This window comes from Mycobacteriales bacterium, from assembly GCA_030697205.1.
Classification (GTDB): domain Bacteria; phylum Actinomycetota; class Actinomycetes; order Mycobacteriales; family SCTD01; genus JAUYQP01.
The window spans coordinates 1-57671 of sequence record JAUYQP010000028.1 but is presented as its reverse complement, the minus strand read 5'-3'; the positions used below and the strand labels follow the sequence as shown (position 1 = coordinate 57671).

The 57671-nt window shown below is 73.0% G+C and carries 53 protein-coding genes, 1 tRNA gene and 1 other RNA gene (1 of these 55 running past the window's edge); 35 read left to right on the top strand and 20 right to left on the bottom strand.

All coding sequences use genetic code 11. The features are described from left to right. The 6 genes from Q8R60_08815 to Q8R60_08790 all read left to right on the top strand — a co-directional run. Positions 1-964, top strand: partial view of an ArsR family transcriptional regulator gene (locus Q8R60_08815; GenBank protein ID MDP3712571.1) — the 3' portion only. Its footprint begins 341 nt before the window's first position; the window shows 964 of its 1305 coding nt (coding positions 342-1305); the start codon falls outside the window, past its left edge; its stop codon occupies positions 962-964. Continuing rightward, positions 958-1221: a hypothetical protein gene (locus Q8R60_08810; GenBank protein ID MDP3712570.1), complete on the top strand. Its 264-nt coding sequence runs from the start codon at positions 958-960 to the stop codon at positions 1219-1221. Before Q8R60_08815 ends, Q8R60_08810 begins: the two co-directional genes overlap by 7 nt. Further along, positions 1218-1985, top strand: coding sequence for a hypothetical protein (locus Q8R60_08805; GenBank protein MDP3712569.1), 768 nt, complete (start codon positions 1218-1220; stop codon positions 1983-1985). The genes Q8R60_08810 and Q8R60_08805 overlap by 4 nt, the downstream gene beginning before the upstream one ends. A 951-nt stretch (positions 1986-2936) precedes the next feature. After that, positions 2937-4457 (top strand): hypothetical protein, encoded by a 1521-nt coding sequence (locus Q8R60_08800; protein MDP3712568.1) that lies wholly within the window; start codon positions 2937-2939, stop codon positions 4455-4457. Beyond that, positions 4450-4755, top strand: coding sequence for a hypothetical protein (locus tag Q8R60_08795; GenBank protein ID MDP3712567.1), 306 nt, complete (start codon positions 4450-4452; stop codon positions 4753-4755). Before Q8R60_08800 ends, Q8R60_08795 begins: the two co-directional genes overlap by 8 nt. Positions 4756-4793: 38 nt before the next feature. Beyond that, entirely contained in the window at positions 4794-5126 is a 333-nt protein-coding gene (locus Q8R60_08790) for a hypothetical protein (protein MDP3712566.1), read from the top strand. A 29-nt stretch (positions 5127-5155) separates the two neighbouring features. Here the strand turns inward: Q8R60_08790 and Q8R60_08785 are convergent, their stop codons facing one another. The 5 genes from Q8R60_08785 to Q8R60_08765 form a co-directional block, all read right to left on the bottom strand. Next, a complete protein-coding gene (locus tag Q8R60_08785) occupies positions 5156-5416 on the bottom strand; it encodes a hypothetical protein (protein ID MDP3712565.1) in 261 nt (86 codons plus the stop codon). A gap of 247 nt (positions 5417-5663) precedes the next feature. Further along, complete coding sequence (locus Q8R60_08780; GenBank protein MDP3712564.1) at positions 5664-7877, bottom strand: ATP-binding protein; 2214 nt, start codon at positions 7875-7877, stop codon at positions 5664-5666. Beyond that, on the bottom strand, positions 7874-9865 hold the full coding sequence (locus tag Q8R60_08775) for an EAL domain-containing protein (protein MDP3712563.1): 1992 nt from the start codon (positions 9863-9865) through the stop codon (positions 7874-7876). The genes Q8R60_08780 and Q8R60_08775 overlap by 4 nt, the downstream gene beginning before the upstream one ends. A 142-nt stretch (positions 9866-10007) precedes the next feature. Then, positions 10008-10226: a hypothetical protein gene (locus Q8R60_08770; GenBank protein ID MDP3712562.1), complete on the bottom strand. Its 219-nt coding sequence runs from the start codon at positions 10224-10226 to the stop codon at positions 10008-10010. A gap of 11 nt (positions 10227-10237) precedes the next feature. Further along, positions 10238-10738 (bottom strand): hypothetical protein, encoded by a 501-nt coding sequence (locus Q8R60_08765; GenBank protein MDP3712561.1) that lies wholly within the window; start codon positions 10736-10738, stop codon positions 10238-10240. 91 nt (positions 10739-10829) lie between these two features. Here Q8R60_08765 and Q8R60_08760 point away from each other — a divergent pair, with 91 nt between their 5' ends. Then, positions 10830-11429, top strand: a complete 600-nt coding sequence (locus Q8R60_08760) for a nucleoside/nucleotide kinase family protein (protein ID MDP3712560.1) — start codon at positions 10830-10832, stop codon at positions 11427-11429. Here the strand turns inward: Q8R60_08760 and Q8R60_08755 are convergent. Continuing rightward, positions 11426-11644, bottom strand: coding sequence for an RNA-binding S4 domain-containing protein (locus tag Q8R60_08755; protein ID MDP3712559.1), 219 nt, complete (start codon positions 11642-11644; stop codon positions 11426-11428). The two genes, Q8R60_08760 and Q8R60_08755, sit on opposite strands and share 4 nt — an antisense overlap. Continuing rightward, positions 11641-12150: a hypothetical protein gene (locus Q8R60_08750; protein MDP3712558.1), complete on the bottom strand. Its 510-nt coding sequence runs from the start codon at positions 12148-12150 to the stop codon at positions 11641-11643. Before Q8R60_08750 ends, Q8R60_08755 begins: the two co-directional genes overlap by 4 nt. A gap of 133 nt (positions 12151-12283) precedes the next feature. Here Q8R60_08750 and Q8R60_08745 point away from each other — a divergent pair, with 133 nt between their 5' ends. The 5 genes from Q8R60_08745 (at position 12284) to Q8R60_08725 (ending at position 18627) form a co-directional block, all read left to right on the top strand. Then, complete coding sequence (locus tag Q8R60_08745) at positions 12284-13441, top strand: exonuclease SbcCD subunit D C-terminal domain-containing protein (protein MDP3712557.1); 1158 nt, start codon at positions 12284-12286, stop codon at positions 13439-13441. After that, entirely contained in the window at positions 13438-16353 is a 2916-nt protein-coding gene (locus Q8R60_08740; protein ID MDP3712556.1) for an SMC family ATPase, read from the top strand. The genes Q8R60_08745 and Q8R60_08740 overlap by 4 nt, the downstream gene beginning before the upstream one ends. A 17-nt stretch (positions 16354-16370) precedes the next feature. Then, positions 16371-17480 carry an adenylate cyclase regulatory domain-containing protein gene (locus Q8R60_08735; GenBank protein ID MDP3712555.1) on the top strand — a complete coding sequence of 370 codons (1110 nt, stop codon included), beginning with the start codon at positions 16371-16373 and terminating at the stop codon, positions 17478-17480. Positions 17481-17561: 81 nt separating this feature from the next. After that, positions 17562-18035 (top strand): hypothetical protein, encoded by a 474-nt coding sequence (locus Q8R60_08730; GenBank protein ID MDP3712554.1) that lies wholly within the window; start codon positions 17562-17564, stop codon positions 18033-18035. A gap of 109 nt (positions 18036-18144) precedes the next feature. Further along, on the top strand, positions 18145-18627 hold the full coding sequence (locus Q8R60_08725) for a hypothetical protein (GenBank protein MDP3712553.1): 483 nt from the start codon (positions 18145-18147) through the stop codon (positions 18625-18627). 65 nt (positions 18628-18692) lie between these two features. On the opposite strand, the gene Q8R60_08720 is transcribed toward Q8R60_08725, so the two are convergent. From Q8R60_08720 to Q8R60_08710, 3 genes are read right to left on the bottom strand one after another with little or no spacing between them, the layout of a single operon-like run. Then, positions 18693-18824 (bottom strand): hypothetical protein, encoded by a 132-nt coding sequence (locus tag Q8R60_08720; protein ID MDP3712552.1) that lies wholly within the window; start codon positions 18822-18824, stop codon positions 18693-18695. Between the two features lie 3 nt (positions 18825-18827). Then, a complete protein-coding gene (locus Q8R60_08715; GenBank protein MDP3712551.1) occupies positions 18828-21326 on the bottom strand; it encodes a DNA topoisomerase IV subunit A in 2499 nt (832 codons plus the stop codon). Beyond that, complete coding sequence (locus Q8R60_08710) at positions 21326-23398, bottom strand: DNA topoisomerase IV subunit B (GenBank protein MDP3712550.1); 2073 nt, start codon at positions 23396-23398, stop codon at positions 21326-21328. Before Q8R60_08710 ends, Q8R60_08715 begins: the two co-directional genes overlap by 1 nt. 85 nt (positions 23399-23483) lie before the next feature. Between Q8R60_08710 and add the strand changes: the two genes are divergently transcribed. The 4 genes from add to Q8R60_08690 all read left to right on the top strand — a co-directional run bounded on the left by add (position 23484) and on the right by Q8R60_08690 (position 27574). Beyond that, complete coding sequence (add, locus tag Q8R60_08705) at positions 23484-24512, top strand: adenosine deaminase (GenBank protein ID MDP3712549.1); 1029 nt, start codon at positions 23484-23486, stop codon at positions 24510-24512. Between the two features lie 291 nt (positions 24513-24803). Beyond that, complete coding sequence (locus tag Q8R60_08700; protein ID MDP3712548.1) at positions 24804-25301, top strand: DUF3145 domain-containing protein; 498 nt, start codon at positions 24804-24806, stop codon at positions 25299-25301. An 88-nt stretch (positions 25302-25389) separates the two neighbouring features. Then, positions 25390-26847: a phosphatase PAP2 family protein gene (locus tag Q8R60_08695; GenBank protein ID MDP3712547.1), complete on the top strand. Its 1458-nt coding sequence runs from the start codon at positions 25390-25392 to the stop codon at positions 26845-26847. Then, a complete protein-coding gene (locus tag Q8R60_08690; protein MDP3712546.1) occupies positions 26837-27574 on the top strand; it encodes a phosphatase PAP2 family protein in 738 nt (245 codons plus the stop codon). Before Q8R60_08695 ends, Q8R60_08690 begins: the two co-directional genes overlap by 11 nt. Here the strand turns inward: Q8R60_08690 and Q8R60_08685 are convergent. Then, positions 27489-27941 (bottom strand): SRPBCC domain-containing protein, encoded by a 453-nt coding sequence (locus tag Q8R60_08685; GenBank protein ID MDP3712545.1) that lies wholly within the window; start codon positions 27939-27941, stop codon positions 27489-27491. The two genes, Q8R60_08690 and Q8R60_08685, sit on opposite strands and share 86 nt — an antisense overlap. Before the next feature lie 18 nt (positions 27942-27959). Here Q8R60_08685 and Q8R60_08680 point away from each other — a divergent pair, with 18 nt between their 5' ends. Next, positions 27960-28991 carry a PHP domain-containing protein gene (locus Q8R60_08680; protein ID MDP3712544.1) on the top strand — a complete coding sequence of 344 codons (1032 nt, stop codon included), beginning with the start codon at positions 27960-27962 and terminating at the stop codon, positions 28989-28991. On the opposite strand, the gene Q8R60_08675 is transcribed toward Q8R60_08680, so the two are convergent. Next, positions 28983-29813, bottom strand: a complete 831-nt coding sequence (locus Q8R60_08675; GenBank protein ID MDP3712543.1) for a hypothetical protein — start codon at positions 29811-29813, stop codon at positions 28983-28985. The two genes, Q8R60_08680 and Q8R60_08675, sit on opposite strands and share 9 nt — an antisense overlap. 147 nt (positions 29814-29960) lie before the next feature. Between Q8R60_08675 and Q8R60_08670 the strand changes: the two genes are divergently transcribed. Then, positions 29961-30131, top strand: a complete 171-nt coding sequence (locus Q8R60_08670; protein ID MDP3712542.1) for a hypothetical protein — start codon at positions 29961-29963, stop codon at positions 30129-30131. On the opposite strand, the gene aceE is transcribed toward Q8R60_08670, so the two are convergent. Further along, positions 30128-32890, bottom strand: coding sequence for a pyruvate dehydrogenase (acetyl-transferring), homodimeric type (aceE, locus tag Q8R60_08665; protein ID MDP3712541.1), 2763 nt, complete (start codon positions 32888-32890; stop codon positions 30128-30130). The two genes, Q8R60_08670 and aceE, sit on opposite strands and share 4 nt — an antisense overlap. A 36-nt stretch (positions 32891-32926) precedes the next feature. On the opposite strand from aceE, the gene Q8R60_08660 reads away from it, so the two are divergent. Continuing rightward, on the top strand, positions 32927-33352 hold the full coding sequence (locus Q8R60_08660) for a YjbQ family protein (GenBank protein MDP3712540.1): 426 nt from the start codon (positions 32927-32929) through the stop codon (positions 33350-33352). Between the two features lie 4 nt (positions 33353-33356). Here the strand turns inward: Q8R60_08660 and Q8R60_08655 are convergent, their stop codons facing one another. The 4 genes from Q8R60_08655 to Q8R60_08640 form a co-directional block, all read right to left on the bottom strand. Next, on the bottom strand, positions 33357-33776 hold the full coding sequence (locus tag Q8R60_08655; protein MDP3712539.1) for a cyclic nucleotide-binding domain-containing protein: 420 nt from the start codon (positions 33774-33776) through the stop codon (positions 33357-33359). A gap of 81 nt (positions 33777-33857) precedes the next feature. Then, positions 33858-36179: an EAL domain-containing protein gene (locus tag Q8R60_08650; protein MDP3712538.1), complete on the bottom strand. Its 2322-nt coding sequence runs from the start codon at positions 36177-36179 to the stop codon at positions 33858-33860. A 6-nt stretch (positions 36180-36185) separates the two neighbouring features. Further along, positions 36186-37343, bottom strand: coding sequence for an FIST N-terminal domain-containing protein (locus Q8R60_08645; protein MDP3712537.1), 1158 nt, complete (start codon positions 37341-37343; stop codon positions 36186-36188). Positions 37344-37448: 105 nt separating this feature from the next. Beyond that, positions 37449-38555 carry a cation diffusion facilitator family transporter gene (locus Q8R60_08640; protein MDP3712536.1) on the bottom strand — a complete coding sequence of 369 codons (1107 nt, stop codon included), beginning with the start codon at positions 38553-38555 and terminating at the stop codon, positions 37449-37451. Between the two features lie 216 nt (positions 38556-38771). On the opposite strand from Q8R60_08640, the gene Q8R60_08635 reads away from it, so the two are divergent. Further along, on the top strand, positions 38772-39161 hold the full coding sequence (locus Q8R60_08635; GenBank protein ID MDP3712535.1) for a DUF3052 domain-containing protein: 390 nt from the start codon (positions 38772-38774) through the stop codon (positions 39159-39161). Continuing rightward, on the top strand, positions 39104-40306 hold the full coding sequence (locus Q8R60_08630; GenBank protein MDP3712534.1) for a class I SAM-dependent methyltransferase: 1203 nt from the start codon (positions 39104-39106) through the stop codon (positions 40304-40306). Before Q8R60_08635 ends, Q8R60_08630 begins: the two co-directional genes overlap by 58 nt. Here the strand turns inward: Q8R60_08630 and Q8R60_08625 are convergent. Continuing rightward, positions 40303-41187, bottom strand: coding sequence for a maleylpyruvate isomerase N-terminal domain-containing protein (locus Q8R60_08625; protein MDP3712533.1), 885 nt, complete (start codon positions 41185-41187; stop codon positions 40303-40305). The two genes, Q8R60_08630 and Q8R60_08625, sit on opposite strands and share 4 nt — an antisense overlap. Positions 41188-41225: 38 nt before the next feature. Between Q8R60_08625 and Q8R60_08620 the strand changes: the two genes are divergently transcribed. Continuing rightward, a tRNA-Val gene (locus tag Q8R60_08620) sits at positions 41226-41299 on the top strand. A gap of 60 nt (positions 41300-41359) precedes the next feature. Beyond that, complete coding sequence (locus tag Q8R60_08615; GenBank protein MDP3712532.1) at positions 41360-43330, top strand: beta-propeller domain-containing protein; 1971 nt, start codon at positions 41360-41362, stop codon at positions 43328-43330. Here the strand turns inward: Q8R60_08615 and Q8R60_08610 are convergent. Then, positions 43314-44015, bottom strand: coding sequence for an SGNH/GDSL hydrolase family protein (locus Q8R60_08610; protein ID MDP3712531.1), 702 nt, complete (start codon positions 44013-44015; stop codon positions 43314-43316). The two genes, Q8R60_08615 and Q8R60_08610, sit on opposite strands and share 17 nt — an antisense overlap. Before the next feature lie 166 nt (positions 44016-44181). Between Q8R60_08610 and Q8R60_08605 the strand changes: the two genes are divergently transcribed. The 9 genes from Q8R60_08605 (at position 44182) to Q8R60_08565 (ending at position 53168) form a co-directional block, all read left to right on the top strand. Further along, positions 44182-44583, top strand: a complete 402-nt coding sequence (locus Q8R60_08605) for an arginase family protein (protein MDP3712530.1) — start codon at positions 44182-44184, stop codon at positions 44581-44583. A gap of 26 nt (positions 44584-44609) precedes the next feature. Beyond that, on the top strand, positions 44610-46802 hold the full coding sequence (locus tag Q8R60_08600) for an EAL domain-containing protein (GenBank protein ID MDP3712529.1): 2193 nt from the start codon (positions 44610-44612) through the stop codon (positions 46800-46802). Next, positions 46802-48664, top strand: coding sequence for a HAMP domain-containing sensor histidine kinase (locus Q8R60_08595; GenBank protein ID MDP3712528.1), 1863 nt, complete (start codon positions 46802-46804; stop codon positions 48662-48664). The genes Q8R60_08600 and Q8R60_08595 overlap by 1 nt, the downstream gene beginning before the upstream one ends. Continuing rightward, complete coding sequence (locus tag Q8R60_08590) at positions 48661-49110, top strand: response regulator (GenBank protein ID MDP3712527.1); 450 nt, start codon at positions 48661-48663, stop codon at positions 49108-49110. The genes Q8R60_08595 and Q8R60_08590 overlap by 4 nt, the downstream gene beginning before the upstream one ends. Positions 49111-49283: 173 nt before the next feature. Further along, complete coding sequence (locus Q8R60_08585; GenBank protein ID MDP3712526.1) at positions 49284-49562, top strand: hypothetical protein; 279 nt, start codon at positions 49284-49286, stop codon at positions 49560-49562. 19 nt (positions 49563-49581) lie between these two features. Further along, positions 49582-50133: a hypothetical protein gene (locus Q8R60_08580; protein MDP3712525.1), complete on the top strand. Its 552-nt coding sequence runs from the start codon at positions 49582-49584 to the stop codon at positions 50131-50133. A gap of 10 nt (positions 50134-50143) precedes the next feature. Then, positions 50144-51259, top strand: coding sequence for a Nif3-like dinuclear metal center hexameric protein (locus tag Q8R60_08575; GenBank protein MDP3712524.1), 1116 nt, complete (start codon positions 50144-50146; stop codon positions 51257-51259). Next, complete coding sequence (locus Q8R60_08570; GenBank protein MDP3712523.1) at positions 51256-51999, top strand: C4-type zinc ribbon domain-containing protein; 744 nt, start codon at positions 51256-51258, stop codon at positions 51997-51999. The genes Q8R60_08575 and Q8R60_08570 overlap by 4 nt, the downstream gene beginning before the upstream one ends. After that, positions 51999-53168, top strand: coding sequence for a bifunctional RNase H/acid phosphatase (locus Q8R60_08565; protein ID MDP3712522.1), 1170 nt, complete (start codon positions 51999-52001; stop codon positions 53166-53168). The genes Q8R60_08570 and Q8R60_08565 overlap by 1 nt, the downstream gene beginning before the upstream one ends. 246 nt (positions 53169-53414) lie before the next feature. Here the strand turns inward: Q8R60_08565 and Q8R60_08560 are convergent, their stop codons facing one another. After that, complete coding sequence (locus Q8R60_08560; GenBank protein ID MDP3712521.1) at positions 53415-55097, bottom strand: response regulator; 1683 nt, start codon at positions 55095-55097, stop codon at positions 53415-53417. Between Q8R60_08560 and Q8R60_08555 the strand changes: the two genes are divergently transcribed. The 3 genes from Q8R60_08555 (at position 55063) to rnpB (ending at position 57294) form a co-directional block, all read left to right on the top strand. Next, entirely contained in the window at positions 55063-55719 is a 657-nt protein-coding gene (locus tag Q8R60_08555) for a hypothetical protein (GenBank protein ID MDP3712520.1), read from the top strand. The two genes, Q8R60_08560 and Q8R60_08555, sit on opposite strands and share 35 nt — an antisense overlap. 371 nt (positions 55720-56090) lie before the next feature. Next, complete coding sequence (locus Q8R60_08550) at positions 56091-56762, top strand: hypothetical protein (protein MDP3712519.1); 672 nt, start codon at positions 56091-56093, stop codon at positions 56760-56762. A 146-nt stretch (positions 56763-56908) separates the two neighbouring features. Beyond that, positions 56909-57294: RNase P RNA component class A (gene rnpB, locus Q8R60_08545), an RNA gene on the top strand. Positions 57295-57671: the final 377 nt, after the last annotated feature.

Sequence of the window (57671 nt, the reverse complement as noted above, 5' to 3'; positions counted from 1 at the left end):
GAAGGACGCAACCGGCGGGCTCCTTCGCAAGATCGGGGCGAGCGGCGTCCTCGTGGTCAAGGACGTGACGTCGATCCTGTCGATGAACCGGGACAGCCGCGCCGCAGTTCTCGCGGCGCTGCGCGAGGTGTACGACGGGCGGTGGGAGCGCAACGTCGGCACGGACGGCGGCAAGACCCTGACGTGGACCGGCAGGATCGTGCTCGTCGGGGCGGTCACGACGGCCTACGACGCGGCGCACGCCGTCATCGCGGCGATGGGCGACCGCTTCGCGTTGGTCCGGGTCGACAGCAACCTCGGCAGGCTGGAGGCGGGCAGGCAGGCCCTGCTCAACGTCGGCCACGAGGACGAGATGCGCCGGGACCTGTCCGACGCCGCTGCCGCCTGCCTCGCGCACGTCGACCCCCAACGGGCCGAGCTGACCGACGAGGTCATGGGCGTTCTGCTCACCGCGGCCAACGTCGTCACGCTGGCCCGTACCGCGGTCGAGCGGGACCACCGTGGCGAGGTCGTCGAGGCGCACGCGCCCGAAGCGCCCACGCGCTTCGCCAAGATGCTCGGGCAGCTCGTCCGAGGATCGCTCGCCCTCGGCTCCACCAAGGTGGAGGCCCTGGCCGTCGCGCTGCGCGTTGCGGGCGACTCGGTGCCGCCGATGCGGCTGCTTGTCCTCGCTGACGTCCTCGACAACAGCTACGCGCGCACCTCGGAGGTCACCAAGCGCGTACAGCGCCCCCGTAGCACCGTCGACCGCACGTTGCAGGAGCTGCACCTGCTCGGGCTCGTCGAGGTCGACGAGGTCGGCGACGGGCTCGGCTGGCGCTACCGCGTCGCGCCCAGCGTCGACCAGCAAGCCCTCAGGGTCCTCGTCACCAGAAATGTCACTACACCGGGTGTTCGGGTAAAAGAGGTGCCCCTAGCTACTGACATTCCTGGTGACGGTCCGGCGCAGGAGTCGGCGTGGTGACCGCCGGCATTGCAGTGGTCCGTCGTGGCGGCGCGCAGCTCGCGGTGATGGCACCGAAGTCGGCTAATCCGGTGCTCCGAGCGCTCGGTGGCCGCTACGACCGTCGCGCGCGCTGCTGGCGAGTACCCGCATCGCCGTTCGTCCTCGTCGCAGCCCTGGAGGGCCTCGGGCTCGACGTCGTCGACTTCACCTCGGAAGCCGCCCTTGAGCGGACCCCACCCGACCTCACAACCCCAACCGAGAGGAACCACCCATGAGCATCGACGTCACCGCGATCATGGATCGCGTCACCAGCCGCGCCTACGCCTGGAGCACACCGACCGGCGCACCAGCGCCCGTCAGGGAGGCCGCTGCGGCCTACCAGCGGTCCGTGACGGCCCTCGACGACAGCCTCGTCGAGTACCAGATCGAGGTGTCCGAGCGCCGCGCCCTGCTCCGCCAGCACAACGAGGCCGTCGCGGCTGCCCTGAGGGAGGGAAAGCTGCCCCCCAAGGCCAAGGTCCCGAGCCTCGAGGAGATCGAGGTCCGGCACGGCGCGATCATCGCGGCCCGCGAGGGCTTCGTACAGGAGGCCGCCCTCACTGCCGAGCGGGTCGCCCTCGAGCACTACCCGCAGTGGAGGGCCGAGGTCGTGCAGCAGCTCCAGGGCGCTGCTGCCGCCGTCCTCCAGAGCGCCATCGCCGCCGCCGAAGCGGCGGATGACTGGGGCAACACCGCGCAGCTGCTAGCGCGACTAGACCGAAGCTGGGCACCGCGCACCGCGCAGCTCGACGACACCAGCTTCCAGCGACTCCTCGACACGTGGGCGCAGCACTCCAGCGTCGAGGCGACCCAGCTTCGCCAGAACATGGCCCAGCACACCGACAGGCTGCGGCAGTTGGCCGAGGACCCGGTCGTGAGTGAGTACGACCCGAGCCGCGGTGGGCACCAGTACACGACTGGCTTCCTCGCCCAGCAGTCTCCGGGTGTGCGCGAGGAGATGCTCCGCCAGGCCGTCGAGTCCATCCCGACCAGCGGCTAACCCCATGAACCGGGCGTCAACGCCGCCAGCCCTCGGAAGCCATGGCCGAGGTGACTGGACCGAAGGCGGGGAGCGCGCCACTTTCCCGCGCCGTGATCCAGCCTGCGCCCGCGGTGCCAGCCCCGACCGTGGACTCCACGGTCGGGGCTGGCCCACTACCCACCCACCACACCGAGAGGCACCAGCGATGACCGAGCCCGACAGCACCGAGCAGGACCAGCCCGAGGACGACCTCGACGAGCTCGACCCCGCGGCCCTCGCCGCCGCAGTGGTGGCCCGCCGTGGCTACTGATCACCGTGGGGCCAGCACGCGGGGGGATATCTGGGGCGATGGCGCGGTGGACCGTGCAAGTCCCGTCGCCCACACCCCCCTATCCGACTGGGGTGCGCGGTGACGGCCAAGTCCCACGGACGCTCAGGCAGGCCGTGGCGGGAGCTGCGGGCACGGGTGCTGCGGGAGGAACCGGACTGCCAGATCCGTGGCCCACGATGCCGTGGCGTAGCGACCACGGTGGACCACCGGGTGCCGCTGTCTGTGGCCCCGCACCTCGCTCACGAGCGGTCGAACCTGAGGGCTGCATGCGGCCCCTGCAACTACGCAGGCGGGGCACGGATCACCAACGCTCGGCGCAGCGGTCACGCCCCGTCAGTAGTTGCGGACGTGGAGGCGTCGTGTCCGTGCCGGGTCTACTGCGCGGCTCAGGAGGCGGGGCAGCGACCGCCCGTGGACTGCTCCGGCATCACGGCCCGGCGGATGTGAGCGGTGACGACCCGGGGGGTGTCCCTCATGCCCACCCTCGGTCCACCGCGCCCTGTCCCTGCTCGCGGTTCAAGCACCTGAGTAGCCCCCGTGCGCGTGCGCGGGTCCAACGCTCCACCTAACCGAGAGGCACACCAGTGAAGATCACCCTCGAGTACGACCCCAGCGCTCAGCGGAAGGTGGTGTGAGCCGTGGCCGCTCTGAGTCTCGCGTTTGAAGTGCTCGCAAAAGACAGGGCGTCGAAGGAGCTCGACAACGTCGGTGACGCCCTTGACCGGACCGGCAAGAAGGGCGAGAAGTTCGGGAAGGCCGTCGGCGCTGGGATGGCGATCGCCGCCGCCGCAGTGGGCAAGTTCGGGTTCGACGCGGTCAAGCAGGCATCGGCTTCCGAGCAGGCGATGGGCGGTGTCCAGTCCGTCTTCGGAGACGCCGCGGAGAAGGTCGAGAAGTTCGCCAAGCGATCAGGTAAGAGCCTCGGTCTCGCGGAAAGCGACTACGCATCTCTCGCTGCTGTCGTCGGGTCGCAACTCCAGCGGTTCGGGCAGTCGCAGGACGAGGCCGCGGAGAGCACCGACAAGCTCGTGACGCTCGGTGCTGACCTCGCCGCGACCTACGGCGGGAGCGTCGCGGACGCGGTGTCGGCGGTGTCGTCGCTGCTGAAGGGTGAGCGGGACCCGATCGAGAAGTACGCCGTCGGGATCAACGACGCCGCGATCATGGCCGAACTCGCGTCGAAGGGCCTCGGCAAGCTCAAGGGCGCGGCGCTCGACCAGGCGAAGGCACAAGCCACCCTGACCCTGCTGATGCAGCAGACGACCGCGGCACAGGGCGCAGCGGCCAGGGAGTCCGGGACCCTCGAGGGCCAGACGATCCGGGTGGCGGCGCAGTACAAGAACCTCAGCGCCGACCTCGGGGCGAGGCTGCTCCCGATCGTGTCCGACGCGATCACGAAGTTCACGTCGATGGCCGAGTTCATCGGGCGCAACAGCGACGTGATCGTGCCGCTCGTCACCGCGGTCGGGACCTTTGCCACGGGCCTGTTCATCGTCACCAAGGCAGCGGCTGCGTTCAACGCGGTCAGCGTCCTCATGGGCTCGTCGGTCACGGTCGCCCTCGGCCCGATCGGGCTGATCGTCCTCGGGGTCGCCGCGCTCGTCGCCGGTCTGGTCATCGCGTACAAGAACAGCGAGACGTTCCGCAACATCGTGCAGGCCGTGTTCAAGGCCGTCGCGACGGCGGTCCTGACCGCCGTCGACGTCTGGCTCGGCGGGTTCCAGAAGATGTTCGAGGTGCTCGCGAAGATCCCGATCATCGGGGACAAGTTCAAGGGCGTAGCCGACAAGATCCAGGGCGCGCGCGACAAGGTCACCGGGCTCAAGGACAGCCTCGACAAGCTCCCGCGGGTGATCCCGATCCGGCTCGAGGTCGGCGGGAACGTCGGCTCGACCACCGGGCGGCTCCTCGACTTCGAGCGTCGCGCACTCGGCGGGCCGGTCAAGGCAGGTAGGCCCTATTGGGTCGGTGACAACCCCGACGGGTCCCTGAACCGCACCTCAGAGTTGTTCGTCCCCGGACGTAGTGGAACCATCGTCCCGAACAAGGATCTGGCGGGTCTCGGTGGAGGCGCGACGTACAACCTGTACGTCAATGGCAGCGTCGACGAGGCCCAGATGATGAACTACTTCCGGCGTATGGAGCTTCTTCGTGCTTGAGCAACCCGGCCTCGCCGATGCGATGTTCGACTTCGGTGTCGTCCTCGGCGAATGGGACGAGGTCAGTGGCGACCTCGCTGGGACCGTTCTCGCGGTCCTGTACGCAGCGGGCCAAGGTCTACCTGCCACTGCGTTCATTCGACCCGGGAGCGAGACCGGGGTTGCCCTCGGTGAGGCCGTGTACGACCGTTTTCGTCGACTCCGAAACGGCGACCCCGACGTGTTCCAGTCCGGCGATCCGGTCAACAACCGGCGAGTCGCGCTCCTCTACGACCTGTCCCCGAGCGACCCTGGCTAGTCCTCGCCCGAGACCAATACGTGCCATCCCTGCCGTCCATGATGCTCTGGCACGTCACCGACCCGGAGATGGCCGCGTCCATAGCGGCCGAGGGCTTCCGCGGGTCCGTCGTCTTGGACTCGGTGGGGAGTGAGTGGCTCGGCGCTGAGTCTGGCTGCAATGCCACTGCCCAGCACCACGGCGCACTCGTCGGCGTCGAGCTCGCGGACGAGGTCGCCGAGCGGTATCGCGGGCACGACCGACACGACGTTAACGTCTCGCCAAGGTCGTTCCTCGTCCCGTGCGACGTGCTCAACGCCCACCGACCGTTCGTGGTGCTGCCCGAGCCCCCCTGCATCTACGCCGTAGACGACCAGCAGCCCCCGACCTAGACGGTCGAGGGCTGCTGGTCGTGACGGGCTTACGGCAGCGCGGCGAGGATCTGCCCGAGCGCCTCGCGGACCTGCGCTGCGGTGAGCGGCGGCTCGTTGTGGACCGTCACGGCGTAGGTCCGCTCCTGCACGGTCCCGTCGGCCTCGGTGATCTCGTGCGCCTCGAGCCTGACGAGCTCGGTCGCCAGGATGTCGCCGAAGGCGTAGATCGTGCCGTCGGTGTCGACGCCCTCGATCCAGTTCGGGCGGTCGAGGGCGGGCGTCGGCGGGATGTTCTGGCTGTCGAGCATGGGGTCCCCTTCGGTCGAGTTAGAGCAAGGGACTGTCCCCTCTGCGCTCAACCGCTCCCCGCTCAACCCGCCTGATCGCACAGCGTTCCGAGGTCTAGTGCTCATAATCCCTCGGTCGTGGGTTCGAGCCCCACCCGCCCCACACGAGCACGATCGTGGCCCTGCTCCCCGAGGCCACGCCCGAACGCCACCGCGGACTGCGCGCGAAGGACTGATTCGCGGCGGTGCAGCCGGACGGCGGGTGGCCTCAGGGGGAAGCGAGGCGGCGGCCGGCAAGGACGGCTGCCTGCCGCCGGGCAGCTGCGAGCGAGATGGTTCCCCTCACCCGAGCCACCAGCTCGGCTGCGGTGAAGGGCTTGACGAGGTAGTTGTCCGCGCCTGCGTTGAGCGCTTCCACGGCAGCCTCGGGGCCGGCGTGGGCCGAGAAGAGGATGACGGGCAGCGACGCGAGCACGGGGTCGGCACGCACGGCGGCGAGCAGGGCCCGGCCGTCGGTGCCCGGCATCCGCAGGTCGGTGAGCAGCAGGTCCGGGGGGTCCCGGCGCAGCGCGGCCAGGGCCGCGTCACCGTCGCCGACCCGCTCGACGCGGGCGTGACCGTCGAGGACCAGTGCCACGAAGTCGCGCACGTCGGCGTTGTCGTCGGCGAGCACCACCCGCGGCAGCAGCGATGCGGCCAGCCCCGAAGCGGGTCGCGGGTCGCGGGACCAGCCTCGCGCCTCCTCCGCGGCCGAGCGGGCCCGGGCACTCACGGACGCGCTCGACGAGGGGCTCACGGCCGTGGCGCCCACGGCCCACGGCAGCACGAGGCGGAAGACCGTGCCGGGTCCCGGTCGGCCGTGGACGCTGATGCTGCCGCCCTGCAGCTCGACCAGGGTGCGAACCGTGCTGAGGCCGATCCCGATGCCCTCGATGCTGCGGGCTGCTGAGGTCCGGCCGCGCTGGAAGCGCGCGAAAACGAGCTCACGCTCCTCGGGCGGCACGCCGATGCCGGTGTCCTGCACCTCGAGCACGGCGCCGTCGCTGCCGGCCAGGACGACCACGCGGACCTCGCCGGACGGCGTGAACTTCACGGCGTTGGCCAGCAGGTTGACCAGGACGGTCTCGAGATGCGCCGGGTCGGCGAGGACCGGCGCGGGCAGGGTGGCGACCTCGAGGGCGAGGTCGAGCCCGGCCTCGTCGGCGGCGGTCCGGAACAGCTCGGTGAGCATGCGGGCGTGGGTGCCGAGGTCGAGCGGCTCGGGCCGGGCACTGAGCCCGCCGGCCTCCGCCCGAGTGAAGTCGAGCAGGCTGTCGACCATGCGGGTCAGCCGCTCGGTCGAGCGCTGCGCCAGTCGCAGGGCGTCCTCGACCGGACCGGTCAGCTGCCCGGAGTCGACGGCGACCTGCAGCGGTCCGGCGATGAGGGTCAACGGCGTCCGGAACTCGTGGCTCACGTCGGCCAGGAAGTCCCGCTTGGCGAGGTCGAGAGCGGCAAGGCGCTCGAGACGCTCGTGCTCGGACTCGCGCGCGGCCGCCGCGGTCAGCGCGCTCCCGACGTGCTGCCCGACCATGAGCAGGAAGCGGCGGTAGTCCTCGTCCCAGCGGCGCGTGGGGCTGAGGCCGACAGAGAGCACCGCGCGCCTGCCCTCACCGGCGGCGACCTGCTGGACGAAGGCCCGGGTCACGGGCGCGCGCATTGGCTCGGGAAGATCGGTCGTGGGTCGTAGCGCCGGACGCAGGCTGACGACGGTCTGTCCGTCGTCCGTGTCGAGCTCCCAGGCCGCGGTCACGTCCTGGTCGTCGCGGGGTGGCTGGAGCTCCTCGAGAGGGTGCGTCGATCCGACCAGGGCGAGCTCGTCGCCGGTGTCGAGGTGCAGGGTCGCAAAGCGGACGTCGGCCTGTCCCCGAGCGAGGTGCCCCATCAGCGCAGTGATCAGCTCGGCGGACGAGCCCGAGGTCGTCGCGGCCGTCGACAGCTCGTGCGCGACGCGCAACCGGCGGGCGTCCAGCACGCGCGCGGTCGTCTCCATCGCCGTCACCAGGACACCTTCGGAGCGCCCGTTCTCGTCCGCGATGGCGCTGTAGGAGAAGGAGAAGTAGGTGTCCTCGGGGAACCCCAGGCGCTCGACGAAGAGCAGCTCGTCCTCGGCCCAGGTGGCGGTCCCCGTCGCGAGGACGTCGGCGAGCATCGGGCCGACCGTGTCGAAGATCTCCGCCCAGGTCTCCGACAGCCGGACGCCCATCTGCGGGTGCTTCGGACCGAGGATCGGGACGAACGCGTCGTTGTAGACCTGCACGAGCTCGGGACCCCAGGCGACCATCATGGGGAACCGGCTGCGCAGCACGAGGCTGGCCGTGGTCCGCAGCGCATCGGGCCACTGCTCCAGGGCGCCGACCGGCGTCGCGCTCCAGTCGGTGGCTCGCAGCAGGGACACCGCGGGCAGGTCGCCGGGCAAGCCGTCGTACCAGCGGGCAGTCATGACGGCACCCGAGGCGAGGCCACGTGCGGACGCATCCGCGCGAGCGGGACCTGGTCAGCGGGAAGCGGCCGGGCGAGCAGGTTGCCCTGCAGCAGCGCCTGCGGTGCGTGCGTCGTGAGCCACTCGCGCTGCGCGGTGGTCTCGACGCCCTCGGCGACGCAGTCGACACCGATGTCACTGGCCAGCCGGCTCACGGCGCGGACGATCGCGGCGGCGCGCTGGTCGTCCGGGAGTCCTGCCACGAAGGTGGCATCCACCTTGACGCTCGTGGCCGGGAGACGGTGCAGGTAGGCCAGGCTCGCGTGCCCGGTGCCGTAGTCGTCGATGGCGATGCGCACGCCCCGGTCGCGCAGCCGGACCAGCTGGCCGAGGGTCGAGCTGCCGGCGCTGATGAACGCGGTCTCGGTGATCTCGAGCTCCAGGGCGTCCGGTGGCAGGCCGTGGCGCTCGATCGCGGCGAGGACGATCTCCTCGAAGTCGCTGCGGCCGGCCTGACGGGCCGAGACGTTGACGGCCATGCGGAGGCGGTGGCCCGCTGCGCGCCAGTGGGCAGCCTGGGCGAGTGCTGACTCGAGGATGCCGAGCCCCAGCGGGACGATCAGGCCGGTGATCTCCGCGATGGGGATGAAGCGGACCGGGCCGACGACCTCGCCCGCGGGTCCCCGAAGGCGGGAGAGCGCCTCCACAGCGACGACCTGGCCGCTGACCTGCTCGTAGATCGGTTGGTACTCGAGGGCCACACCGCCGCGGTCCAGTGCGCTGCGGAGCAGGCGCTCGACCAGCAGCTGCTCCTCGGCCTCGCGTCGCAGGCTGGCGTCGAAGACCTCGAAGCGGTTGCGACCGAGGCTCTTCGCTCGGTACATGGCGAGATCCGCCTCGCGCAGCAGCTCCTCGGCGGTCTGCCCAGGTCGACTGCGGGTCACCCCGACGCTGGCGGTGACGTGAAGGCGCGACGCGCCGCACTGCACCGGACTCGCGAGGCTCGACTCGATGCGGCGTGCCATGTCGATGAGCCGCTCGGAGTGCCCAGGGTCGGCGACGACGACGACGAACTCGTCACCGCCGAGTCGTGCGACGCGGTCGCGCGCGCGGACGACGTGCTCCAGGCGGCGGGCCACCTCGCGCAGCAGCGTGTCGCCGGCGTCGTGCCCGTAGGTGTCGTTGACCTGCTTGAAGAGGTCGAGGTCGACGAAGAGCAGCCCGACGGACTCGTGGACGCGATGGCGCTCGCCTGCCCGCAGCGCGTGCTCGAGGTGGTCGACGAGCACGCGCCGGTTGGCGAGTCCCGTCAACGGGTCGTGCAGGGCCTGGTGGGCGAGGGCTCGACGCGCGACGACCCGCTCGGTCACGTCCTCGACCTGGACGAGGAGCAGACCGCCCACGCCCTCGTCGACGACGGTCTGCGACACCAGGCCCCAGCACGCGAGCCTGTCGGGTCGGCGGAACGCGACCTCCACGGGGGTCGGTCCGACCAGTTGCATGACCGTGTCGCCGTCTGCGGTGAGGAGCACGTCGTCGGCGTGACGACCGGCCAGCGACGACAGCGGCTGGTGCAGCAACCGCGACAGCGCGGCGTTGGCCGCGAGGACGGCACCGGTCCCCGCCGCGACGAGAGCCATCCCGACCGGGCTGCTCTCGAAGGTACGACGGAACCGCTCCTTGCTGGCCCGCAGCTGCTGCTCGCCCTCGCGGACCGCGGTGGTGTCACGGACGACCACGACGTAGCCCTGCTCTCGCCGGGTGCGGGTGATCACCAGGTGCCGGATGGCGCCGGCCCGGTCGGGCAGCACGATGTCCCGGGCGCCGGAGGGCCCCTCCAGCAGGGCCGCGGCGAGGTCGGGCACGTCGGCGAGCTGGCGGGTCAGGGCGGCGTTGCGCTGGACGACGACCGAGCCCTCGTCGATCGCTGCGACCCCGTCCGTGACGCAGTCGAGCAGCTCGGTCGCGACCTGCGCGGGAGCGTCGGGCGTGCGGAAGGGGGACGGCACAGGTACAGGTTGAACCGTGCGACCCGGGAGCACCATGGTCAAAGCAGGCCGTTCTCGGAGCGGTCCGGGCGCCGGGCTGGGTCAGCTTGCCCGTGATCTGGGCCCACGTCCTCCACTCGTGTGGCTCGGCCTGGTGAGGTCGTCAGCGGCTGTCGCGCAGCCACCGCCAGCCGCGCGTCATGAGCAGCACCCAACCGACCGACAGCGAGACCGAGCCGACGACGCTCCCGAGCTGCCGCAGGCCGGTGCCGCCCCCCAGTCCTCTCACGAGGAGGGCACCCACCACGAGGCCGAGCACCACGATCGCGAGGAAGCCGAAGACGGCGACGAACGACCCGACGAGCACGGCGAGCTGGCGCACGCCCGGGGACGCTACCGGCGGACGGTGTCGTCGGTGAGGGCCGCCCACATCTCGCGGCGGAAGGGGTCACGCGGGAGCGGCACGGCGGTCCGGGCGGTCGGCGCGGGAGGGGCACCGAGACCGTCGAGCGTCAGGACCGCGTCGAGCACGGTGTCGGTCGTGAGCGCTGCGGTCGCCCCCGCGGCGGTCAGCAGCACGCGGTAGACCGTCGCGTAGTGGCCGGCCGGCTGGTCCCAGCTCCAGTCGACGCTGCCGAGGTGGCGAGCGCTGCCGGCCCGGCCGTCGGCGGCGTCCCACGGGCCCGACCAGACCTGGATGCCCGAGGGCCCGGCGGACAGGTGCCCGCCACGGGCGACGTCGAGCCGGGCGGCCTCGGTGAGCCAGCGACGCGCCCGGTCGGCGGGCACGACGACGTCGGGACGGGTCTGGGAGCGCTGCGACGCGGCCGGTCGGCTCAGCCGGAAGGAGCGGTGCTCCGACGGGGCCTCGTGCTGCACGATGTGCAGGGTCATGCGTCCTCCCAGGGGCTCCCTCCCTGGATCGACCGGTGTGGTGGCGGTCGCGAGTCACCCGTTCGGGTTGCCGGTCGGCGACGATGGGCGAGTGGAGGACCTGATCGGCCGCGCCGCGTCACTCGCTTCCGGCCGCGCGCTGCTCGGGATCACCGGCCCGCCCGGTGCCGGGAAGTCCACTCTCGCGGCGGGGCTCGTCGACGCGCTCGGGCGCCGCGCCGTCCTGGTCCCGATGGACGGCTTCCACCTCGCTGACGCGCAGCTGCGCCGGCTCGGCCGGGCCGACCGCAAGGGGGCGCCGGACACCTTCGACGCGGCCGGCTTCACGGCCCTGCTCCGTCGGCTGCGCGAGCGCACCGACGACGTCGTCTTCGCCCCGGCCTTCGACCGCGACCGGGAGCTCGCCGAGGCAGGCGCGATCGCGGTCGCGCGCGAGGTCCCGCTGGTCGTCACCGAGGGCAACTACCTGCTGTGCGACGGGCCCTTCGCGGGGGTCCGCGACCTGCTCGACGAGTGCTGGTGGGTCGAGGTCGAACCCGGCCTGCGCCGGCAGCGGCTGGTCGAGCGCCACGTCGCCCACGGCCGCAGCCGCGCCGAGGCCGAGCAGTGGGTCGAGCGCACCGACGAGCCCAACGCCCGGCTCGTCGAGCGGACCCGCGACCGCGCCGACCTCGTCGTACGCCTGTCCTAGACCACCCGGGCGTGCTCGGTGCCGACCGTCACGACGTCACCGCGCGCCAGCTGCCGCCCGCGGCGCTGCTCGGCCTCGTCGTTGACCGACACGAGGTCGTCCTCCAGCAGCGACTTGGCATGGCTGCCGGACTCGGCCAGCCCGGACAGCTTGAGGAACTGCCCGAGGCGGATGCCGTCCTCGCGGACCTCGACGTCGCGCACGTCCCGGCTCACCGGCGCCTCACCGCCACTCCGACGACCTCGGCCGCGGCGTAGACGAGCAGCAGCAGGGAGTAGCCGGTCGCCTCGTTGAGCAGCTGGTAGCCCTCGCCGCGCTGCCCGATGAACAGCACCCCCGACAGCAGCACCGACAGCCCGACGCCCCACAGGGTGGTCTCGATGCCGTAGCGCGCAAGCACCCCGAGCGCGAGGATCCCGAGCCCCATCCCGACCATGTGCGCGGCCGACTCCGGCAGCCCGACGCCCGACAGCGACTCCCAGCCCTGCGCGTCGTTGCCGAGGCCCCAGCCGGTGACGACCAGCGCCGGCGCCCACAGCGCCCCGCGCGGCCCGCCCGCGACGGCGCCCGCGAGGTAGCCGAGGCCGGTGAGCAGCGGGACCTTGCCGAAGGACACGCCGCGCTGCTCGACGAGCCAGTAGAGGACGACCGCGGACACCGCGAGCGCCGCGGCGCGCGCCAGCGGGCGGTCGTCGGCGCTGCTGGATCGGGAGGGGGCCACGCCTCCACGCTAGAGGCAGGAGTACGACGACAGCCGGTGGCGCACCGGGCCTGTCCGGCGTACTCCTGTGGGGTCGTCCACAGGTGCGGCGCGGGTCCCCGGTCCTGTCGCACCCTCGACCTACCGTCACGGCATGCGACTGCTCCACACCTCCGACTGGCACCTCGGCCGCTCGCTGCACCAGCACGACCTGTCGGCGGCGCAGGCCGGCTTCGTCGACCACCTCGTCGAGGTCGTGCGCGCCGAGCGGGTCGACGCGGTGCTGCTGGCCGGTGACGTGCACGACCGCGCGCTGCCGCCGGTCGAGGCGATGCAGCTGTTCGACGAGGCGCTGCGCCGGCTGCGCGACGCGGGGGCGGCGGTCGTCGCGATCAGCGGCAACCACGATGCCCCGGCCCGCCTCGGCGACAAGAGCGGGCTGCTCGACCCGCGCATCTCGATCCGCACCGACCCGCGCCGGGTCGGCGAGCCCGTGGTGCTGTCCGACGCGCACGGAGACGTCGCGGTCTACGGCGTGCCCTACCTCGAGCCGGCCGCGGTGCGCGACCTGCTGCCCGGCGACCGCGACGTCGCCGGCCACACGGGGGTGCTCACCCGCGCGATGGACGCGGTCCACGCCGACCGGGCCGCCCGCGGCGGGCGCTCGGTGGTGCTGGCCCACGCCTGGGTCACCGGCGGGGAGGCCTCGGACTCCGAGCGCGACATCACCGTCGGCGGGGTCGCCAACGTCCCCGGGTCGCTGTTCGACGGTGTCGACTACACCGCGCTCGGCCACCTCCACCGGCCGCAGCAGCTCGGCGACGGCCTGCGCTACAGCGGGTCGCCGCTGCCCTACTCCTTCTCCGAGGCCGGCCACCGCAAGTCGTCCTGGCTTGTCGAGCTCGGTGCCACCGGGCTGGTGTCCGTCGAGGCCGTGCCGGTGCCGGTGCACCGCGAGCTGGTTGCCGTGCGGGGGCGCCTGGACGACCTGCTGACCTCGGCCGAGCACACCGCCGTCGAGGCCTGCTTCGTCGCGGTGACGCTCACCGACCCGGTGCGGCCGCTCGACGCGATGGCCGCGCTGCGTCGCCGCTTTCCCCACTGCCTCACCCTCGACTTCGCCCCCGACGGGGCGGCGGAGGGTGACGGAGCGACCTACGCCGAGCGCACCCGCGGCCGCACCGACCTGCAGGTCGCGCAGGCCTTCGTCGAGCACGTCCGCGGCGAGCTGCAGGACGAGGAGACCGCGTTGATGCGCGAAGCACTCGAGTCCGCCCGGCGCGACGCCGACCTGTCGCTGGCGCTCGCATGAGACCGCACCGGCTCGAGCTCACCGCCTTCGGCGCCTTTCCCGGTGACGTCGACCTCGACCTCGACGCGCTCGGTGAGTCCGGCCTCGTGCTGCTCTGCGGCGACACCGGCGGCGGCAAGACGACGCTGCTCGACGCGCTGGGCTTCGCGCTCTACGGCGTGGTGCCCGGCGAGCGGCAGAAGGCCCGTGAGGACCTCCGCAGCCACCACGCGCCGGCCGGCGCGCGCGCCCAGGTGCGCCTCGAGCTGACCGCTCGCGGGCGCCGGCTGCGGGTGACCCGCACCCCTGCGCAGCACCGCCCCAAGAAGCGCGGCGAGGGCACCCTGCTCGAGGCGCCGACCGCGCTGCTCGAGCGACGCCTCGACGACGGCACGTGGGAGCCGGTCGCCGCCCGCTGCGAGGACGTCGGCGCCGAGATCGGCCGGCTGCTCGGCATGGACGCCGACCAGTTCTTCCAGGTCGTCGTGCTGCCGCAGGGGCGCTTCGCGGCCTTCCTGCAGGCCGACCACAAGGACAGGGAGAAGCTGCTCAAGCAGCTGTTCCACGTCGACCGCTTCGAGTCCGCCGAGCGCTGGCTCGCCGACCGCGCGGCCACCGCGACGGCTGCCGTCGCGACCGCGCGCCAGGAGCTCGCGCAGGTCGCGGGCCGTGTCGCGCAGGCAGCCGGTGCCGAGCTGCCCGACGACCTCGAGGCCGCGCCCCTGTGGGCACAGGGCCTGGTCGACGGTGCTCGGGTCGCTGCGGTCGACGCCGGGGCGCAGGCCGCCGCGCTGGCCGACGAGCGCACCGCCGCCGAGGCCGCGCTCGCCGCGGCCGAGGCCCTGCTCACGGCCCAGAGCGCCCGGCGCGCCGCCGAGGCCGAGCTCGCCGACCTCGAGGCCCGCAGCGATCAGGTGGCGGCGCTGGCCTGCGACCTCGACGCCGCCCGCCGGGCCCGTCCCGTCGCGGTCGCGGCCGCCGGGCTCGAGACGGCCCGGGGGGAGCTGGCCGAGGCCGAGACGCAGGCCGAGCGCGCGCTCGCCGACGTCGCGCTGTGCGGCGGGACCCCCGACGACCCGGCTGCCCAGGCCCGCGCCGCCGATGCGGAGGCGCACCGCCTCGAGCACCTCGTCGACGTGCAGGCCCGCGCCGCCACCGCCGACCGCGCCGCGCGCGCGGCCGAGCTCGCGGCCGACGTCCTCGAGGTCGAGCTGGCCGGCTGCCGCGAGTGGCTCGAGTCCCTGCCCGAGCAGCGCGACGCCCTGCAGACCGAGGTGGCGGCGGCGCGGACCGCCGTGCTCGCGCTGCCCGAGCTCGTCGTGCGCGAGCAGGCCGCGCAGGAGCAGGCGCGGCTCGCCGAGGAGGTCGCCCAGCTCGAATCCGCCCGCCCCGGGCTCGTCACCGCTGCCGAGGAGGCCCGCGCCCACGCGACCGCCCTGCAGGCCGAGGCGGAGCAGCTGCGCAACGACCGCGTCGACGCCCTCATCGCCGAGCTCGCCTTCGCCCTCCAGGACGACTGCCCCTGCCCGGTCTGCGGCTCCCTCGCGCACCCCGACGTGCCGGTCGTGCAGCCCCGCGCCGACGTCGGCAAGGAGGCCGAGGTCGCCGCCCGCCGCGCCGCCGAGGCCGCCGAGCAGGCCGCTGCCGCGGCTGCGCAGGCCGTCGCCGTCCACGACGAGCGGGTCGCCGGGCTGCGGTCCCGGCTCGCGCCGGTCGACGACGTGACCGAGCTGCTCACCGCGACCCGGGCCACCGCCGCGCGGCTGCCCGATGCCGAGGAGCGGCTGGTCCTGCTGGCCACGGAGGGGGAGCGCCGCTACGCCGATCTCGCCCGCTTCGAGACGCGCCTCGAGGAGGAACGCAAGCGCGCCGTCGAGGCCGACGGTGACGTGGCCGCTCTGCTCGACGAGCTGCGTGCCGCCGGACTCGAGCCGACGGCCGACCTGGCCGCGCTCCGGCGCTCGGCGCTGCTGCTCGCGCAGGCCTGCGACGGCGCCGCCCGCGCCGACCAGCAGCTGCGCGCGGCTCGCACCGCCCTGGAGCGCGCGACCGCCACGGTCACCGAGCTCGCGGTCGCGGCCGGCTTCGGCGACGCCACCGCGGCCGCGGCCGCGGTCCGTCCTGACGACGACGTCGCGCGCTGGGCGGCCGAGGTCGACGACCACACCGCCTCGGTCCAGCGGGTCCGCGCGCGGCTCGCGGAGCTCGACGTCCCGCTCGACGTCGTCGCTCCCGTCGCGGAGCGGCGCGAGGCGCTCGCCCTCGTCGTGCAGGTCCACGAGGCCGCCGTCGGTGCGGCACAGGTCGCCACCGACAGGGAGCGCGCGCTGACCGACCTGCTCCCGGCGTACGACGCCTGCCTCGGCGAGGTCGGCCCGCTGCTCGCGCGGGCGTCCTCCGTGCGCGCGCTGGCCGAGCTCGTCGCGGGTCGTGGCGGCAACCGGCTGAGCATGCCGCTGTCGACCTTCGTCCTCGCCGCCCGGCTGGAGGAGGTCGCGCAGGCCGCGTCGCTGCGGCTGGCGCGGATGAGCGGTGGGCGCTACACCCTGCGCCACACCGACGTCGGGCGCGACAAGCGCAGCAGGGCGGGCCTCGGGCTATCGGTCGAGGACGGCTGGACCGGCCGGACCCGCGACACCGCGACGCTCTCCGGCGGCGAGACCTTCATGACCGCGCTCTCACTCGCGCTCGGCCTCGCCGACGTCGTGACGGCCGAGGCCGGCGGTCAGTCGATCGACGCGCTGTTCGTCGACGAGGGCTTCGGCACCCTCGACGCCGACAGCCTCGACCAGGTCATGGACGTGCTCGACGAGCTGCGCTCGGGCGGCCGGCTGGTCGGGGTGGTCAGCCACGTCGCCGACCTCAAGCAGCGCATCCCGGCGCAGATCCGGGTCCAGAAGGGCATGCACGGCAGCACCGTCTCGACGACCTGACGTGTCACGATCGCGGGGTGACTCGGCCGGCGTCTGTGGGGGAGTGGCAGCAGGCGGGGCTCTACGACCCTGACGCGCCCGCGGCCGCGGATCGGCTGGCGCTGCTGGAGTTCCTGGACTCGCTGGGGTGCACCCTCGACGAGATGGTCGTCTCGGACCGGCAGGGCCGCCTCTTCGCGCTGTCCGGTGACCGGGTCATCCGGCCGGGTACGCGTCGCTGGTCGACGGCCGACGCCTCCCGCGAGACCGGGCTCGAGGCAGCCCTGCTCGAGCGGTTCTGGCGAGCGCTGGGTCTGCCCGACCCCGACGGGACGCTGTCCGACGAGGACCTGGAAGCGCTGCGGATGGTCGCGGCCTACCGAGCACTCGTCGGAGACGACGCCGCGCTCGGGCTCGCCCGTGTCCTCGGTGGTGCGATCTCGCGCATCGCAGAGGCCGGGTCGTCAGCGATCCGCTCCGGCTTCTCGCAGGTGGCCCTGACGGTCAGCGGCAGCGAGGTCGCCACGGCGAGGGCCTACGCCGACATCACCGCCCTGGTGCCCGGTGTCGTCCGCCTCATGGACTCCGCCTACCGCCACCACCTCGACGTTGCGCGCAAGCACTTCGAAGCGGTGGAGGGCGACACCGTCGGGCTGACGGTCAGGTGCGGGGTCGCGTTCGCCGACCTGTCGGGGTTCACGACGATGTCCGGGCAGCTCGAGCTGGCAGAGCTGTCGACGCTGCTGGTCGGCTTCGAGGAGCACGCCAGCGACGTCGTCCACTCCGGTGGCGGCAGGGTCGTGAAGTTCCTGGGCGACGCGGTGATGTTCGTCAGCTCCGACCCCGTGCGCCTCGTCGCCATCGCCCGCGACCTCGTGCTGCACCCGGCTGCCGTCGAGGTCGGCGTGGTGGTCCGCGCGGGGTGCGCGTTCGGCGAGGTGCTCGCGCAGGACGGTGACTACTTCGGGACACCGGTCAACCTGGCAGCACGTCTCGCCGACAGCGCCGAGCCGGGCGAGGTGCTGGTCGACGAGGCGTGCGCCAAGCGACTCGGGACGTCGCAGTCGCTCGGTGACGGGGAGCCGCGCGTGCTGCGGGGCTTCGCCGACCCGGTCCCGGCGTACCCCGTGGTCCTGCCCCTGCGGTGAGGTCGTGCTGTCCAGGCAGGAGTCGGGAGCCCGGCGGCGAAACCAGGGGGACCCGGCACACGCCCGCTCCTGGAGGTCTCCATGCGCAAGGCCGTCTCCCTCTCCGCCGTCGCCGTCCTCGCCGCGGGTGCTTTCGCGCCCGCCGTCGCCGCGCCGCCGAAGCCCAAGCCCATCACCGCCTCCTACGCCGTGACCGGTGCGCCGATCCCGCTGCCGCTGACCGGCGCTACGCCGGTCGAGGAGTCGTCGAGCTGCATGAACTCCGAGTTCGAGGGTCTCAGCACCACCACCAAGACCATCAAGACCGTCGGTGCGGGCACGCTGACCGTGGACGTCACCGGCTTCACCGGCGACTGGGACATCACGATCATGAACGACAAGCGCGAGATGGTCGCCGTCGGTGCCGGCACCGCGACGCCCACCGCCCTCACGACGCCGGGTGCGGCGGAGAAGGCGGTCGTGAAGTTCAAGAAGGCCAGCACGATCCTCATCGCGGTCTGCAACTTCCTGGGCAGCCTGCAGGCCAACGTGAAGTACACCTACGTCTACAAGTAGGGACATATCGGCGCCCGCTCTCGGGCGCTGTGCCGACGAGCCGTCACCTCCGAGGTGGCGGCTCGTTCTGCGTCCCGACACCCCGGCAGATCGCTCACGGAGGAACCTCATGCGCAAGGCCCTGCCTCTCGCCCTCGTCGCCGTCGCTGCGGCGGGTGCCTTCGCGCCCGCCGTCGCTGCTCCCGCCAAGGCCAAGCCCAAGCCGATCACCGCGACCTACTCCGTCACCGGGATCCCGGCGCCCTTCCCGCTCGTCGGGGGCACGCCCGTCGAGACCGAGACGAGCTGCATGGACCCGATGCTCGAGGGCGTGAGCACGACGACGCGGGCCATCAAGCCGACCGGGCCCGGCACCCTCACCGTCGACGTCACCGGCTTCGCCGGCGACTGGGACATCACGCTGCTCGACGCCAAGGGCGCCGTCGTCGCCGAGGGCGCCGGCACCACGACCGGCGACCCGAGCTCGGTCGGCACCGCCAACGTCGAGAAGCTCACCGCGAAGATCAAGAAGGCCCAGGAGCTGCGGATCGCGGTCTGCAACTACGCCGGTGGTCCCAACGCCAACGTCAGCTTCACCTACACCTACAAGTAGGCGCTCTCGCGCAGGCAACGACGCACAGGGCCGGTCACCATCGAGGTGACCGGCCCTGCGTCATGTCAGTCGTCGCCGCGCGCCGTGCTCCCGCGGGTCGGCCCGGTGAGGTCGGCGATCCGCTGCAGCCGCGCGGGCAGCGGCGGCAGCGGGTCGGGCAGCGCAGCGGCGGGGGCGTCCCAGTCGCCGCGCTCCATCGGTCAGCCGCCGAGGTGGGCGTTGCCGACGGCGACGGGCGGGACCTCGACGGGGGAGCCGGACCCGTCGCGCTTGCCGACCGCCTCGGGCAGCGGCACGGGGTCGCCGCCCTTGGCGCAGGCCCAGGCCGGCGAGGGGCCGGCCCAGCCGAGGACGAGCAGCGACTCGCCGGACAGCAGCCGCTGGCAGCGGACACCGCCGGTGGCGCGGCCCTTGCGCGGGTACTCCGACAGCGGGGTCACCTTGACGCTGGACACCACGCCGGGGCCCTTGCCCTTCTCGGGCGGCAGGCCGCCGCCGGTGACGACGACCGGCTCGGGGCCGAAGAGCGTGTCACTGGTCAGCGGCACGGCGCAGAAGCCGACGACAGTCGCCCCGGCGTCGAGCTTCATGCCGGCCATGCCGCCGGCGGTGCGGCCCTGCGGGCGCACCTGCGAGGCGGGGAAGCGCAGCAGGTCACCGGTGCTGGCGAAGAAGACCAGCTCCTCCTCGCCGTCGCGCAGCTCGTGGCAGGCCACGACCTCGTCGCCGCCCTTGAGGGACATGACCTCCATGTCGTCGCCCTTCGCCCACTCGGGCGTGACGCGCTTGACGACGCCCTGTTTGGTGGCGAGGGCGAGGCCGGGGCCGTCCTCGCGCAGCGAGCAGATCCCGACGACGGTCTCGCCCTTGGCCAGCTCGACGAACTCGCTGGCCTGCGCGCCACCGCGCAGGGACAGCGCACCGGTCGTCACCGCCGGGACGGCGGGCACGTCGAGGACGCCGACCCGCACGAGGCGGCCACCGCTGGTGAGGACGCCGACCTGACCGCGGGTCGTCGTACGCGCTGTGGCTGTGACCACGTCGTGGCGCGAGCGGCCGGTGCGCGCCTCGCCGAGCGCCTCCACGACGGGGGTGCGGGCGAGCAGGCCGGTGGCCGACAGCAGGACGTCGCAGGGCTCGTCGGCGACCTCGAGGCTGGTGGCCTGGCGGGTCACGAGCGCCTTGAGATCGCCGCCGACGAGGACGGTGCGGCGGGGCGTGCCGTGCTCGTCGGCGACAGCCTTGAGCTCCTTGGCGATGACCCGCTTGAGCTTGGCGGGGCTGGCGAGGATGCCCTCGAGCTCCTCGATGGTCCGGCGCAGGGAGGCGAGCTCCTCCTCAAGCTTGGCGACCTCGAGCGCGACGAGGCGGCGCAGCTGCATGTCGAGGACGTAGCCGGCCTGGATCTCGGTCAGCCCGATCTGCTCCTGCAGCTGCTCGCGGGCCTCGCCGACGTCCTGGCTGGCGCGAATGATCCGCACGACCCGGTCGATGTCGGCGAGCGCGATGAGCAGGCCCTCGACGAGGTGGGCGCGCTCCTGGGCCTTGCGCAGGCGGTAGCGCGAGCGGCGAGTGACGACGTCGACGCGGTGGTCGAGGAAGACCTGCAGCAGGTCCTTGAGGCCGAGGGTGCGCGGCTGGCCGTCGACGAGCGCGAGGGCGTTGATGCCGAAGGACTCCTCGAGCGGTGTGAGGCGGTAGAGCTCGGCCAGGACGGCCTGCGGGTTGAAGCCGGCCTTGACCTCGATGACGAGCTGGGTGCCGACCGAGCGGTCGGTGAGGTCCTTGACGTCGCTGATGCCCTGCAGCTTCTTGCCGGTGACGAGCTCCTTGATCTTGGTGATGACGCGCTCGGTGCCGACGCCGTAGGGGAGCTCGGAGACCGTGATGTGGGCCTTGCCGCGGGGGAGCGGGCCGACCTCGGCGGTCGCACGCATCCGCACGACGCCGCGGCCGGTCTCGTAGGCCTGCCGGACCTCCTCCATGCCGAGCAGCTGGCCGCCGGTCGGGAGGTCGGGTCCGGGCACGAGCGCCATCAGCTCGTCGAGGGTGGCGCCGGGGTTGTCGAGCAGGTGCTGCGCCGCGTCGACGACCTCGACGAGGTTGTGCGGGATCATGTTGGTGGCCATGCCGACGGCGATGCCGGACGTGCCGTTGACGAGCAGGTTCGGGAACGCGGCAGGCAGGACGGACGGCTGGGTCAGCGAGCCGTCGTAGTTGGGCTCGAGGTCGACGGTCTCCTCGTCGAGGCCGTCCACCAGGGACATCGCCGCAGGCGTCAGACGGCACTCGGTGTAGCGACTGGCGGCCGCGGAGTCGTCAGGAGATCCCCAGTTGCCGTGCCCGTCGATGAGCGGGACCCGCATGGCGAAGGGCTGCGCGAGCCGCACCATCGCGTCGTAGATCGCCCCGTCCCCGTGCGGGTGGTACTTCCCCATCGCGTCGCCGACGACGCGGGCGGACTTGACGTAGCCGCGGTCGGGCCGCAGGCCCGCGTCGTACATCGAGTAGAGGATGCGGCGGTGGACCGGCTTGAGGCCGTCGCGGGCGTCGGGCAGCGCGCGGCTGTAGATGACCGAGTAGGAGTAGTCGAGGTAGGACGACTCGATCTCCTCGACGACGTCGGTGTCGATGATCGTGCCCTCGCCCTCGAAGGGCGGGATGACGCTGCTGCTGGTGGAGCGCTTGCGGGGTGGCATCAGGTGTCCAGGAGCTCTCGGTCGACGCGGGCGGCGTTGCTGATGATGAAGTCGCGACGCGGGGCCACGTCGTTGCCCATGAGCAGCTCGAGGGCGCGCTCGGCGGCCTCGGCGTCACCGGGGCGGATGCGGCGCAGGGTGCGCGTCGCGGGGTGCATGGTCGTCTCGGCCAGCTGGTCGGGGTCCATCTCGCCGAGGCCCTTGTAGCGCTGGATCTGGCCCTTGACCCGAGCGCCACGGGCGTCGATCTTCTTCAGCTCGTGCTGCAGCTGCTTGTCGCTGTAGGTGTAGATCGGGTCCTTGCCCCCGACGACCTCGATGCGGTGCAGCGGCGGGACGGCGGCGTAGAGCCGGCCGGCCTCGATGACGGGCTTCATGTACTTCGCGAACAGCGTGATGAGCAGGCAGCGGATGTGGGCGCCGTCGACGTCGGCGTCGGTCGTGATGACGACCTTGCCGTAGCGCATCTGCTCGAGGTCGAAGGTGCGCCCGGTGCCGGCCCCGACGACCTGGATGATCGCGGCGCACTCGGCGTTGTTGAGCATCTCCGAGGGTGTGGCCTTCTGGACGTTGAGGATCTTCCCGCGCAGCGGGAGCATCGCCTGGTACTCGGAGTTGCGGGCGAGCTTGCCGGTGCCGAGGGCGGAGTCCCCCTCGACGAGCCAGAGCTCGGTGCGGCCGACGTCGGTCGAACGGCAGTCGGCCAGCTTGGCCGGCAGGGTCGAGGTCTCCAGGGCGGTCTTGCGGCGGGCCGCCTCCTTGGAGGCCTTCGCGGCCTGCCGGGTCTTGGCGGCGGCGGAGACCTTCTCGAGCACGGTGCGGGCGGCCGCCTTGTGCTTGCGGTGCTCGAGGAACTGCGCCTTGAGCTGCTTGCCGACGACGTCGGCGACGATGCGCGAGACGCCGGGGGTGCCGAGCTCGTCCTTGGTCTGGCCGAGGTACTGCGGCTCCGGGACCTTGACGGTGACGACGGCGGTGAGGCCCTCGAGCACGTCGTCCTTGACGACCGGCTCGTCCTTGGCCTTGTGGACGCGGGTCGCGACCAGCGCCTCGTTGAGCGCCTTGAGGACGGCCCGCTCGAAGCCGTTCTGGTGGGTGCCGCCGTGACCGGTGCGCACGACGTTGCAGAAGCTCTGGACGGTGGTGTCGTAGCCAGTGCCCCAGCGCAGCGCGACGTCGACCTCGCACTGCCGCTCGACGGTCTGGGTCGTCATGTGGCCCTTGTCGTCGAGGACCGGCACGGTCTCCTTGTAGGTGCCGGACCCGACGAGGTGGACCGGGTCGCAGACCGGCCGGTCGGGGGCGAGGTGCTCGACGAAGTCGACGGTGCCGCCGTCGTAGCGGAAGACCTCCTCCACCATCGACTCGCCACGGCGGTCGAGCACCGCGAGGGTGAGGCCGGGCACGAGGAACGCGGTCTGCCGCAGCCGGGCGTAGAGCTGGTCGAGGTCGACCGCCGACCCCTTGGTGAACAGCGGCAGGTCCGGCCACCAGCGGATGCTCGTGCCGGTCTGCTTGAGCGGGGCCTTGCCGGCGACCGACAGCCCGTCGCGGGGCGTGAAGGTCGCCGCCGGGCCCTCACCGGAGAACACCCCGGGCACGCCCCGGCAGAACGACATCGTGTGGACCCGACCGCCCCGGCGTACGACGGCGTCGAGCCTGACCGACAGGGCGTTGACGACAGAGGCACCCACGCCGTGCAGGCCGCCCGAGGTCTTGTAGCCCCCGCCGCCGAACTTGCCGCCCGCGTGCAGCTTGGTGAGGACGAGCTCGACGCCGGTCATGCCGGACTTCGGCTCGACGTCGACCGGGATGCCGCGGCCGTCGTCGGTGATCTCGAGCGAGCCGTCGGCGTGCAGGGTCACCTCGATGCGGCCGCAGTGGCCGGCGAGCGCCTCGTCCACGGAGTTGTCGACGATCTCGAAGGCGAGGTGGGTCAGGCCCTTGGAGTCGGTCGACCCGATGTACATACCGGGGCGCTTGCGGACGGCCTCGAGGCCCTCCAGGACGGAGAGGCTCTTGGCGGTGTAGTCCGAGCGGGACGACGGCGGGGTGGCAGCCGGGGAGGTCACACGGGTCCGTTCTTGGAGGTCTGGCGGGAAGCCCTCACAGTCTGCCCCCTGCCACTGACGCGGCCGGCGTCCGACACGATGTGGTGTGGACCTCTCGGGCATCGTGGCGCTGCCGAAGGCGCACCTGCACCTGCACCTCACCGGTGGCATGCGCCCGTCGACGCTCGTCGAGCTCGCGGCCGAGCAGGGCCGCACCCTGCCGGCCGGGCTGATCCACCCCGAAGGCGCCGACCTCGACGTCACCGTGCTGCGCGGCTGGCTGAAGTTCCAGCGGCTCTACGACGCCGCACGCGACCTGCTCGTCGGTGAGACCGAGGTCCGCCGGGTGGTCCGGGAGATCGCCGAGGACGACGCCGCGGCCGGCTCCGGCTGGGTCGAGCTGCAGGTCGACCCGACGACCTACGCCCCGCGGCTCGGTGGCCTCGCCCGCACCGTCGAGGTGATCCTGTCGGCGATGGCCGACGCGACCGCCGCGACCGGCGTCGGGATGGCGCTTGTCGTCGCGGCCAACCGCACGCGTCACCCGGGGGAGGCGGAGACCCTGGCCAGGGTCGCCAAGAGGTACGCCGGAGCAGGCGTCGTCGGGTTCGGGCTGTCCAACGACGAGACGCGCGGTGACACGGCCGCCTTCGAGAAGGCGTTCCGGCTGGCGCGCGACGCCGGGCTCGTCGCGGTCCCGCACGCCGGTGAGCTGCGCGGACCCGGCTCGGTGCGGCTCGCCGTCGAGCGGCTCGGGGCGGTGCGGCTCGGCCACGGGGTGCGCTCCGTCGAGGACCCGGCGCTGCTCGAGCTGCTCGCCGCCCGCGGGGTCGTCTGCGAGGTCTGCCCGACGTCCAACGTCGCGCTCGGGGTGCTGCCGTCGGTCGCCGCCTCGCCCTGGCGGGCGCTGCGCGCCGCGGGGGTCTCGGTGGCGCTCGGTGCCGACGACCCGCTGGTCTTCCGGTCCGGGCTCGCCGAGCAGTACGCCGCGCTGGCCCGTGACGCCGGCGCCACCGTCGCGGAGCTGGCCGACCTGGCCCGCTGCTCGGTGACCGCCTCGCAGGCCCCGGCCGACGTCCGGACCCGCTTGCTCGACGGCATCGCCACCTGGGAGCGCGCCTCGGCGTACCCCTGAGCTCGTCGCCCCGCCCCCCTCTGCCCCCTCTGCCCCCCTGCCCCTGATCATCAGGCGGTCTGCACGCGACACGCCGGCGAGCCGCGTGCAGATCCCCTGATGATCACCGGCGTGGGTGGGGTGGGGGGCTGGGGGCCGGCGGAGCGCTGACGGGCGCGACACGGTGGGGGTGTTGGTGCGGGTGGTGCTGGTGGGACGTCACTCGGCGTGGCAGGATCACCACAGCGGGTCGATCCGTGAGGCCGTCGGGGAAGGCGAACCTCAGGAGAGGACCCTGCAATGAGCATCGGCATGAGGACTGGCCAGACGACAGGTGTGCTCTACGTGCACTCCTGCCCGCCGGCGCTGTGCCCGCACGTCGAGTGGGCCGTGGCGTCCGAGCTCGGGATCCGCGTGTCGCTGTCCTGGACCGCCCAGCCGGCCGCCCCCGGTCTGCTGCGCGCCGAGACCGGCTGGCGTGGCCGTCCCGGCACCGCGGCGCGGCTCGCGGGCGCGCTGCGCGGCTGGAACCCGCTGCGCTACGAGGTCACCGAGGAGCCGAGCGCCGGGTGTGACGGGGAGCGCTACGCCGTGACGCCGACCCTCGGCGCGCACCGCTCCGCGATGAGCGCCAACGGCGACCTGCTCGTCGGCGAGGACCGGCTGCGCACCCTGCTCGCGACCGCCCAAGGTCATGAGCTCGCGCACGGCCTCGACGCGCTGCTGGGCGGGCCGTGGGACGCCGAGCTCGAGCCCTACCGCGAGGCCGGCGAGGGCGCTCCGGTGACCTGGCTGCACCAAGTCGTCTGACCGCGTCGTCTAGCGGCCGTGTAGAGCCGCGAGGCCTGGGCAGGCTCACCCCGGGGGCGCCGCGGGGTGCCCGGACGAGGGGGCACCCGTGCTGGAACGGCTCGACGCGCTGGACCGCGACCTCTACGCGCGAGCGGCCACCTGGCACGCGCCCGCCCTCGACCGGGTCCTGCCCCGGCTGACCAGCTCGGCGAACCACGGCGGGCTCTGGATGGTCGTCGCCGCCGGGCTCGCGCTGTCGGGGGGCTCGCGCCGCCGGGCCGCGGTCCGCGGCCTCACGTCCCTGGCGCTGGCCAGCGCCACCGCCAACGTGCCGGCCAAGCTGTCGGTACGACGCAACCGCCCGCAGCTGCACGCCGTCCCGGTGCCTCGGCTCCTGAGCAGGCAGCCGTCGTCGAGCTCCTTCCCGAGCGGCCACTCCGCGAGCGCCGCCGCCTTCGCCGCTGGGGTGGCCCTGGAGGCCCCGGCTGTCGCCGCCCCGGTCGCGCTGCTGGCCGCGGGCGTCGCCTACGGACGGGTCCACACCGGCGTGCACTACCCGGGTGACGTCGCTGCCGGGCTCGCGCTCGGAGGTGCCGCTGCCTACGCCGTGACCCGCGTCTGGCCCGTCAAGCCAGCCACCCCGGCGGTCGCGCGACCGGTCGGCCACAAGGCCCCGGCGCTTCCCGACGGCGAGGGCCTGGTGCTCGTCGTCAACCGCAGCGCGGGGGCGGGCGACCGGGCCGAGGACCTGCGCGACGAGGTGCTCGCCGCCCTGCCCGCCGCCGAGGTCGTGCTCGTCGAGGGAGCGGGTGTCGGTGAGGCGATGACCGACGCCGCGGCCCGCGCCAGGGTGCTCGGCGTCGCCGGCGGTGACGGCACCGTCAACTGCGCCGCGGGCCACGCGCTGGACGCCGGCATCCCGCTCGCGGTCTTCCCCGGCGGCACCCTCGACCACTTCGCCGGTGAGCTCGGCATCCACGCCGCGGCCGACGTCATCGAGGCGCTGCAGGCTGGCGAGGGCGTCGAGGTGACCGTCGGCAGCGCGGCCGCCGACGGCGAGGGCCTCTACTTCCTCAACACCTTCGCGCTCGGCGTCTACCCCGAGCTCGTGCGCGAGCGCGAGAAGCGCGAGGAGGCGCTCGGCAAGTGGCCGGCGCTGCTCGTCGCGCTCGTCAAGGTCCTCCGCGGCGCGACCCCTGTCGCGGTCGAGGTCGACGGACGGCCTCGCAAGGTCTGGACGCTGTTCGCCGGCAACGGCCACTACCACCCGACCGGGTTCGCGCCGTCGTGGCGCGAGCGGCTCGACGACGGCTGCCTCGACATCCGGGTCATCGACGCCGACAAGCGCTTCGCCCGTGCCCGGCTCGTCGCCGCGGTCCTCACCGGCCGCCTCGGCAAGAGCCGGGTCTACGAGCAGCGGGTCGTCGCGAAGCTCCCCGTCCGCTCGCGCCAGGGCGCCCTGCGGGTCGCCCGCGACGGCGAGTCTCACGAGGGCCCCGGCCACCTGCTGCTGCGGGCCGCCGCCACCCCGCTCGTCGTCTACCGTCGCGGCGATGGCGACTGAGGACCAGCTCGACCCCGGTGCCCGGGCCGGCCTCCGGCTCGCCCTCCTGCTCGGCACGGCGCTGCTGTGGCTCGCCGTCGTCGTGCCGCTCGCGATCGCGGTCCGCGGCGACAGCGGGGTCGTCGTCGACCTCGACCGCGACCTGACCCGCGCCGCCGACGACCTCGTCAGCGGCCGCCCGTGGCTGGTCGACCTGCTCGGGCTCGTGACCGACCTCGGTGACCCGCTGCTCCTGAGCGGGCTCACCGTCGTCGGTGCCGTGCTGCTGACCAGGGCCGGGCTGCGCCGCCTCGCCCTGCTGCTCGTGCTGTCCCGGCTCGGGGCGATGGTCCTGTCCACGTCGATCAAGCTGCTGGTCGACCGGGTCCGTCCGCTGTTCGACGTGCCGGTGGCGACCGCGCTCGGGCCGTCCTTCCCGAGCGGCCACTCCCTCGGGGCGGCCGCCTTCTGGACCGCCGCCGCGCTGACCGTCCTCCCGCTGCTGGGCCGCCGCGCCCGCACCGCCGTCGTCACCGCTGCGCTCGCGATCCCGCTCGCCGTCGCCGCCTCGCGGGTGCTGCTCGGCGTCCACTACCTCAGCGACGTCGTCGCCGGGCTCTTCCTCGGCGCCGGCTGGACCGCGATGTGCGCGGCGGTCCTCGTCAGCTGGCGGCAGGAGGAGACTCGCAACGCCGCTTCAGCCCGTGGGCGACCCCGTCGAAGCCGCGCTGGACGAGGCGCCCCGTGAGCAGGTGGTTGAGCGCGACCCCGCGCCCGACGAACGTGTCCGTCGTCGAGTAGCGCGTCCCCCCGCCCGGCAGGTCCTCGAGCACCTGCACGCGGTCGGCCTGCAGGAACCACCGGCCCACCATGGTGACTCCCCAGGACAAGGACCGGCCCTCGTCGTACGACGAGATGACCTCCGTCTGCGAGATGACCAGCCAGGGCAGGAGCGCCACCCGCATCCGCACCGGGGTGCCGAGGGCGAAGGTCGTGTCGACGCGGACGGTGAAGGGGTTCCACTCGGGGTAGCGGGCGACGTCGACAAGGACCGCCCAGACCACCGCCCGGGGCGCGGAGATCTCGACGGTGCTGGTGATCGCGCGGATCGTCACGGGGGCATCATGTCGTGCATGAGGGCGCCTGCCGACGACCTGCGCCGGATCGCCTTCTGCCTCGAGCGCGCGCTCGAGCCGGCCTACCGCGTGAAGGCCTTCCGGACCGCGGCCGCGGTTGTCGACGGCCTGACCCCGGAGGACCTCGCCGCGCGCGACCGGGCCGGCACTCTCACCGACCTGCCCGGCATCGGCAAGGTGACCGCGCTCGCGATCAGCGAGTCGCTCGCCGGGGACGAGCCGGTCTACCTGCGCCGGGTGGCGACCCTGGGGGACACCCCGGTGGCGGAGGGGGCCGCCCAGCTGCGGGCCGCGCTGAAGGGCGACTGCCACACCCACTCCGACTGGTCCGACGGCGGATCACCGATCGACGAGATGGCCCGCGCGGCCCGCGACCTCGGCCACGACTACGTCGTGCTCACCGATCACTCACCCCGCCTCACCGTCGCGCGCGGGCTGTCACCGGAGCGGCTGCGCGAGCAGCTCGACGTCGTGCGGCGGCTCAACGAGGAGCTGCACCCCTTCCGGATCCTCACCGGCATCGAGTGCGACATCAACGCCGACGGCTCGCTCGACCAGGAGCCGGAGCTGCTCGCCGAGCTCGACCTCGTCGTCGCGTCGGTCCACTCGAAGCTGCGGATGGAGCGCGACGAGATGACGGCGCGCATGGTCGCCGCGATCAGCAACCCGCACACCGACGTGCTCGGCCACTGCACCGGCAGGCAGGTCGTCGGTCACGGCCGCGGGGGCAAGGGTCGGCCGGAGTCGGAGTTCGACGCCGAGATCGTCTTCGCGGCCTGCGCGCGCTTCGACGTCGCAGTGGAGGTCAACAGCCGCCCGGAGCGGCTCGACCCGCCGAAGCGCCTGCTGCGCCTGGCGATCGAGGCCGGCTGCCGGGTCGCGATCGACACCGACGCGCACGCCCCGGGTCAGCTCGACTGGCAGCACCTCGGGTGCGAGCGGGCCCACCTGACCGGCGTCACCGCAGACCGCGTCGTCAACGCCTGGGGCGCCGACGACCTGCTCGCCTGGACCGGCCGGTCAGGCTGACGGGCTGCGCTGTGCCGGGATGAGGTGGCGCACCGGGCCGACCAGTGCGTCGAGGGCGTCGTCGGGCAGTGCATCGGCGACGAGCAGCGCGCAGGCGGCGTCGAGCACCAGCACCAGCACCCGCATCGCGTCCCGGTCGCTCTCGACGGTCGCGCTGCGCCGGCACTGGGGACACGGTCGCGCGACGCCCTCCGCCGCCGTGCGGCGCACCAGCGCCCAGACCCGCCGGCGCGAGGTCATGACGGCAGCCTGGTAGGCGTCACGGCCCGCGAGCTCGCGGTCGGACTCACCGGTCATGGTGCTCGCGACCAGCCCGTCGTAGAGCTCCCGACCCGCCGGGTCGTGGCAGCGCACCGACAGGCGCGGGAGCTGACCGAGCAGGGCCTTCACGGTCGTGGCCCGCGGACCGAGGTCGGGCTCGCCGACCATCGCCGTCGGGTAGACCTCGCGCCAGGCAGCCATGAGCAGGCCGTGCTCGCCCCTGGACAGGACAGGACGTGCGTACGCCGCGGCGATCGCGTCGCGCACCGCCTTGAGAGCGGTCACTGCCACGTCGGTGTCGACAGTCACCCAAGGAGCGCCGGTGAGGTCGTCCTCGAAGAGCGCGGAGACCGCGTCGAAGGCCGCGAGGACCTCGCACACCAGCGGGCTGTCGGGTGCCAGCGCGCGGGCGCGGGCCTCCGCGGCGGCCGGGGAGTTGTGCCAGGCCCCGGCGAGGCGGGGCAGGTCGGCGTCGGTGACGTGGGCGAGCTGGGCGAGCACGCCGAGGACCTCGTCGAGGTTGGGGTGCTCCTCGAGTCGCGTGATCGTCGCTCTGCCCACCGGTCGCCCTCCCTGGCTGTCCTCAGGGAAGTCAACGGCAGTGCGGGGCAGACCTGGAGCCGAAGTCGTCCAAATGGTCGGAAAGGACTACCTGGACGCGGGCCGTCCGGGTGGTAGCGAGGCCGCAGACGGGGTAGGGGCCCTCACATGGAGCACGACGACGAGATGGCGGTCCGGCGGGACTTCTCCTGGCCCGCGGCCCTGCTGCCGGGCCTGGCGCTGACGGCCCTGCTCATCGGGAGCGCCGGCGCGCAGCAGGCCGCCGACGAGCGGCCCGCGGGCCGCACCGTCGTCGAGCTCGAGGTCTCGAGCCGCTAGCCCGCCTGCTCGTTGCCGGCCGTCGTGTCCTTGTCGGTGGGCACCTGCTCGTCGCCGAGGCGGTAGCGCTCCACGGCCTGGCGGGCCAGGTCGCGTGGCACGTCACCGCGCCGGGCCAGCTCGGAGAGCACCGCGACCGCGATCGACTCGGCGTCGGTGCGGAAGTGCCGGCGCAGGGCAGCGCGGGTGTCGGAGCGGCCGAAGCCGTCGGTGCCGAGCGACGCCCAGTCGCCGGGTACCCACTGCGCGATCGCGTCCGGCACCGCGCGCATCCAGTCCGAGACCGCGACGACCGGGCCGGTCGTCGCCCCGAGCTGCTGGGTGACGAAGGGGACCCGCGGGCTGTCGGGGTGCAGCAGGGCGTGGGCGTCGCAGGCCAGCGCGTCGCGGCGCAGCTCGTCCCAGCTGGTCACCGACCACACGTCGACCCCGACGCCCCAGTCGGCGGCGAGCAGGTCCTGGGCGAGCACCGCCTGGCGCACCGAGATGCCGGAGGCGAGGACCTGCGCCTTGGCACCCGGGCCGTTGGCCGGCTTGTAGCGGTACATCCCGCGCAGCACGCCCTCACGCAGGCCAGGGATGTCGGGCATCGCCGGCTGCGGGTAGGGCTCGTTGTAGACGGTGACGTAGAAGACGACGTCCTCGCTGTCGGGGCCGTACATCCGGCGCAGGCCCTCCTCCACCACGAAGGCGATCTCGTAGCCGAAGGCCGGGTCGTAGGAGACGACGGCGGGGTTGCTGGAGGCGATGAGCAGCGAGTGGCCGTCCTGGTGCTGCAGGCCCTCGCCGTTGAGGGTGGTGCGGCCGGCGGTCGCTCCGAGCAGGAAGCCGCGGCCGAGCTGGTCGGCGAGCTGCCAGATCTGGTCGGCGGTGCGCTGGAAGCCGAACATCGAGTAGAAGATGTAGACCGGGATCATCGGCTCGCCGTGGGTGGCGTAGGCCGACCCGGCCGCGATGACCGACGCCATCGAGCCCGCCTCGGTGATGCCCTCGTGCAGGATCTGCCCGGTCACGCTCTCCTTGTAGGACAGCAGCAGGTCACGGTCGACAGCGTCGTAGCGCTGGCCGAACGGCGAGTAGATCTTCGCCGTCGGGAACATCGAGTCCATGCCGAAGGTGCGGGCCTCGTCGGGCACGATCGGCACGAACCGGTGCCCGATCTCCTTGTCGCGCAGCAGGTCCTTGAGCAGCCGGACGAAGGCCATCGTCGTCGCGACGCTCTGCTTGCCCGAGCCGCGCTTGAGCTCGTCGTAGACGTCGGCGGGGGGCAGCTCGAGCGGCTTCGCGCGCAGCACCCGACGCGGGATCGACCCGCCCAGCGCGTCGCGCCGCTCCTTCATGTACTCGATCTCGGCGCTGTGCGGGCCGGGCGAGAAGTAGGGCGGCAGGCCGCTTTCGAGGGCCTTGTCGCTGATGTCGATGTAGAGCCGGTCGCGCAGGTCCTTGAGCTCGTCGAGGCTGAGCTTCTTCATCTGGTGCGTGGCGTTGCGGCCCTCGAAGTCCTTGCCGAGGGTCCAGCCCTTGATGGTGTGGGCGAGGATCACCGTCGGCTGGCCGACGGTCTTGGTCGCGGCGTCGAAGGCGGCGTAGACCTTGCGGTAGTCGTGGCCGCCGCGCGGCAGCCCCTTGATCTGGTCGTCGGTGAGGTGCTCGACCATCTTGCGCAGCCGCGGGTCGCGGCCGAAGAAGTGCTCGCGGGTGTAGGCGCCCGGCTCGACGGAGTAGGTCTGGAACTGGCCGTCCGGCGTGGTGTTCATGGCGTTGACGAGCACGCCGTCGACGTCGCGGGCGAGCAGGTCGTCCCACTCGCGGCCCCACACGACCTTGATGACGTTCCACCCGGCGCCGCGGAACGACGACTCGAGCTCCTGCATGATCTTGCCGTTGCCGCGCACCGGGCCGTCGAGGCGCTGCAGGTTGCAGTTGACGACGAAGACGAGGTTGTCGAGCTCCTCGCGCGCCGCGACACCGATGGCGCCGAGCGACTCCGGCTCGTCCATCTCGCCGTCGCCGAGGAAGCACCAGACCTTCTGGTCGCTGGTGTCCTTGATGCCGCGGTGGTGCAGGTAGCGGTTGAACCGCGCCTGGTAGATCGCCGAGATGGGTCCCAGCCCCATCGAGACGGTCGGGAACTCCCAGAACTCCGGCATCAGCCGGGGGTGGGGGTACGACGGGAGCGAGGCTGCCCGGGACTCCTGGCGGAAGCCGTCGAGGTGGTCCTCGGTGAGCCGGCCCTCGAGGAAGGCGCGTGCGTAGACGCCGGGCGAGGCGTGGCCCTGGAAGTAGATCTGGTCGCCGCCGCCGGGGTGGTCCTTGCCGCGGAAGAAGTGGTTGAAGCCGATCTCGTAGAGGCTGGCCGCGCTGGCATAGGTCGCGATGTGTCCGCCGACGCCGACCTCCGGGCGGTTCGCGCGCGACACCATGATCGCGGCGTTCCAGCGGATGTAGGCGCGGATCCGCCGCTCGACGTGCTCGTCGCCCGGGAACCACGGCTCGCGCTCCGGCGGGATCGTGTTGATGTAGTCGGTGGACCGCAGCGCGGGGACGCCGACCGACTTCTCACGGGCCCGCTCGAGCAGCTTGAGCATGAGGAAGCGGGCCCGTGCCCTGCCGCTCGACTCGACGACCGCGTCGAGCGACGTCAGCCACTCGGCGGTCTCGTCGGGGTCGATGTCGGGCAGCTGGCTCGGCAGGCCGTCGCTGATGACGCCGAAGGGGGGCGGGGGAGTGCTCGAAGGAGTGCTCACCCCCCCATCCAACCTGCTACCGGTCAGTAGCCGGGCCAGACTGCCCTGATGGTGACCACCCTGTTGCAGGTCCGCACCGGCGGTGTCGAGGTCGTGCGCGACCTGACGCACGACTGCCGGTCCTTCGTCCGTGAGGCCTCGCTCGATGCCGCGGCGGGTGGCGACGGCCTGCTGCACGTGTTCGTCCCGCACGCCACCGCAGGGATCGCGGTGCTCGAGACCGGTGCCGGGTCCGACGACGACCTGCTCGCGGCCCTGGGGGACCTGCTCCCCGCCGACGACCGCTGGCGGCACCGCCACGGCAGTCGCGGCCACGGACGCAGCCACGTGCTGCCAGCGCTCGTCCCGCCGTTCGCCTCCCTCCCCGTCGTCGGGGGCGAGCTGGCGCTCGGGACCTGGCAGAGCGTGACCCTGGTGGACCTCAACGTCGACAACGCCGTCCGGGAGGTCCGGCTGTCGTTCCTGAGGGGCTGACGGCTCAGGCGACCGGCAGGTGCTTCCTGTCGTACTCGCCCTGGATCGCCTGCTGCAGCGCCGGTCGCGCGGCCAGCAGCGGACGCAGCTCGTCGTAGCCGATGCGCAGCATGGTCACATCGGTCTCGGCCGAGACGGTCGCGGTGCGCAGCCGCCCTTCGAGCAGCGCGCTCTCGCCGATGACGGCGCCGGCTCCGAGGTGGGCGAGCACCACCTCGCCCTTGCGCACGCAGGTGGTGCCGTCCACCACGACGTACGCCGAGTCGGCGGGCGTGTCGGCGGCCATGATCGTCCAGCCGGCGCGCAGGTGCAGGAGCCGGCCGGCGCCGGCGAGCGCCTCGACATCCTTGCCCGGCACGGCGGCGAGCAGCGGGAGGGCCTGCAGCGCGGCTGCGACCTCGCGCCGCTCCTTCTTGGCGTTCACGGGGACTCCTCGGTGTCTCGGGTCGGGGTGCGGGGCGCCGGGTAGGAGCGCGACCGTAGCGACGTCCGGACGACCTGACTGTCAGCGAGCGGACACCGCCGAGACGTCGCCGTCGGAGCGCGCGATGGGAATGGCCGGTACTCGCAGCGACAACCGCGCGCAGAGGTCGGCGGCCACCTGCGGGAGGAGGTCGGGCGCGACGGGACGGGAGAAGTGGTAGCCCTGCAGGCGGGTGCAGCCCTGCGCGACCAGGGCCTCGGCCTGGTGGCGGGTCTCGACGCCCTCGGCGACGGTGTCGAGCTCGAGGGACGCGGCGAGGGCCAGCACCACGGACGCGAGCTTGCCCTCGGCCGAGCCGGTCTCGGCCATGCCTGCCACGAAGGAGCGGTCGACCTTGAGGACGTCGACCGGGAGCCGCGACAGGTAGGCGAGCGAGGAGTAGCCGGTGCCGAAGTCGTCGACGGCGAGCCGCACCCCGAGGGCCTTGAGGGAGTGCAGCCGGGCCGCGGCCGAGGTGAGGTCCTGGACGAACAGGCTCTCGGTGACCTCGAGGACGAGGGCGCGCGCAGGCAGCCCGGAGCCGGTGAGTGCTGCCTCGACGTCGGCGAGCAGCTGGGGCTCGGCGAGCTGGCGGGGCGAGAGGTTCACGCTGACGGTCAGGTCGTGGAGCGCGGGCAGCAGGCGCCACTGGGCGGTCTGCCGACAGGCCTCGCGGAGCACCTGGGAGCCGAGCGCCACGATGATCCCGGTGTCCTCGGCGAGGGGGATGAACTCCGCTGGCGAGACGGTCCCACGGCGCGGGTGGTTCCAGCGGACCAGCGCCTCGGTGCTCGTGACGCGACCGGAGGCGGCGTCGACGACCGGCTGGTAGTGCACCGTGAACTGGTGCTGCTCGACGGCGACGCGCAGCTCGCTCTCGAGCTCGGTGCGGGCCTGGAGGCGGTGCCGCATGCCGGCTTCGAAGACGACGTAGCGGCGCTTGCCGTCGGCCTTCGCGCGGTACATCGCGACGTCGGCGTCGCGCAACAGCTCCTCGGCGAGCACCTGGGCCCCGACCGCGGTGACCAGGCCGATGCTGGCGCCGACGTGGACGGTGTGGGTGCCCAGGTCGAAGGGCTCCTCCAGGGCCATGAGCACGCGGTCCGCAGCCACCGTCGCCTCGTTGTGGTCGGCCTCCCCGAGCAGCACCGCGAACTCGTCGCCGCCGAGCCTGGCCACCGTGTCGCAGCCCCGCAGCGCGGTGACGACCCGGTCCGCGACGGCCGACAGGAGCTGGTCACCGACAAGGTGGCCGAGCGAGTCGTTGACCACCTTGAAGTCGTCGAGGTCGAGGAAGAGCACCGCCAACGGTGTCCCGTGACGGTCGCTGTGCTCGCGGGCCCGCGCGAGCCGGTCGAGGAACAGCGCCCGGTTGGGGAGCCCCGTGAGGCCGTCGTGCAGCGACTGGTGGGTAGCCTCCTGGACGGCCCGCTGCAGCGCCTCGACGGTCTGCGCGTCGTTGAGGGCGAGGCTGACGTGCTCCGCGAAGGCAGTGAGGACCTCCTGCTCCGACGCGCTGTAGACGCGGCCGGCCCGGCGGGTCGCGACCGTGAGGCTGCCCACCGGACGGCCGCCCTGGCGGACGGGCACGGCCATTGCCGAGCGGATACCGTCCTCGGCAAAGCCGGGGATCGGCGCGGCCAGCGCGGTGTAGGCGTCGGTGACGACCAGCATGTCGAGCAAGGCGGCGCGACCGCCGACGCCCCAGCCGAGCGGCGTGCGGCTGGACTCGGCGGTGAGGTGGGCCGGGACGCCCACCGACGACACGAGCAGCAGGGTCTCGGGCTCTGCCGGGTCGACGAGGCGCAGTCCGACGATGTCGTCACCGATCAGCTCGGCAGCGCCGGCAGTGATCGTGTCGAGGACCTCGTGCAGCGGTGCCCGCGAGCTGATCGAGCCCTGGATGCGCGACAGCCGCTCGAGCAGCGTCTGGCGCTCGCGCAGGTCGTCGACGGTGCGGGAGGAGACCAGGGCCATCGACAGCACGCGCGCCGTGCCGCGCAGCAGGCTGCGCTCCTCCTGGCTGTAGCCGCCGTCGGAGCGGGCGACGAGCAGGCGTAGCCCGGGGACCCCGTCGCAGTCGGCCACGAGCACCTCGCAGGCGCCACCGCCCTCGACCTGCAGGACCTGCAGGTGGCCCTCGGCGGCTGCGAGGAGCAGCTCGGATGGTGCCTGCCCCCGGGGGAAGCCCACCGAGGCCACGACCTGGTCGTGCTCGACGACCGCGGCGACCTCCGCGTCGAGCGCCTCGGAGGCGTGCTCGACGACGCGCCGCTGCAGCGAGGCGGGGTCGGTTACCTCGGAGACGGTCGCGAGCAGCTCGGTGAGCTGCTGGGTGGACCAGCAGGGGCCGGCGTCAGCCACGGCGACTCACCCGAGGGCCAGGACCACGAGGGTCTGGTTGTGGAAGCCTCCGGTGCCGGACGTCCGCGCGATCTCGCCGTAGGTGTAGAAGCCTGCGACCGGCGCGTCGCCCGCGTGCTGGGCGATGCGGGCGACCTCGCGGCAGAGGCCGAGCTCCTGCAGCACGCCGCGGCGGGCGATGCAGTCGAAGGCGAGCATCCCGATCGGCGGGCGGCCCTCCAGCGGAGCCAGGGCCTCGGCGCAGGCGTCGTCGGTGGCCTGCATCACCGAGGCGTCGTCGCCCTCCATGAACCACGTGAGACCGCCCCGGGGGACGCGCGCCACGCAGCCGAGGGACCGGTCGGAGAAGTCGGCCTCGGCGACGAAGCGGACCTCCTCGCCGCGGCGACGCGACAGGCCGAGCGGATGGGTGAGTGCGAACTGGGTGAAGGCCGCAGGATCGGTCCAGGCCTCGGGCGGGGCACCGAGCCGGGTGAGGTAGACGTCGAGGGCAGGGGAGTCGTCGAGGGTCAGGACCCGGTTGCCCGCACTGCCCGTCACCATCATCGGCTCACCGACGCGGCGCCACCCGTGGCTGACGCCGATGCCGAGCGGGGCGTCGGAGCCGAGCGCGGCAGCGACGACCGAGCCCTCGAGGACCTGGCCGTCGAGGAACTGCGCGGTCTTGGTCATGCGCAGGTCGTCACCGGCGCAGCCGCCCACGAGCGGCACTCCCGCACCGAGGACCTCGTAGGCGCCGCGCACGAGCTCCTCCTGGTCGCCGGCAAGGCCGTCGGACAGCAGCAGCAGGGCACGGTGCGGTCGGTCCGCCACCAGTGAGGCGGATTCTGCGACTGTCGATCCCGCGATGCGCAGACCGTCCGGCTCGACCCGGCAGGCGGAGGTCGCGACGCTGAAGTCCCCGCCGAGGGCCATGACGACGACGCTGCTGTCACCGGGGCCGCCCTCGGCGATCTCGCCGGCCGTCGTGCAGCCGACCAGCGGGACCTCTCCGGAGACCGCCCGTATCCCCGCGAGCAGGGCGGGCAGGTCGTGGGCGTCGCTCGCGAAGACGATGAGCAACCGCGCGTCCTCGCGGGCGTCGAGGGCTGCGGCCGCGGCCTCGCGCCCGGCCAGGCCCGACGTGGTGCTCGTGGATGACCCCGAACCGGTCCAGCGATCCACGGCTCACCTCCCCGGAGCCGCTGCGCAACGGCCTCGGGACTTCATCGACAGGCTCGCGCTGTCCGCTCATGGCCATCTGCGGTGGTCCGGTCTGGTCACGACGGACTAGTGAGGTGTGCCCCCCGGCACGCGGGGCGCCGGGGGGCGGTGGTGCTGCTCTCCCTGCGGGTCGTAGTGGACGATCGCCGCCGTGAGGCGCGGGACGTCGCGCAGCAACCGGTGACGGGCGTCCTCGGCGACGCTGTGGGCGGCCACGAGACTCAGGTCGCTGTCGACGACGATCTCGCACTCCGCGCGCAGGGCATGGCCGATCCAGCGGGCCCGCACCTCACCGATCTCGAGCACTCCCGGGGTCGCGCGCAGCGACGTCTCGACGCTGTCGAGCAGCGGTTCGTCGACGGCGTCCATGAGGCGGCGGTAGACCTGGCGGGCCGCGTCGCGCAGCACCGACAGGATCGCCACCGTGATGACCAGGCCCACCACCGGGTCGGCCCGCTCCCACCCGAGCCCGACGCCGAGCGCCCCCGCGACGACGGCGAGGCTGGTGAAGCCGTCGGTGCGCGCGTGCAGGCCGTCGGCCACCAGGGCCGCGGAGCCGATCTCGCGGCCGACGCTGATGCGGTAGCGCGCGACGAGCTCGTTGCCGACGAAGCCGACGACGCCTGCGGCGGCGACCGCGCCGACGTAGCGCACCTCCGACGGGTCGAGCAGCCGTCGGAAGGCCTCGTAGCCCGCGGCGACCGCCGACAGCACGATGAACAGCACGACCACGACACCCGCCAGGTCCTCGGCGCGGCCGTATCCGTAGGTATAGCGGCGGTCGGGGAGGCGCCTGCCGACGGTGAAGGCGATGGCGAGCGGCACGGCGGTCAGCGCGTCGGCGAGGTTGTGCAGAGTGTCGCCGAGCAGCGCGACCGAGCCGGTGAACACGACGACGACCGCCTGCAGCAGGGCGGTGACGCCGAGGACGGCGAGGGAGACCTTGAGCGCGCGGATACCCTTGGCGGAGGTCTCCAGGGCGCTGTCGACGCTGTCGGCGGCGTCGTGGCTGTGCGGGGAGACGAGCTCTTTGAGCCGGCCGAGCAGCCCGGTGGGGTGGTCGTGCTCCTCCTGGTCCGCGTGGTCGTGCCCGTCGTGGTCGTGCCCCCCGTGGTCGTGCTGCGCGTGGCCGCGGTCGTGCTCGTCGGGCGGGTGCGCGGGTGTCGTGGCCACGGCGCCAGTGTGCCCCGACGTGGCGCGCGTCACCCTGCGGGAGGGGGTCCGGAACGGGGTGTCGAGGGGGTGGCACTTGCGCCGGAGGTTCCGGTCCGGTGGACTACGCCCACGCGCCCCGCCGGGGCGGTCATGGAAAGGGGTCGTCGGGTGAGCACCTCCGCGGAGCACGCGGGGCAGCGTGGGCTGGCCGAGAAGCTGGGGATCGAGCCCGGCATGGTGGTGCAGGTCGTCGGCACCGGACCCCTTGACGACACCGACGTGGACACGTCGCTGCTCGACGACGTCGCGGCGCGCGCGGGCACCGAGCTGATCCACACCGACGACAGCGACGACGTCGTCGACGTCGTCCTGCTCTGGTGGCGGGAGGGCGACGGCGATCTCGTCGACGCGCTCGTCGACTCGCTGCACAACCTCGCAGACCACGGCACGATCTGGCTGCTGACCCCCAAAGCCGGTCGTGAGGGCCACGTCGAGCCGTCCGACATCGACGAGGCGGCGCCGACCGCAGGGCTGTCGAGCACCCGCTCCACGAGCGCGGCGCCGGAGTGGTCGGGCACCCGCCTGGTCTCGCCGAAGGCCGCGCGCTCCAAGCAGCGCCGCTGACCCCAGCCGCCGCCCGGCTGCTGCTGTCCGACGCGGGTCGGGCCGCGGTCGCCCAGGCCGTGGCGAGCGACCTCACCGACGCCGCGCGGGTGACGACCGCGACCGCGCTCGGGACCGCGCTCGGTCCGGAGCTCGGTCCGCTGGCCCTCGAGCAGGCGCTGCTGCGCCGACGCGCGGTCGCGAAGCACCCACGGGGCGGCGAGCTGTGGTGGACCGCCGAGGCACTGGAGCAGGCGTCGTCGTACACCGTGGCCGACCATCGGGTCGGTCGCTTCGCAGGGCCGGTCGTCGACCTGTGCTGCGGGGTGGGTGGCGACCTGCTGCCGCTGGCGTCTGCGCACGGGTCGGCCGTGGGGGTCGATCTCGACGAGGCCCGGCTGCTGCTCGCCGCCGCCAACGCCCGGGTGCTCGGCCTCGATGTCGCGCTGGCCCGCGCCGACGTGACCCGGCTCGCGCTGCCGCCGGACGCGCGGGTCTTCGTCGACCCGGCCCGCCGGTCCGGTCGGGCACGGGTCTTCGACCCGCGGCTCTACTCGCCGCGGCTCGACGAGGTGCTGACCTGGCGGGTGCGCGAGCTGGGAGTGAAGGTCGCTCCGGGCATCGACTACGACGCGCTGCCCGCCGACGTCGAGGTGGAGCTGGTGTCGCTGCGCGGCGACGTCAAGGAAGCAGTGCTGTGGGGCGGCGAGGCCCGCCGCGGGGTCGCGCGGACCGCCACGCTGCTGCCTTCCGGTGACGCGCTGAGCTCCTCGGCCGCGCCGGTGCCCGCTGTCCGGCCCCCCGGCCGGTGGCTGCTCGAGCCCGACGGGGCTGTCGTGCGCGCCCATCTCGTCGCCGAGCTGGCCGAGCGGGTCGGCGGCTGGCTGCTCGACGCGACGATCGCCTACGTCGCTGCCGACGAGCCGGTGGCGACGCCGTTCGGCCGGTGGTACGAGGTGCTCGAGGTCATGCCGTTCTCGCTGAAGCGGCTGCGGGCGCGGCTGCGCGAGCTCGACGCGGGGACGCTGGTGGTGAAGAAGCGCGGGACGGCGGTCGAGCCCGAGCAGCTGCGCCGGCAGCTCCGGCTGACCGGGTCGGTGGAGACCACGGTGGTGCTGACCAGGTCGGCGGGCGCGCAGGTGGTGCTCGTCGTACGCCCTGCCTAGCGGCGCAGGCGGCCGACCAGGCCGGTGACCTTGCCGAGGCCCGCGACTCCGGTGCGCAGCGCGGCTCCGCCCGGGAGCCCCGGCACCTCGTGGACGAGCGGCGCGAGGCGCATGAACGAGGTCATGTTGTGGACCACCAGCCGGCGGGTCAGCAGCAGCTGGGGGAGCGCGGCCCGGCCGGCGGAGGCGTCGAGCAGGTCGGCGGCGGCACCGCGCACGCCGGCCCCGTCGAAGCCGGGGCGGGCCGGTGTCGTGACCCAGCCGTCGGTGTCGGACGCGAAGGCCCAGCCGCCGTCGCCGGCCTGTGCCGTCACCGACGTGTGGATGCCGATGCGGGCCGACAGGGCACCGGTCACGTCGAGCAGCGCGGCCAGGCCCCGGTCGAGCAGGTGCGCGGGCGGGGTCGGCGCGCCGCAGGGGGCGAGGTCGAGGGCGTGGACGGCGAGCTCGTAGGTCGAGGCGTGCACGAGGGACAGGACCGGCAGCGGGCCGAGTGAGGAGCGGGCCGGGTACCGCCCGAGCTCCTCGGGCAGCGGCCCGTCGAAGAACTCCTCGATCGTGTCGCGAGCGCGCACCAGGGCGGCGAGGACCTCGTCGCGGGTCGCGTCGCGGTGGGCGGAGACGAGGGCGGCGTTCTCCGCGTCGAGGTCGGGGGTCTCGCCGGCGCCGCCGTTGCGGGCGCTCTCGAGCAGGCCGGTCAGCGGGGTCCGCTCCGCCCAGGAGCCGAGGTGGATGCAGACCGCCTTGCCGGTCCAGCCGGGCAGCCGCGACGGCCGGTCGAGGTCGGCGGCCTCGGCGAGGTCGAGGAAGTGGTCCCATGCCGCGACGACGTGCTCGCCGACGATGCGCGGGTCCTCGTCGGACAGTCCCAGTGCAGCCACGCGCCATCCTCGCGCACGTCGCTAGCCTGGTGCGTGACGGTCCTATAGCTCAGCTGGCTAGAGCGCCGCCCTTACAAGGCGGATGTCGCAGGTTCGAGTCCTGCTGGGACCACCTCCCGCGCCCCGCCGCGCCAACCGGCAACCGATCGGGGGCGGGGTGCGTCCCAGTGCCATGCGCACCCTCACTCGGACCCTCGTCAGCGCGGGCGTGGTCGGCTCCGCCACCGCGGCCCTGGTGGTCGCGCTCCCTGGGGCCACGCCCCCGGCCGCGGCCGCCGGGCTGACGCCCTACGCGAGCTGCGACGCGCTGCTGGCCCACTACCGCGGGGCGCTGCGCGACACCGCCACCCCCTACGGCTGGGGCTGGGGCGGCGGGATGAGGCTGTTCGGCGGGGAGCGGGCGGTCGCGGCGATGCCGTCGACCGCGTCAGGAACGGCGGCGGACAGCGGCGCCATGAAGGCGACCGGTCCCGGCGCGACCGGCACCAACCTGCAGGAGGAGGGCGTCGACGAACCCGACAGCGCCAAGGTCGTCGGTGACCTGCTGGTGGTGGTCGCGCGCGGCAGCCTGCAGCTGCTGCGCGCCGGTGACGCGCCGACCCAGCTGAGCAGCCTCGCCCTGGGACTGCAGGACGGCTACGGCGCCGAGGTGCTCGTCAGCGGTGACCGTGCGCTGGTGCTGGTCAACGGCTGGCGGCAGGACCCGCAGCCGGTGGCCGCGTCGACGGCCGCGCCGATGGGTCGCGGCTGGTGGGGTGGCGGCACCGCCCTGACGCGGGGCGTGCTCGTCGACATCGCCGACCCGACCGCCCCGACCCTGCTGGAGCGGCTCGAGCTCGAGGGCCGCTACCTGTCGGCGCGGCTCGTCGACGGCCGGGTCCGGCTCGTCACGAGCTCGACCGCGCAGCCGACGTCGGGCGCCCAGCCCCAGGCCGACAGCGAGAAGGCGCGCGACGAGGCACTCTCGGCGAACCGCAAGGCGGCCGCCGAGGTGACGCTCGGCGACGTCCTGCCGCGGCTGGTCCGCCGCGGCCCCGACGGCGGGGTCCGTGCCGACACCCCGGCCGTGGGATGCGGCGCGGTGAGCCACGCCGAGCAGCCGCGGGGAGCGAGCACGCTGCTCGTCACGACGCTCGACCCGGCCACGGGCCTCGCGCCCGTCGACAGCGACGGCGTCACGACCGACGGTGACCTCGTCTACGCGAGCACCGACCGGCTCTACGTCGCGACCAGCCGGTGGGGGACCGTGGCCCCCGCGGGCGACGACACCGCGGGCACCACCGCGGACACCACGACGGCGGAGGAGGCCGTCACCACGGAGATCCACGCCTTCGACACCTCGACCGCGACGACAGGCTACGTCGGCACCGGCAGCGTCTCGGGCTACGTCCTCGGCCGGTGGGCCTTCTCCGAGCACGAGGGCCGGCTGCGGGTCGCGACCACCAGCGCCCCGCCCTGGCAGCAGGGGCAGGAGCAGTCGGTGTCGACGATGTCGGTGCTCGAGGAGTCGGCCGGCGAGCTCGCGGTCGTCGGTCGGGTCAGCGGGATGGGCAAGGGCGAGCGCATCCAGGCCGTCCGCTTCTTCGGCGACCTCGCCACGGTCGTGACCTTCCGCCAGACCGACCCGCTCTACGTCCTCGACCTGTCCGACCCGGTCGCGCCGAGGCTGCTCGGTGAGCTCAAGGTGCCGGGCTTCTCGACGTACCTGCATCCCCTCGGCGGCGACCTGCTGCTCGGTCTCGGGATGGACGCCGACGAGAAGACCGGGCGCACCACGGGGATGCAGCTGTCGGTCTTCGACCTCAGTGACCGCAGCGCCCCACGGCAGGTCGACCGGCTCAGCCTCGGCGAGGGCTGGAGCCAGGCGCTCGACGACAGCCGTGCCTTCGGCTACGACCCGCAGCGCCGGCTCGCGCTGCTGCCCTTCATGCAGTACCGCGACCAGCAGGCGTCCGCGCTCGGCGTGCGGATCGGCGCGGACGGCACCCTCACCGAGGCCGGCCGGCTGGAGGTCCACCCGAGCACGCCGACGACGCGGGTGCTGCACGACGCCGACCGGGTCTACGCCGTGAGCGAGTCCGGCATCGCCGCGGGCCGCTCCACCGACCTCGACCGCACCGGCGCCGTCACGTTCCCGAGGTAGGCGCCTCGGTCAGGGCGTCGAGCGCGAGGGCGAACCGCTCGCCGAGCACGCCGTAGCCCCAGGTCGACGGGTGCAGCCGGTCGCCGGACAGGAAGCGGCGCGGCAGCCCCTCGGCCCATCCCTCGGTGATCGGTGAGGCGAAGGGCACGTCGAGCTCGTCGGCCACCGACGCCACGACCCCGTCGACGGGCCCGCGCAGCCGCACCCCCGGCGGGTCGTAGGCGCCGATGAGCACGAGCTCGGCGTCGGGCGCGCGGTCGCGCACCAGCGCGACGACCTCGCGGACCCGCGCAGCGACCAGCTCCGGATCGGCCCGCCAGTCGTTGTGCCCGCCCTCGACCACGACCACGTCGTACGACGTGAGGTACCTGCGCGCCAGGCGCTCGCCGTAGGTGCTGCCCGGTCGCGGACCCTCGTTGACGTAGCCGGTGCCGCCGACGCCGTCCACATCGATGGTCCAGCCGAGCCGGCGCGCCGCGACGCGGGCCATCACCGGTCGGCGCGGCTTCGCGCCGACGCCCTCAAGGATGCTGTCGCCGACGACGAGCGCGTGCACCGGTGCGTCGGCGACAGCCGGGCGCGACGTCGCGGTGGGCAGCCCGAGCAGCGCCGCCACGAGCAGCACCGGAAGGACGGGGAGCCGCCCTGCCTGGCGGTCCCGCTGGCGCCCCCTCTCGCGTCCCATGGGGGAAGCCTCGGCGGCGCGAGGCCGCTGCCGCAGCCGGACGACACGAGCGTCACCCGATGGTGAGGGCCCTAAGTCGACGAACTTCTGACATATCCCGCTCAACACCCCGACGCGGGGGTGGGCAGTCGATTCAGGACTGCGCCCCCTGACCGGCGCCGAGCTGGTGGTGCTGCTCGGAGGCGACAACGCGGTGACCCGTCCGGCTCTGAGGACCCCGCTGCCTGACCTCTCCACCGTCGGGCTGCTCACGCTCGATGCCCACCACGACGTACGCGGCTTCCACGGCGGGCCGACCAACGGCACCCCGGTGCGGGGCCTGATCGAGGACGGTCTGCTCGGGGCTCACGTGGTGCAGGTCGGGATCGGAGACCTCACCAACTCACGGGCCTACCGCACCTGGTGCGACGAGCAGGCTCACCTGCGCGGGCTTGTTGTGGGACTACGCCAGTTGCCAGTAAGTCCTCCTTCTTGTGATCAGTTCGTGCCATGGTGCAAAGGATTAGGTGCGTTCATCCTCGACGGCGAGGGCGGCTGCGCTCGCGTCAGAAGAGAGCAGGCACGTTGACCGAGGACAGAGAGAGCGGGCCGGGGGTGATACTGCTCGTCGAGGACGACCCAGACCACGCCTTCCTCATCCGCCGTCAGCTGGCCGAGCACGACCTGGGTCGCCGCGAGCTGGTCCACCTCACCACCGCGGCCGCCGCGGCACTGCGCCTGGCCGCCGGCGATGTCGCCTGCGTGATCCTGGACCTCTCGCTGCCGGACGCCAAGGGCATGGAGGGCCTCAACGTGCTGCGGGCGGTCGACCCGGCGGTCCCGATCGTCGTCCTGACCGGCCTCGACAGCGAGACGGTCGGGTTGAACGCGCTGAAGATGGGCGCGCAGGACTACCTCGTCAAGGGCCAGCACGCGACAGACTCCCTCGGTCGCTCGGTGATGTTCGCGATGGAGCGCGCTCGTCGCCAGCAGTCCGAGCGCACCCAGCTGCAGCTGGGCACCCGGCTGGCCGTGCGTGAGGCGCAGCTGTCCGAGGCGCAGCGGCTTGCCCGGCTGGGCAGCTGGGAGTGGGACCTGGTCTCCGGTTACGTGGCCTGGTCGCAGGAGCTCCTGCGCCTCACGGGTCTCCCCGAGGCACAGGGCGAAGCGGCCTTCGAGGCCTACCTCGGCCTCGTCCTTGCCCACGAGCGTCGGAGCGTGGCGCGCCTGTTCACGCCGGCGGAGGCCGGACAGACCCCGATCGTCGTCCGTCACCGCATCGATCCGGTGAACGGCCCGACCCGCTGGGTGCTGGGGCACATGACGGCGGCGGCGTGGGACGACGGCGGCCTCGTCACCCGGATCCTCGGCACGATGCAGGACATCACCGAGCAGAAGACCGCAGAGGACCGCCTCGCGCACCAGGCGCTGCACGACGGGTTGACCGGCCTCGTCAACCGCGGAGTGCTCCTCGACCGGCTCACCCGGGTGCTCTCGCGGTCGCGCGGCGATGCCTCTCTGGTGGCGGTCATCTTTCTCGACCTCGACCAGTTCAAGTGGATCAACGACAGTCACAGCCACCTGGCCGGTGACCACCTGCTCATCGAGGTGGCGCGCAGGCTCGAGCAGGCTGTGCGCCCCAGTGACACGCTGGCCCGGTTCGGAGGAGACGAGTTCGTCGTCCTGTGCGAGCGGCTGCAGGTCGAGTCCGAGGTCCTCGAGCTGGCCGAGCGGATGGGGGCAATTCTCGCCGAGCCGTTCGTCCTCAGTGGCGGCTCGCCCACCGGCGGCGAGGTCGTGACGGTGACCGCCAGCATGGGCGTGGCCACCGCCCAGCCAGGGTCCGGCGCGGTGGCCGAGCTGTTGGTCCGGGACGCGGACATCGCGATGTACCGCGCCAAGGAGCTGGGTCGGTCTCGGTTCGAGATCTTCGATGAGGCCATGCGCGAGCGCGCGACGTCCCGTCTGCGCACGCAGAAGGACCTCAGCAGGGCGCTGAAGGCCAACGAGCTCGAGGTCCACTTCCAACCGGTCGTGGACATGGCCACCGGCCAGATGACGGGCTCGGAAGCGCTCGTGCGCTGGCAGCACCCCGAGCGCGGCCTGCTGCTGCCGGACTCGTTCATCCCGGTCGCCGAGGAGTCGGGACTCATCGTCGCGCTCGGCGCTTTCGTGCTCGAACGCGCCTGTCAGGTGACGGCGATGTGGAACGCCACTCGCCAGACCCCCCTGACGGTGGCGGTCAACCTGTCCGCCCGACAGCTCAACCATCCGGACCTCGTCGCTGTGGTCGGAGCGGCGCTGCGCCGCACCGGGTTGCCGTCTGAGCTGCTGGGCCTCGAGGTCACCGAGACCGTGGTCATGGAAGACCCCCAGGCCAGCGGACGCTTGCTGCAGGAGCTGCGCAGCCTCGGGGTCTCCGTCGCCATCGACGACTTCGGCACCGGCTACTCCTCGCTCGCCTACCTGCACGCCTTACCGCTCGACCAGCTCAAGGTGGACCGCTCGTTCGTCCAGGCCATGAGCGAAAACGGAGTCGGGATGGCCATCACCTCTGCCATCGTGGCGCTGGCCAAGGGCCTCGACCTGTCCGTGCTGGCCGAGGGGGTTGAGACGGTGGAGCAGCGCGACCTGCTCATCCACCTCGGGGTGACCTCCGCGCAGGGTTGGCTCTGGGGGCGTGCTGTCCCCGCGCACGAGTGCGGATGGGCGCAGCAGCCACCCTTGTCCGTCCAGCTGGAAGGCGCTGCTACTGCCGTGCCTCAAGCCCGCAAACCCGCGGCCCCCGTGTCGAACGGAGCCTCGTGATGGACGGCTACAGCCCGGAGCTGCGGGCCTTCCTCCTCGCCGTCAGCGGCATCGAACTCATCGTCTGCATCGCCGTGGTCGCGGTGTTGGCGCGCCGTTGGCATCGCCAGCGGTCGGCTGTGACCGCCTCAGTGCTCAGCGTCTACGTGGTGTTCGCGCTCGTGCTGGCGATGGGCTTCTTCACGCCGGAGCAACCGCGCGGCTGGGGGGCGTTCTTCGTCGATGTGCAGATCTGCCTGCTGCTGCTGATTCCGTTCCTGCTCGCCGAGTTCACCTGGTTGCTCGGGGGCACCGGGCTGTGGACGCATCGACTCGTCGTCGGCCTGCTGGTCGTGCAGGTCCTGGCGACCCTGGCGACGCCGCCGCTGCCAGAGCCGGGGCAGCCGCGGCCCGCGTGGGCCCAGGCCTTCGTCGCGCTCGTCGTCCTGGCGTGGAACGTGCAGGCGTTCATTGCGGCCCGGGGGCTGTGGAAGCTCAGCCGCGGCCAGTCGTCGGTCGTCCGCAACCGGCTGCGCACCCTGAGCGCGGGGGCGATCCTCCTGGCCCTCACGCTGGTCGTGTCGGGGGCGACTGGGGGGACCGCAGCGTCGTGGGTGACCGTGACGATTTCGGTCCTCGGCCTGCTCTCGGTCCTGCTCTACGTACTGGCCTTTGTGGCACCCTGGTTCTTGCGGGTGCTGTGGCGGCAGGGAGACCTCGCTGCGCTTTCCCGCGCCGAGCGAGGCCTCATGCAGGCTCTGACCCGGCACGACGTCGCCGAGACGATCGTGCCCGTGCTGGCCGATGCCTTCGGCGGCAGCGGGGCCGCGCTGCTGGACGGCGCGGGCAGCGTCGTACGACTGAGCGGCTCGGTGGACGCCGAGCAGATCGCGGCGGCCCACGCGGCCGAGGCCGGAGACGAGCAAGTCAGCGAGCCCGTGCTCGGGGTGCTGACGGCTCGGCTGAGCAGCGGCTGGCTGGTCGTGACCTCGGGGATCCTGGCTCCCGCGGTCGGCAATGACGAGGCCGAGCTCCTGGGGCGGGTAGCGACGCTCGTTGACCTCGCGTTGCAGCGGGTCGACCTCTTCGAGCAGGAACGCGCCAGCCGCGAGGCCGCCGAGGCCGCCAACGAGGAGCTCGAGACGCTGCTCTACAGCGTTTCCCACGACCTGCGCAGCCCGCTCATCTCGGTCCTGGGCTACCTGGACTTCCTCAAGCAGGAGTATGGCGATGCCCTGACAGGCGAGGCGCCGCACTACCTCGAGCGGATCAGTGTCAACGCGATGTACATGCAGAGCCTGATCGCTGACCTGCTCGAGCTGTCACGCATCGGCCGGATCGAACCCGATCCGCAGGTCGTCGACCTGAGCGGCGTAGCGGAGGAGGTCTGCGAGGGCGCCCGCCTGCGCGCGCCGCAGGCTCACCTGGAGGTCGTGGGTGACCTGCCCCTGATCACCGTGAGCGACGTGCGCGTCCGCCAGCTCCTCACCAACCTCGTCGACAACGCCCTCAAGCACGGCGGCCGGCCTACCATCCGCGTCACCATCAGCCTCGAGCCTGGCCAGGACGGGTGCTTCGTCCTCCGCGTCGCCGATGACGGACGCGGTGTGCCGGTCGAGTACCGCGCCCGTGTGCTGCGCGTGTTCGAGCGGCTGAACGCGCCGAAGTCGAGCACTGGCACCGGCATCGGGCTGGCGATCTGCAAGCGGATCGCCGAGAGCCTGGGCGGCTCGGTGGCGGTCGGCGGTCCTGCCGACGGTGACACCACGGGCACCACCGTCGACATCAGCTTGCCTGTGCACCTGCTCGTCTCCCGCACATTGCCCGAGCCCCGGGACGCTGCGACCGCAGCACCTAAGCCTGCTGTGGAGGTAGCGCTATGAAAGCTCGAATCCTGGTTGCTGAGGATGACGCGGACCACGCCTTCTTCACGGTGCGGGCCTTCCACGACGCCCACGGCGCCGGCGTGGAGATCGTGACCGTCAAGGACGGCGAGGAGGCTCTGGACTTCCTGCACCGGAGGGGCGACTACGCCGACGCGGAGCGGCCCCACCTGGTGGTGCTGGACCTGAAGATGCCGAAGGTCAACGGACTCGAGGTGCTCGAGGCCATCAAGGGCGACGCGTCCCTGTGCACGATCCCGACGGTCGTGCTGTCGTCCTCGGATCGTCCGGAGGACGTCCGCGACAGCTACGAGCGCCAGGCCAACAGCTACGTCACCAAGCCCGCGAGCCTCAGCGGGCTGCGGGAGGGCGTGCAGCAGATGGCGCGCTACTGGATCGACGTCTCGACGCTGCCGGAGCAGGATCCTGCTCAGAGAAGCCGCTGAGGGGCGGCAAGAGGGTCTGGGCTGGTGGACCGGTCGATCGCGCGGTCGCAGGTGCGGTCAGGCCTGGGGTCAGCTTGCGGCGATGATCGCGCGGTTGGTCGTGACCGTTGACGGGGCTGCCGCCGCGGCTCGGGGTGAATCGAACAGTGCTCTTGTCCGATACGATGCGCCACGTGGAGAGATCGCTTGAGCAGGTGGAGTACGTCCCGGAGCCCGAGACGTTCTCGCGCGCGGTTGACCTGATGACGGCCTACGTCCGTCGCGAAGACGGTGCCTACACCGGTCTCATGGAGGCGGCTCGCGACGACCCCGAGGCCATGACGCAGTCGCTCATCGCCCTGGGTGCGGTGCTGCTCGACATCGCTGCGGGGGCCTTCCACCTCACCCCCGACGAGATGCTCGGGAAGGTGTCGCACGGCATCCGCGAGAGCGTCGGAGGCGCGGAAGGCTGATGTCGGGCAGGCTGGGCGCATGACGCTCGAGCCGCGACTGCTGCGCGACGGCACGCCCGTGGTGCTTCGGCGGCTGCAGCCCCACGACAGGGAGGGCCTGCGCGCGGCCTACCTCCGGCTGTCGCCCGAGTCCCGCTACCACCGCTTCCTCGCGCCGGTGCCTCGGCTCACCCCGACGATGCTCGACCAGCTCGTCGACCGCGTCGACGACGTCGACCACGTCGCCCGGCTGCTCGTCAGCGCCACCAACGGCGAGGACATCGCGGTCGGGCGCTTCGTGCGCGACCGACTCCGCCCGGAGCTCGCGGAGGTCGCCTTCACCGTCGCCGACGACCGGCACGGGATCGGTGCGGGCAGCGCGCTGTGCGACGGTCTCGTCGCGGCGGCGCTCGAGCGGGGCGTCACCGGTTTCACGGCGCTGCTGCTCGCCGAGAACACCGCCGCGCTGCACCTCATGGCCCGCGCCGGGGAGGTCGTGCAGCGCACCCTCGACCACCCGGGGACGGTCGAGGTCGAGGTCGCGCTGCGCCCGCCGCCGGTGCCACCACCCCCGCTCGTCGCCGATCACTAGTCTCCGGCAGGTGAGCACCCTCGCCGACGTCGTGGCCGTCCTCGACGGGCTCTACCCCCCGCCGTGGGCGGAGCCCTGGGACGCCGTCGGCCTGGTCTGCGGCGACCCCGACCAGGACGTACGCCGGGTGCTGCTCGCCGTCGACCCCGTCGAGGCCACCGTCACCGAGGCGCTCGACGGTGGCTACGACCTGCTGCTCACCCACCACCCGCTCTACCTCAAGGGCACGTCGTCGGTCGCGGCGACGACCCCCAAGGGCCGGCTCGTCCACCGCCTCATCTCCGGTGGCTGCGCCCTGCACGTCGCGCACACCAACGCCGACGTCGCCGACCCCGGGGTCTCCGACGCGCTCGCCGCGGCGATCGGGCTGGTCGACCTGCGCCCGCTGCAGGCCCTGCCCGCGGACCCCCTCGACAAGCTCGTCGTCTTCGTCCCCACGGCGTCGCGCGACGCCCTGCTCGACGCGCTGGCCGCAGCGGGTGCCGGGGCGGTCGGCGACTACGACCGCTGCGCGTGGACGACGACGGGCACCGGCACCTTCCGGCCGCTGCCCGGGGCGGTGCCGACCGTCGGCCGGGTGGGGGAGGTGGCCGTCGTGGCGGAGGACCGCCTCGAGCTGGTGCTGCCGCGCGCCCGCCGGTCCGCTGTCGTCGCGGCGTTGCGGGCCGCGCACCCCTACGAGGAGCCGGCCTTCGACCTGCTCGAGCTGGCCGGGCTGCCCGGCCCCCGCGGCCTCGGCCGGGTGGGGGAGCTGCCGTCGCCGATGGCGCTCGCGGACTTCGCCGAGCACGTCGCCCGCAGCCTGCCTGCGACGGCCGGCGGCATCCGCGTCGCGGGCGGCGACGGCCGTGCTGTGAGCACCGTCGCGGTCTGCGGCGGGTCCGGCGACTCGCTGCTGGGGGCGGCCGCCCGCTCGGGTGCGCAGGCCTACCTCACCGCCGACCTGCGCCACCACCCGGCGAGCGAGGCGCCCGAGGGCCTCGCCCTGCTCGACGCCGCCCACTGGGCCACCGAGCACCCCTGGCTCACCGACGCCGCGGTGCGGCTCGCGACCGCCGCTAACGTGAGCACGACGGTCTCGACGACCGTGACCGACCCCTGGCACATGAGGAGCCCGCAGCCGTGAAGGCCGACCCGTTCGTCCAGCTCAGGCTGCTCGACCTCCAGGCGCTCGACAGCGCCCTCGACCGCCTCGCCCACAAGCGCAAGACGCTGCCGGAGATCGCCGAGATGGCCCGCCTCGAGGGGCTGGTCGACGCGCTGCGCGACGACCTCGTGCGCGCCGAGACCGAGGTGTCGGACCTGCAGCGCGACCTCACCAAGGTCGAGGCCGAGGTTGAGCAGGTCCGCGCCCGGCGCGCCCGCGACGAGGAGCGGCTCGCCTCCGGCGCCATCACGCAGCCCAAGCAGCTGCAGGACCTCGAGCACGAGGTCGCGACCCTCACCCGCCGTCAGTCCGACCTCGAGGACGGCGAGCTCGAGGTCATGGAGCGGCTCGAGGCCGCCCAGGCCGTCCTCGACGAGCACACCGCCGCGCGCAGCGGTCACCTCGCGGCGCGCTCGGAGGCCGAGGCCGCGCGCGACGTGGCCTTCGTCGAGATCGACGCCGACATCGTCCGCATCACGGCGGAGCGCGCCGAGATGGCCGCGACCTTCCCCGACGACCTGCTCGCGCTCTACGAGAAGATCCGCTCCGCCGAGGGTGGTGTCGGGGCGGGCGCGATCGGCCGCGGTGCCTGCGGCGGCTGCCGGCTCGACCTGATGGGCAACGAGAAAGCCGCGATCCGCGCGGCCGCCGTCGACGAGGTGCTGCGCCACGAGGAGTGCGGCCGCATCATGGTGCGGACCGCCGAGTCGGGTCTGTGATCTCGCGCGTCGTCGTCGAGGCCGACGGCGGCTCGCGCGGCAACCCTGGGCCCGCGGGCTACGGCGCGGTCGTGCTCGACGGCGTCACCGGCGAGGTCCTCGCCGAGCGGGCAGCGGGGATCGGGGTGGCGACCAACAACGTCGCGGAGTACGCCGGGTTGATCGCGGGCCTCACCGCCGCGCTGGAGCTCGGTGCCGCCGACGTCGACGTGCGGATGGACTCCAAGCTCGTCGTCGAGCAGATGTCGGGCCGCTGGCAGGTCAAGCACCCGTCGATGAAGCCGCTCGCGAAGGAGGCCTCCGAGCTGGTCCGGCGCCTCGAGCGGGTGCGCTTCTCCTGGATCCCCAGGGAGAAGAACAAGCTCGCCGACGCCCTCGCCAACGCCGCGATGGATGCCGCCGCGCGCGGCGAGGTCTGGGTCTCGGCGGGGGCGTCGCAGCCCGATGACGCGGCCTCCGCCTGGCTCGCCGAGCACGACGTGGCCCCCGTCGCGCCCGTGCCGGAGACGACCCCCAACCGGCTGTCGGGCTGGCAGGACTCGCCCGCGCCGCCCACCACGACCTGGCTGCTGCGCCACGGGCAGACGGTGCTGTCGGTCGAGAAGCGCTTCTCCGGTGTCGGTGACCAGGAGCTCACCGAGGTCGGCCGCGCCCAGGCCGCCGCGGCCGCGCGTCGGGTCACGACCCTCGGCGCCGTCGTCGTCGTCACCTCACCCGTGCGCCGGGCCCGCCAGACCGCCGAGGCGGTCGCGGCCGCTGCCGGCCTCGAGCTCGTCGTCGAGGACGGCTTCCGGGAGACCGACTTCGGCGACTGGGAGGGCTACACCTTCGGCGAGGTCCGCCAGCAGTGGCCGCGCGAGCTCGACGCCTGGCTCGCCGACACCGCAGTGGCCCCGCCCTACGGCGAGTCCTTCGACGCCACCGCCACCCGGGTCCGCCAGGCCCGCGACCGCGTCATCCGCACCCACCCCGGCAAGACGGTCGTCGTGGTCTCCCACGTGACGCCCATCAAGACGCTGCTGCGCTTCGCCCTCGACGCTCCGCCATCGGCGCTCTACCGGATGCACCTCGACCTGGCCTGCCTGTCGCAGGTGCAGTGGTTCGCCGACGGGCCGGCGGTGGTCCGCTCGCTCAACGACACCGCCCACCTCGGCGACCTGCCTCGCTGAGGCGTCATGCGCTTGCCAGCTCCCGCCCGACCAGGCGGAGCTCGGCGAGTGCCCGACTCGGCGCGGGGGAGCGCCTCGGCCAGCGCTCGCGTCGCGTCGAGGAACGGGTCGTCACGACCACAGCTCAGGCGTACGACGACGTCGGTGAGCGCCCGCGGCTGCGCGACGATGTCGTGCGCCCGGAAGTCGGCCTCGTCGTCGAACGCCCCGGGTCGCACGTCGGCGTAGCGGCGGAACAGCGCGGGGCTACGTGCTCCTGGGTGGACCGCTGAAGGTCGTGTGGTCGGTGAGCCAGGTGGTGATGTGCTCGAGCGCCAGAGCGAGAGCCTCGATGAGCGCGGTGTGCGGTGGCTTCCCGCTGTGAGCGTCGTGCTCGATCTCGGCGCACAGGCGTGCGAGGCCGACGGCCCCGAGCATGCTGGCGGACCCTCGCACCGTGTGGGCGAGCGTGCGAACGGTCTCGAGGTCGTGTAGCTGCGCGGCCTCGGTCAGCGCGTCCACGCTCACGGGAGTGTCTCGAAGGAAGATCGCCACGAGGCTGCGGAGGTCCTCACCTGTGCCGTCGAGCTCGCGGAGCTGCTCGAGGGCCCGCTCGTCGAAGTCACCCGCCTCAGGCGCGGACGGTCCCTGCGGACCGACGACCGGGGTGTCGGTGGCGAGCAGGCGGTTGAGCGCGGTGTACAGCTCGTGGTGGTCGATCGGCTTGGTGACGTGGGCGTCCATGCCGGCGGCGAGGGCGCGCTCGGCGTCGCCCGCCAGGGCGCTGGCGGTGACCGCGATGATCGGGCTCCGCCGGCCGTCGCCCTCGCGGCGTCGGATCTCGCGAGCCGCCGCGTAGCCGTCCATGACCGGCATCTCGCAGTCCATCAGGACGGCCCCGTAACGACCGCGGGCGACCGCTTCCACCGCTTCGGCGCCGTTGGCGACCCCGTCGACGGCGTAGCCCGCTTTCTCGAGGATCAGCGTCGCCAGACGCAGGTTCATGGCGTTGTCGTCGGCGACCAGCACCCGGGTGCCGTTCGCGGCAGGTGCCGCTCCGTCGCTGGTCGCGCGAGGTGTCGCGGTGCGGCTCGGGACGGCCCCGATCGCTGACCCGATCGCGTCGAAGAGCTGGGAGCGGCGGACCGGTTTCACCAGGAATCGCGCCACGTTGACCGTGTCTCGGCCTCGGGCCGCGTCTCGACCTCCCGCCGAGGAAAGGATGATGACCGGTGGCGGGTGTTCGAGCTCCCGGGCGAGGTCGTCGGCGAGCTCAAGGCCATCGCGGCCAGGCATGATGTAGTCGGAGAGGACCACGTCGAACGGCTTCCCGGCGGTCTCGGCGTCGCGGGCGAGGGTGAGCGCGTCGACGGCGTTGGACGCCTCGGCTGCCTCCGGCCCCCACGCCGCCATGTGGGCAGCGAGCACGGTCAGGTTGGCGGGGATGTCGTCGACGAGCAGTACCCGGGTGCGGCGCAGCCGCCCAGCCCGGCTCACGACGGGCGTCCCGCGGCCCGGGGCGAGGCGGGCGGTGAACGTGAACGTCGACCCGACACCGGGGGTGCTCTCGACGGAGACGGTGCCGCCCATCAGCTCGACGAGACGACGTACGATGGCCAGACCGAGCCCGGTGCCGCCGTAGCGTCGGGTGGTCGACGAGTCGGCCTGGGTGAAGCTGGCGAAGATCTTGGCGCGGATCTCATCGGTCATGCCGATGCCGGTGTCGCGCACCTCGCCACGGATCTCGAACCCGTCACCGGCGGCCGCGGCGGTGCAGGCGATCACGACTTCGCCGGTGGCGGTGAACTTGATGGCGTTACCCGCCAGGTTGATGAGCACCTGACGGAGCCGGGTGGGGTCGCCCCGCAGGACGGGGGGTGGATCAGGATCGACGGCGACGATCAGCTCCAGGCCCTTGGCGTGGGCGGATTCGGCCAGCAGCTCGGCCACCTCCTCCACCACCGTCGCCAGCTCGAAGTCGATCTCCTCGAGCTACTCCGTCGGCGACATCGTGGGCTACCGCGTCCCTGAGGGGACCTTCGGTGCCGGCAACGTCGTCATCCACCGGCTCATGGGCGGCGACGGACGCGCCGGGTGGCGCACCCAGGGCGACAACCGCACCAGCCCCGACCCCTGGCGACCGACCGACGACGACATCGCCGGACGGCTCGTGTGGTCCACGCCAGGGGGCGGCAGCGTGCTGTCACGAGCTGCCGAGCCGGTCCCGCTGGGCCTGCTCTGCGGCGGCCTCACGGCCCTCGTCCTCGCCTGGCCGGACCGCAAGCGCAAGGCCACGGCTCCCGCGGCCGAGGTCCTTCCTCGGGGGCCCGGGCCGCAGGTCGTCGTCGTACGCCGGACCGCGCGCGGGTCCTGGCAGCCCACCGACCTGCCGAGTCACGCCGAACTCGTGGGCGGGGCGCACGTCCGGGCGACCCCGGCCCCGACAGGCTGTCGACCAGCGCTGAGCGCGCACCGCGTGCAGATGCGGCCCACCCTGCGCCGTGCCTGGGCCTGTACCGATCTTCCGGGGGCCGAGGACCGACGGGTGCCGGCAGCTGCCGTTCACTGCTGACCACCAGTCGTCCACCGGATCTCATGCGGTCGGCCGTAGGTCGTCGGTCTGGCCCAGAGCAAGACCGCGTGTCTGGTGCCGCTGCTGGGTGCCGCGGCCGGTGCTTCACGGGCAAGCCCGGCGTACGTCGTCTCCGGGGCGCGCCGCGCGCGCGGTGCTGCGTCGCCTTCCCGTGGTGGCGTCGTTCGTCGTGGTTCTGGCTGTCTGCCACGTCCCGACGCTCCCCGCGGGGCAGTCGAGCGACCGGTCAACCTGAGGGGGGCGATCGGTACGCCTGGGGCTGTGGCCACCTACCCCGTGCCGACGAAGGAACAGGTGCACCTGTGCAGCACAGCCCGCTCTACATCCCACCGACCCGTCAGGACCCTCCCGTGACCGACAGCTGCAAGGTTCTCGCCAAGTGGAACGGCTACTGCGCTGACTGCGAGCGCCAGCGCCCCCTGGTGCTCGTCGAGCGCGGCTGCTTCGGTGTTGCTGCCTGGCTCCGGGGTCTCGGCAGTGAGGACCGCACCCTCTGCTATGCCTGCCGGGTCTGTGGGCGGGTCGAGCAGGTACCTGCGACTGCGGCTGAGGACGCGCGCTACGACGCCACCTTGCCACGGTGGCCTGACCTGGACCTCGTCGCGGAGGTCGCTCTGCTGCAGGCGACCGCCGCAGCTCATCTCCCCGGGGGCAACGGTGACCCGGCGTCCGGTCGGCGGGCCGAACCGCCGACACGGATCTGGGAGGATCCACATCTGGCGGCCGCCGCGGAGCTCTCCGCACTGGTGATGTACGACGTCCCCCGCCCAGCGCACCTACACATCCATCCGGACGGCCCTCCGACGGCGCCGCCGATGGAGGCCATCCTGCCCACGGATGTGCCAGAGCCGCGCGAACCCCTGTTGCCGTCGGCTGTGCCTGACCAGCGGATGCCGCGGAAGTCCGCTGAACGCGAGCCCTCTCCTGGCAGGAGGTCGGCGATCGTCCTTGTCGTGAGCCGTGCACCCATGGCAGCGCCCTTGCGACCCACCGATCTGGTGTTGCTCGGCCTGGCGGCCTGACGCCCGAACGTCAGGCCAGGTGTCCTGTCCTCCTCCGCCAGGGCCACGGACGTCGTGTTCGACGTGATGGGCTGGCTCAGCTGACCCGCGCCTTATCGGGCCTACGCCGGGAGCCGACTCGGCCCCGTCGTACGCTGGTCGTGGGACGAGTCGGCCGGACGGTCGCGGCAGCAATCCAGCTGTCGAGGAAAGTCCGGGCTCCACAGGGCAGGGTGGTCGCCAACAGCGACCCGGGGTGACCCGCGGGAAAGTGCCACAGAGAACAAACCGCCGGTGCTCGCACCGGTAAGGGTGAAACGGTGGGGTAAGAGCCCACCAGCGCCCGGGGTGACCCGGGCGGCTCGGCAAACCCCACCCGGAGCAAGGTCAAGAGGGGCTCCTCCGGGAGCCCTGCGGAAGCGCTTGAGGGCTGCCCGCCCGAGCTTCCGGGTAGACCGCACGAGGCCGTTGGCAACAGCGGTCCCAGATGGATGACCGTCGCTCCCGCCCTCGGGCGGGAGAACAGAACCCGGCTTACAGGTCGGCTCGTCCCCCCAAGACCCCCGGCCGCCCACATCACGTGCACGACGCGGTCTCTCGGGCGCCGTGTCGCGGTGACAGGGCGCGGGCGGGCAGCCCCATGAGGTCGTGTGACGTGGCTGGTCGGGCGGCACACCGGGTTGACACGCGTCCCTCGGACGACGCGTGGCTCGAGACAGTGGTGCGATTGCCCTCATCTGTGGCACTCTGCCCCGCATCCGCACCATGATCATCGACCGAGAGGCACTCTGTCTCGTACCGGGTTTGATGGAGACCATCAAGCCACGGAGGATCAAGAATGGCGGCACCACGGAAGTACCCGGAGGAGCTTCGGGAGCGCGCGATCAGGCTGACGCTGGACGCTCGGAAGGACCCGGCCGCTCGGTCGGG

Excerpts from the sequence above, each read along its gene's own strand:
- Q8R60_08615 (MDP3712532.1), top strand. The coding sequence starts at position 41,360 with ATGCGCACCCTCACTCGGACCCTCGTCAGCGCGGGCGTGGTCGGCTCC.
- Q8R60_08680 (MDP3712544.1), top strand. The coding sequence starts at position 27,960 with ATGAGGGCGCCTGCCGACGACCTGCGCCGGATCGCCTTCTGCCTCGAG.
- Q8R60_08740 (MDP3712556.1), top strand. The coding sequence starts at position 13,438 with ATGAGACCGCACCGGCTCGAGCTCACCGCCTTCGGCGCCTTTCCCGGT.
- Q8R60_08805 (MDP3712569.1), top strand. The coding sequence starts at position 1,218 with ATGAGCATCGACGTCACCGCGATCATGGATCGCGTCACCAGCCGCGCC.
- Q8R60_08715 (MDP3712551.1), bottom strand. The coding sequence starts at position 21,326 with ATGCCACCCCGCAAGCGCTCCACCAGCAGCAGCGTCATCCCGCCCTTC.
- Q8R60_08780 (MDP3712564.1), bottom strand. The coding sequence starts at position 7,877 with ATGACTGCCCGCTGGTACGACGGCTTGCCCGGCGACCTGCCCGCGGTG.
- Q8R60_08580 (MDP3712525.1), top strand. The coding sequence starts at position 49,582 with ATGACGCTCGAGCCGCGACTGCTGCGCGACGGCACGCCCGTGGTGCTT.
- Q8R60_08790 (MDP3712566.1), top strand. The coding sequence starts at position 4,794 with ATGATGCTCTGGCACGTCACCGACCCGGAGATGGCCGCGTCCATAGCG.
- Q8R60_08610 (MDP3712531.1), bottom strand. The coding sequence starts at position 44,015 with ATGGGACGCGAGAGGGGGCGCCAGCGGGACCGCCAGGCAGGGCGGCTC.
- Q8R60_08765 (MDP3712561.1), bottom strand. The coding sequence starts at position 10,738 with ATGACCCTGCACATCGTGCAGCACGAGGCCCCGTCGGAGCACCGCTCC.
- Q8R60_08720 (MDP3712552.1), bottom strand. The coding sequence starts at position 18,824 with ATGGAGCGCGGCGACTGGGACGCCCCCGCCGCTGCGCTGCCCGACCCG.
- Q8R60_08595 (MDP3712528.1), top strand. The coding sequence starts at position 46,802 with ATGGACGGCTACAGCCCGGAGCTGCGGGCCTTCCTCCTCGCCGTCAGC.
- Q8R60_08660 (MDP3712540.1), top strand. The coding sequence starts at position 32,927 with ATGGTGACCACCCTGTTGCAGGTCCGCACCGGCGGTGTCGAGGTCGTG.
- Q8R60_08700 (MDP3712548.1), top strand. The coding sequence starts at position 24,804 with ATGAGGACTGGCCAGACGACAGGTGTGCTCTACGTGCACTCCTGCCCG.
- Q8R60_08690 (MDP3712546.1), top strand. The coding sequence starts at position 26,837 with ATGGCGACTGAGGACCAGCTCGACCCCGGTGCCCGGGCCGGCCTCCGG.
- Q8R60_08635 (MDP3712535.1), top strand. The coding sequence starts at position 38,772 with ATGGTGGTGCAGGTCGTCGGCACCGGACCCCTTGACGACACCGACGTG.
- Q8R60_08785 (MDP3712565.1), bottom strand. The coding sequence starts at position 5,416 with ATGCTCGACAGCCAGAACATCCCGCCGACGCCCGCCCTCGACCGCCCG.
- Q8R60_08730 (MDP3712554.1), top strand. The coding sequence starts at position 17,562 with ATGCGCAAGGCCGTCTCCCTCTCCGCCGTCGCCGTCCTCGCCGCGGGT.
- Q8R60_08670 (MDP3712542.1), top strand. The coding sequence starts at position 29,961 with ATGGAGCACGACGACGAGATGGCGGTCCGGCGGGACTTCTCCTGGCCC.
- Q8R60_08745 (MDP3712557.1), top strand. The coding sequence starts at position 12,284 with ATGCGACTGCTCCACACCTCCGACTGGCACCTCGGCCGCTCGCTGCAC.
- Q8R60_08590 (MDP3712527.1), top strand. The coding sequence starts at position 48,661 with ATGAAAGCTCGAATCCTGGTTGCTGAGGATGACGCGGACCACGCCTTC.
- Q8R60_08725 (MDP3712553.1), top strand. The coding sequence starts at position 18,145 with ATGCGCAAGGCCCTGCCTCTCGCCCTCGTCGCCGTCGCTGCGGCGGGT.